Source organism: Mycobacteroides sp. H003, from assembly GCF_001440135.1.
GTDB lineage: Bacteria > Actinomycetota > Actinomycetes > Mycobacteriales > Mycobacteriaceae > Mycobacterium > Mycobacterium gwanakae.
Window position 1 is genome coordinate 1 of sequence record NZ_LJYL01000026.1, and the last position, 43,869, is coordinate 43,869.

General features: G+C 63.3%; 45 protein-coding genes and 1 pseudogene. 13 read left to right on the forward strand and 33 right to left on the reverse strand.

The features are described 5' to 3' along the window. The 31 genes and pseudogenes from AOT87_RS17650 to AOT87_RS17795 all read right to left on the reverse strand — a co-directional run. Nucleotides 1–302, reverse strand: a pseudogene (locus AOT87_RS17650) (hypothetical protein); the annotation flags it as partial. Beyond that, nucleotides 299–1,795 (reverse strand): hypothetical protein, encoded by a 1,497-nt coding sequence (locus AOT87_RS17655; protein WP_131727589.1) that lies wholly within the window; start codon nucleotides 1,793–1,795, stop codon nucleotides 299–301. The pseudogene AOT87_RS17650 and the gene AOT87_RS17655, both read right to left, overlap by 4 nt. Nucleotides 1,796–2,469: 674 nt before the next feature. Then, on the reverse strand, nucleotides 2,470–2,955 hold the full coding sequence (locus tag AOT87_RS29100; RefSeq protein ID WP_057970153.1) for a hypothetical protein: 486 nt from the start codon (nucleotides 2,953–2,955) through the stop codon (nucleotides 2,470–2,472). Between the two features lie 141 nt (nucleotides 2,956–3,096). Beyond that, nucleotides 3,097–4,500: a replicative DNA helicase gene (gene dnaB, locus AOT87_RS17665; RefSeq protein WP_057970154.1), complete on the reverse strand. Its 1,404-nt coding sequence runs from the start codon at nucleotides 4,498–4,500 to the stop codon at nucleotides 3,097–3,099. Continuing rightward, on the reverse strand, nucleotides 4,497–5,234 hold the full coding sequence (locus AOT87_RS17670; RefSeq protein ID WP_131727590.1) for a hypothetical protein: 738 nt from the start codon (nucleotides 5,232–5,234) through the stop codon (nucleotides 4,497–4,499). Before AOT87_RS17670 ends, dnaB begins: the two co-directional genes overlap by 4 nt. Before the next feature lie 17 nt (nucleotides 5,235–5,251). Further along, entirely contained in the window at nucleotides 5,252–5,695 is a 444-nt protein-coding gene (locus tag AOT87_RS17675; protein ID WP_131727648.1) for a hypothetical protein, read from the reverse strand. Between the two features lie 968 nt (nucleotides 5,696–6,663). Continuing rightward, nucleotides 6,664–6,993: a hypothetical protein gene (locus AOT87_RS28730; protein ID WP_131727592.1), complete on the reverse strand. Its 330-nt coding sequence runs from the start codon at nucleotides 6,991–6,993 to the stop codon at nucleotides 6,664–6,666. Nucleotides 6,994–7,279: 286 nt separating this feature from the next. Further along, nucleotides 7,280–7,627, reverse strand: coding sequence for a hypothetical protein (locus AOT87_RS29395; RefSeq protein WP_240483295.1), 348 nt, complete (start codon nucleotides 7,625–7,627; stop codon nucleotides 7,280–7,282). Beyond that, nucleotides 7,627–8,640 carry a phage Gp37/Gp68 family protein gene (locus AOT87_RS17690; RefSeq protein ID WP_057970158.1) on the reverse strand — a complete coding sequence of 338 codons (1,014 nt, stop codon included), beginning with the start codon at nucleotides 8,638–8,640 and terminating at the stop codon, nucleotides 7,627–7,629. Before AOT87_RS17690 ends, AOT87_RS29395 begins: the two co-directional genes overlap by 1 nt. Then, on the reverse strand, nucleotides 8,640–9,125 hold the full coding sequence (locus AOT87_RS17695; RefSeq protein ID WP_131727593.1) for a hypothetical protein: 486 nt from the start codon (nucleotides 9,123–9,125) through the stop codon (nucleotides 8,640–8,642). Before AOT87_RS17695 ends, AOT87_RS17690 begins: the two co-directional genes overlap by 1 nt. Nucleotides 9,126–9,159: 34 nt before the next feature. Further along, nucleotides 9,160–9,558: a hypothetical protein gene (locus tag AOT87_RS17700; protein WP_131727594.1), complete on the reverse strand. Its 399-nt coding sequence runs from the start codon at nucleotides 9,556–9,558 to the stop codon at nucleotides 9,160–9,162. An 8-nt stretch (nucleotides 9,559–9,566) separates the two neighbouring features. Continuing rightward, a complete protein-coding gene (locus tag AOT87_RS17705) occupies nucleotides 9,567–11,507 on the reverse strand; it encodes a DNA cytosine methyltransferase (protein WP_057970161.1) in 1,941 nt (646 codons plus the stop codon). A 47-nt stretch (nucleotides 11,508–11,554) separates the two neighbouring features. After that, entirely contained in the window at nucleotides 11,555–11,692 is a 138-nt protein-coding gene (locus tag AOT87_RS28870) for a hypothetical protein (protein WP_157859021.1), read from the reverse strand. Beyond that, on the reverse strand, nucleotides 11,689–12,369 hold the full coding sequence (locus AOT87_RS17710; RefSeq protein ID WP_057970162.1) for a hypothetical protein: 681 nt from the start codon (nucleotides 12,367–12,369) through the stop codon (nucleotides 11,689–11,691). Before AOT87_RS17710 ends, AOT87_RS28870 begins: the two co-directional genes overlap by 4 nt. Nucleotides 12,370–12,900: 531 nt before the next feature. Then, the gene (locus AOT87_RS17715; protein WP_057970163.1) at nucleotides 12,901–14,862 is read right to left on the reverse strand and encodes a helicase associated domain-containing protein; all 1,962 of its coding nucleotides are present in this window, start codon (nucleotides 14,860–14,862) and stop codon (nucleotides 12,901–12,903) included. A 94-nt stretch (nucleotides 14,863–14,956) separates the two neighbouring features. Continuing rightward, on the reverse strand, nucleotides 14,957–15,427 hold the full coding sequence (locus tag AOT87_RS17720) for a hypothetical protein (protein ID WP_057970164.1): 471 nt from the start codon (nucleotides 15,425–15,427) through the stop codon (nucleotides 14,957–14,959). Further along, nucleotides 15,424–15,699: a hypothetical protein gene (locus AOT87_RS17725; RefSeq protein ID WP_057970165.1), complete on the reverse strand. Its 276-nt coding sequence runs from the start codon at nucleotides 15,697–15,699 to the stop codon at nucleotides 15,424–15,426. Before AOT87_RS17725 ends, AOT87_RS17720 begins: the two co-directional genes overlap by 4 nt. Continuing rightward, entirely contained in the window at nucleotides 15,696–16,112 is a 417-nt protein-coding gene (locus tag AOT87_RS28735; protein ID WP_131727596.1) for a hypothetical protein, read from the reverse strand. Before AOT87_RS28735 ends, AOT87_RS17725 begins: the two co-directional genes overlap by 4 nt. A 27-nt stretch (nucleotides 16,113–16,139) precedes the next feature. Further along, nucleotides 16,140–16,787: a DUF5131 family protein gene (locus tag AOT87_RS17735; RefSeq protein ID WP_057970167.1), complete on the reverse strand. Its 648-nt coding sequence runs from the start codon at nucleotides 16,785–16,787 to the stop codon at nucleotides 16,140–16,142. Next, nucleotides 16,784–17,347: a DUF2384 domain-containing protein gene (locus AOT87_RS17740; RefSeq protein ID WP_057970168.1), complete on the reverse strand. Its 564-nt coding sequence runs from the start codon at nucleotides 17,345–17,347 to the stop codon at nucleotides 16,784–16,786. The genes AOT87_RS17735 and AOT87_RS17740 overlap by 4 nt, the downstream gene beginning before the upstream one ends. Next, nucleotides 17,344–17,967 (reverse strand): DUF2384 domain-containing protein, encoded by a 624-nt coding sequence (locus AOT87_RS17745; protein ID WP_057970169.1) that lies wholly within the window; start codon nucleotides 17,965–17,967, stop codon nucleotides 17,344–17,346. Before AOT87_RS17745 ends, AOT87_RS17740 begins: the two co-directional genes overlap by 4 nt. After that, complete coding sequence (locus AOT87_RS17750; protein ID WP_157859022.1) at nucleotides 17,964–18,254, reverse strand: glutaredoxin family protein; 291 nt, start codon at nucleotides 18,252–18,254, stop codon at nucleotides 17,964–17,966. The genes AOT87_RS17745 and AOT87_RS17750 overlap by 4 nt, the downstream gene beginning before the upstream one ends. Nucleotides 18,255–18,283: 29 nt before the next feature. Then, entirely contained in the window at nucleotides 18,284–18,718 is a 435-nt protein-coding gene (locus AOT87_RS17755) for a hypothetical protein (protein WP_057970171.1), read from the reverse strand. After that, on the reverse strand, nucleotides 18,715–19,062 hold the full coding sequence (locus AOT87_RS17760; protein WP_081344332.1) for a WhiB family transcriptional regulator: 348 nt from the start codon (nucleotides 19,060–19,062) through the stop codon (nucleotides 18,715–18,717). The genes AOT87_RS17755 and AOT87_RS17760 overlap by 4 nt, the downstream gene beginning before the upstream one ends. Further along, nucleotides 19,059–20,000 (reverse strand): hypothetical protein, encoded by a 942-nt coding sequence (locus AOT87_RS17765; protein WP_057970172.1) that lies wholly within the window; start codon nucleotides 19,998–20,000, stop codon nucleotides 19,059–19,061. Before AOT87_RS17765 ends, AOT87_RS17760 begins: the two co-directional genes overlap by 4 nt. Further along, entirely contained in the window at nucleotides 19,997–20,485 is a 489-nt protein-coding gene (locus AOT87_RS17770) for a WhiB family transcriptional regulator (protein WP_081344333.1), read from the reverse strand. The genes AOT87_RS17765 and AOT87_RS17770 overlap by 4 nt, the downstream gene beginning before the upstream one ends. Continuing rightward, complete coding sequence (locus AOT87_RS17775; protein ID WP_057970174.1) at nucleotides 20,482–21,021, reverse strand: hypothetical protein; 540 nt, start codon at nucleotides 21,019–21,021, stop codon at nucleotides 20,482–20,484. Before AOT87_RS17775 ends, AOT87_RS17770 begins: the two co-directional genes overlap by 4 nt. Before the next feature lies 1 nt (nucleotide 21,022). Beyond that, a complete protein-coding gene (locus AOT87_RS17780) occupies nucleotides 21,023–21,340 on the reverse strand; it encodes a hypothetical protein (protein ID WP_131727597.1) in 318 nt (105 codons plus the stop codon). A 203-nt stretch (nucleotides 21,341–21,543) separates the two neighbouring features. Further along, complete coding sequence (locus tag AOT87_RS27930; protein ID WP_081344334.1) at nucleotides 21,544–22,038, reverse strand: WhiB family transcriptional regulator; 495 nt, start codon at nucleotides 22,036–22,038, stop codon at nucleotides 21,544–21,546. Nucleotides 22,039–22,294: 256 nt separating this feature from the next. Continuing rightward, on the reverse strand, nucleotides 22,295–22,996 hold the full coding sequence (locus AOT87_RS17790) for a helix-turn-helix domain-containing protein (RefSeq protein ID WP_057970176.1): 702 nt from the start codon (nucleotides 22,994–22,996) through the stop codon (nucleotides 22,295–22,297). An 81-nt stretch (nucleotides 22,997–23,077) separates the two neighbouring features. Beyond that, the gene (locus AOT87_RS17795) at nucleotides 23,078–23,386 is read right to left on the reverse strand and encodes a type VII secretion target (RefSeq protein WP_057970177.1); all 309 of its coding nucleotides are present in this window, start codon (nucleotides 23,384–23,386) and stop codon (nucleotides 23,078–23,080) included. A 188-nt stretch (nucleotides 23,387–23,574) separates the two neighbouring features. Here AOT87_RS17795 and AOT87_RS17800 point away from each other — a divergent pair, with 188 nt between their 5' ends. The 8 genes from AOT87_RS17800 (at nucleotide 23,575) to AOT87_RS17835 (ending at nucleotide 34,292) form a co-directional block, all read left to right on the forward strand. Next, complete coding sequence (locus AOT87_RS17800) at nucleotides 23,575–24,732, forward strand: hypothetical protein (protein WP_057970178.1); 1,158 nt, start codon at nucleotides 23,575–23,577, stop codon at nucleotides 24,730–24,732. A gap of 512 nt (nucleotides 24,733–25,244) precedes the next feature. Next, nucleotides 25,245–26,213 carry a conjugal transfer protein gene (locus AOT87_RS17805; protein WP_081344335.1) on the forward strand — a complete coding sequence of 323 codons (969 nt, stop codon included), beginning with the start codon at nucleotides 25,245–25,247 and terminating at the stop codon, nucleotides 26,211–26,213. Between the two features lie 15 nt (nucleotides 26,214–26,228). Further along, nucleotides 26,229–26,480 (forward strand): hypothetical protein, encoded by a 252-nt coding sequence (locus tag AOT87_RS17810; RefSeq protein ID WP_057970179.1) that lies wholly within the window; start codon nucleotides 26,229–26,231, stop codon nucleotides 26,478–26,480. Between the two features lie 122 nt (nucleotides 26,481–26,602). Continuing rightward, nucleotides 26,603–27,010 (forward strand): hypothetical protein, encoded by a 408-nt coding sequence (locus tag AOT87_RS17815; protein WP_057970180.1) that lies wholly within the window; start codon nucleotides 26,603–26,605, stop codon nucleotides 27,008–27,010. After that, nucleotides 27,010–29,562 (forward strand): ATP-binding protein, encoded by a 2,553-nt coding sequence (locus AOT87_RS17820; protein WP_057970302.1) that lies wholly within the window; start codon nucleotides 27,010–27,012, stop codon nucleotides 29,560–29,562. The genes AOT87_RS17815 and AOT87_RS17820 overlap by 1 nt, the downstream gene beginning before the upstream one ends. Beyond that, the gene (locus AOT87_RS17825) at nucleotides 29,562–31,649 is read left to right on the forward strand and encodes a hypothetical protein (RefSeq protein ID WP_057969454.1); all 2,088 of its coding nucleotides are present in this window, start codon (nucleotides 29,562–29,564) and stop codon (nucleotides 31,647–31,649) included. The genes AOT87_RS17820 and AOT87_RS17825 overlap by 1 nt, the downstream gene beginning before the upstream one ends. A 10-nt stretch (nucleotides 31,650–31,659) precedes the next feature. After that, the gene (locus tag AOT87_RS17830) at nucleotides 31,660–32,889 is read left to right on the forward strand and encodes a hypothetical protein (RefSeq protein WP_057969453.1); all 1,230 of its coding nucleotides are present in this window, start codon (nucleotides 31,660–31,662) and stop codon (nucleotides 32,887–32,889) included. Then, on the forward strand, nucleotides 32,886–34,292 hold the full coding sequence (locus AOT87_RS17835) for an NlpC/P60 family protein (RefSeq protein WP_057969452.1): 1,407 nt from the start codon (nucleotides 32,886–32,888) through the stop codon (nucleotides 34,290–34,292). Before AOT87_RS17830 ends, AOT87_RS17835 begins: the two co-directional genes overlap by 4 nt. Before the next feature lie 61 nt (nucleotides 34,293–34,353). On the opposite strand, the gene AOT87_RS17840 is transcribed toward AOT87_RS17835, so the two are convergent. Both AOT87_RS17840 and tnpA read right to left on the reverse strand, forming a co-directional pair. Next, complete coding sequence (locus AOT87_RS17840) at nucleotides 34,354–35,364, reverse strand: FtsK/SpoIIIE domain-containing protein (protein WP_157859023.1); 1,011 nt, start codon at nucleotides 35,362–35,364, stop codon at nucleotides 34,354–34,356. A gap of 284 nt (nucleotides 35,365–35,648) precedes the next feature. Next, nucleotides 35,649–36,152 carry an IS200/IS605 family transposase gene (gene tnpA, locus AOT87_RS29105; RefSeq protein ID WP_198528449.1) on the reverse strand — a complete coding sequence of 168 codons (504 nt, stop codon included), beginning with the start codon at nucleotides 36,150–36,152 and terminating at the stop codon, nucleotides 35,649–35,651. A gap of 17 nt (nucleotides 36,153–36,169) precedes the next feature. On the opposite strand from tnpA, the gene AOT87_RS17850 reads away from it, so the two are divergent. The 5 genes from AOT87_RS17850 to AOT87_RS17870 all read left to right on the forward strand — a co-directional run bounded on the left by AOT87_RS17850 (nucleotide 36,170) and on the right by AOT87_RS17870 (nucleotide 43,784). Beyond that, nucleotides 36,170–36,988 carry an ESX secretion-associated protein EspG gene (locus AOT87_RS17850; RefSeq protein WP_057970257.1) on the forward strand — a complete coding sequence of 273 codons (819 nt, stop codon included), beginning with the start codon at nucleotides 36,170–36,172 and terminating at the stop codon, nucleotides 36,986–36,988. A gap of 80 nt (nucleotides 36,989–37,068) precedes the next feature. Continuing rightward, entirely contained in the window at nucleotides 37,069–38,769 is a 1,701-nt protein-coding gene (locus AOT87_RS17855) for a hypothetical protein (protein WP_057969450.1), read from the forward strand. A gap of 115 nt (nucleotides 38,770–38,884) precedes the next feature. Next, complete coding sequence (locus tag AOT87_RS17860; protein WP_057969449.1) at nucleotides 38,885–41,149, forward strand: FtsK/SpoIIIE domain-containing protein; 2,265 nt, start codon at nucleotides 38,885–38,887, stop codon at nucleotides 41,147–41,149. A 114-nt stretch (nucleotides 41,150–41,263) separates the two neighbouring features. Beyond that, nucleotides 41,264–42,559 carry a hypothetical protein gene (locus AOT87_RS17865; RefSeq protein WP_131727598.1) on the forward strand — a complete coding sequence of 432 codons (1,296 nt, stop codon included), beginning with the start codon at nucleotides 41,264–41,266 and terminating at the stop codon, nucleotides 42,557–42,559. Continuing rightward, nucleotides 42,549–43,784 (forward strand): hypothetical protein, encoded by a 1,236-nt coding sequence (locus AOT87_RS17870; protein ID WP_057979912.1) that lies wholly within the window; start codon nucleotides 42,549–42,551, stop codon nucleotides 43,782–43,784. The genes AOT87_RS17865 and AOT87_RS17870 overlap by 11 nt, the downstream gene beginning before the upstream one ends. The last annotated feature ends 85 nt before the right edge of the window (nucleotides 43,785–43,869 follow it).

Here is a 43,869-nt window from a genome sequence, read left to right on the forward strand (position 1 = left end):
GAACCTGCTCTGTCCACCTGTGCCCAGCGCACCAGCCATTGATCGTCGACCGCTCCCGGGAGTTGATCCTTTGCCGCCTTGCGGGCCAGGGTTGAGGGAGCGTAGCGCCGGCCGGTGCGGGCTTCGATGCGGCGCGCCATTTCAGACAAGGCTCGTTCCCGCGCTTTGCTTCTCCGCTGCCGTTCAGGCAAGTTGTCCCATTTGGGCGCGAGCTCACGTTGCTTTCGCGCGATGAGGTCGTTCATCGCCGCGGCGAAACCGCGTTCGGGTTTGGGCTCGGGGGCCACCGACCAGAACTTCATTCGTCGACGGCCGGCGGCTTGATCCGGTAGGCGCCATTGTTACGTTTGCCGCTCTTGAGTGGTGTCTCCAGGATCGTCGGGTCAGCTTTGGCGGGCAGGCAGTAGTACCACGCGTCACGGTAGACGTGATACGGATAGACGCCGTGGTCTCGGGCGATGCGGACCGCATGGCGCATGGCGCGGTGGCGGGTCACGGCTTCGATCGCGGCATACCAGGCCGGTTGCTGGAATTTCTCCCAGGGATATTTCCAGGCTCCATCGGCACTTACCGACGACATACGTCCAAAGAACGCGGTGTATGTCGCCTTCAAAAAATCCACGTAGTCGTCGCGGCCTAGAGCGCGGGCGTCAACAAGACGGTCACGGATGCGGTCGGCGAAGGTGCGCAGCCACTGGTGTTGCTCCGGCCATACCCAGGCCCGGTGCAGTTCAATGTCGTTTATGGTCAGTCCGGCGCCACCGGTGCTGACCGCATCCAGCAACTGGTGAATGTCGGCGGTTGTCGCCCAAAACCGTGCCGGTTCATCCCATCTCATCGCCGGATGCGGCAAAGGAAGTTGGTCGGTCAGTCCATTGCGCAAAGTCGAAGCGGGAGGGGTCACCACCTCGAATACCCCGAAAGGAGGTTGTTCGGCGGCGAGGATTCGGGGTTCAGGATCCACCCATTGCGCAGGTCCATATCCAAGATAGAGCCCGCTAGCTGATGGAAGGTAGGCAGACTGTTGGTCGATCTCAAAATCGCGAGCGCCTCGTTCGAGTGCTTCAAGGCGTTGGCCTTCGGCGAATCGCGGATTGGTCCAATCGTCCGGCCACCACTGCGAGGGTATGATTCCGTTTCGGCCAATCTCCTCCGGCAGCGGCGATTTCACCAGAACACGTTCGGTTTTGTTCTTGGGGTCAGGCTTTACCTTCTCCAATGCACGGCTCGCTTGGTGCGCCCCAATCTGTGACCAGCGGGGGCCGGGGAGTGACTCGTCTGCTTCGAATAGCCAGATCATGCGATCCGCCACAAGATGAACGATCTCGGTTTCATCATCGGGCACAAACGTTTTCGTCCCCTCGATACCCAATATTCCGCGGTCGGCAGGACGGGCTTTAGATGGGTCCAGATGCATGAGCGGCATCAGCACGATTTCTGCTTCTCGTGCCGGCTTGCCTCCGGCCGCCGGGAACTTGCAGGTGAACCATCCAGATAAGGAGAAGCTGACATCGGCGCCGAAGAACTCGCCGACCACTGACTCCAGCTTCTTCTTGTTCAGACTCGCAGTCATTTGCGGTGTGAACCCTGTGGCCTGCAATGCTTCTGGCGTAATCCATACCTGAACGCGCTGCACGTCACCATGCAAGGGAACCGGGCGCAACCCCCAGCCTTCGGCGCAGGTCACGACGACCAGCTGCGCAAGATCCTCAGGCTTAGATAAGGGGCCGGCGAGAACTTTGCCGGACGGGGTGATGATCCCTCTGCTGTGTGCGATCAGAATTCGGCGGTCCACCCTCGTTGGTGTCAGGTCATCCCACTGCCGTGATCCGGCTTTCCAGGGCGCATACTCATCGTCAACTTCGGACTTGCAGGCACCAACTGCGGCCGACGGCGCCTGCTTGGTGAGTTCTTCGGTCTCACCGAGCTCAGTCGGGGCTTCGGCTGCTGCAATAGCAGCCTGGTATCGGTGGACGGTCTCGGGGAGCCAGCCCTCGACGACGTCGCGGCCCTCCCCGCTCAGCTCGAAGTCAGCACGCGGGAAGTCACCAGGTATCGCGGTGCCGAGAGCAGCGATAACCCGTTCACGCTTCCAGGCAGACACCGTGCCAGCAGGGTCTGAGTAGGTTTGCGCGATCGCGACAGCGTCATCGCCGTGATCGCTGGAGTGGATCCGTCGGATCTGCCCATCTGCGATGAGCAGCCTTACCGATTCTTCCCATGATCTGCCGGCAATCGGATTATCATTGGTCACGGCTGAATCCCCTCGAATTGCTTCGGTCAACGGAATGCCTCGGTGCTCGACTCACCGGGGCATTCTCTCGTTCACGGCAGTCCCTACCGGCGCGCCGGCGATGGCAGCCACGCAGCCCCGGTCCGGCTGATCACTCATCTACTCAGTCCTAACATGTTGTCCTGCTTCACTGTTGCTCATAACCCGGCGCAGACCGAGCAGACATATTTGAGGGGTCATGGCAGCGTGTCATCACTTGCTGTGGCTCGCCGCCGCCCCGGCGTGCGGCGTTGCTCGTTAAACCGGTGAATACCTTTTGTCATCCATACCCTTCCGCGCTTCAAGACGGCCACGGCGGGTGGAAATTCCGGGTTCTCGTCTGCCAACTGCACCACACGTTGTGGGGCAACTTTCAGGATCTCGGCGGCCTCGATAGTCCCGCAGAGATCAAGGCGAGCGGGGTTTTCCGTCTCGCGCTGGTATTCATCGGTCGGCAGCAGACGCAGTAACCCGATCGGACGCACGGCAAGAGCGCCAACGGTTCTGAACACGTCAATCGCCGCGGCACGGGGGGTCGCCGCGACCAGCTCCAGAACGACGATCAGCCTGCCAGAATCGGGTTCATAGAAGGCGTCATGCACGGCAGATCTGACCGCCGCCAACATCTCGTCGGTCAATTTCGGCGCACAACAGAGTACTTCGGCCATCCAGGCGTTGGTCACTGCGAGCCGCCTTCCGTCGTGTCACCGCACGCATTCAGCGCCGGTCTTCGTGTCCTCATCTTCTCTCCATTCCCTTGATCCGGTCAAGGGCTGAACACGCCGTGTCCCCTTGACCGGATCAAGCGTTGGACTTAGATGCAATTAGTAGCTAGTAGCCCCTGAATAGGCTCGTGGCATCGACGAGAATTTTGATACCGAGAGCCTTGACGCCACGGTAATTTCGGCGAGCGGACCGTTTCTGTGCTTGCCCACGATTAGATCGGCCTCTCCGGCGCGCGGGCTGTTTCGCTCATATTGTTCTGGCCGGTGGATCAGAATGACCATGTCGGCGTCGGCTTCCAGCGAGCCGGATTCGCGAAGGTCCGACACCTGGGGGCGCTTGTCGGTGCGCTGCTCCGGGCCTCGGTTGAGTTGGCTGATCGCGACCACCGGCACGTGCAGCTCCTTGGCCAACAGCTTCAGGCTCCGCGACAAATCCGACACTTCTTGTTGCCGCGACTCGTACTTCTTGCCCGAGCTCATCAACTGCAGGTAGTCCACCACGATCATCTTGAGCCCGACCTTGTGATGCAGTCGACGGGCCTTGGCCCGGATCTCCATCATCGTCAGGTTCGCGGAGTCGTCGATGTACAGCGGCGACTCGCTGACTTCACCCATCTTCCTGGCCAGCTTGGTCCAGTCGTCATCGCTCATCCGGCCCGAACGCATATCGGCCAGCTTGATATTCGCCTCGGCCGACAGCAGCCGCATCACGATTTCCGATTTCGACATCTCCAGAGAGAAGATGATCGACGGCATCTCGTGTTTGATGGAGCAGGAACGCAAAAAATCAAGTGCCAGAGTCGATTTCCCTGAACCGGGTCTGGCCGCGACGATGATCATCTGATCTGGGTGCAGGCCATTGGTGACCTCATCGAGGTCATGAAACCCGGTGGGCACGCCGCGCGACATTCCACCGTTGGAAGCGATCATATCCAGGTCGTCCATCGTGGGCTGCAACAGCTCTTCGAGCGGCACATAGTCTTCCGACATCCGACGGTCGGTCACGTCGTAGACCTCGGCCTGCGCCCGATCCACCACCTCGGCCACATCGGCGCCCTCGGCCCCGGCGTACCCGTACTGCACCACGCGGGTCCCGGCCTCCACCAGGCGGCGCAACAGCGCCTTCTCGGCCACGATCCCGGCGTAGTACCCAGCGTTGGCGGCCGTCGGCACCGTCGAGATCAGCGTGTGCAGATACGGCGCACCGCCCACTCGACGCAGCTGCCCACGCCGGTCCAGCTCGGCGGCCACCGTCACCGCATCGGCCGGCTCTCCCCTGCCGTACAGATCCAGGATCGCCTCGTACACGCTCTGGTGGTTGGGCCGATAGAAATCGTGGGGCCGCAGCTTCTCCAAGACGTCGGCGATGGCGTCCTTGGACAGCAGCATCCCGCCCAGCACGGACTGCTCGGCCTCGATCGCCTGCGGAGGCTGCCGCCCGTACTCTGCAGCATTGAGCGCACCAGACTCGGCGGCCGCGGAACGTTCTGCTTGTACCGTCATGGCCGTGAACTCCCGTCTGCGGATGAACCGGCGGGAACCACTCGTAGTATCGGCCGCACTGGCACCGAATCAACGGATTGCGCCTGGGGGTGTTCACTCTCGGTGCCAGACGCGCTCACCGACACATCAGAATCGGGCTCGTCCGAGCCGATACGCCTCTGCGGATACTGCGCCCAGCTGTAGTAGAAGCTCCAGCCCCACCGGCCACTGCCCTCGAACCGCAGATACTGCCCTAGAAGTCCACCCGTGTTCGGTTCTGGCTCGGGCTGTCCATTAGCCACCCAGGCTTTAGCCTTTTGCTCCAAACCCCAACTGAGTTCATGGGACCAATGCCCACTGCAATACGCAACCTCACGGCCCTCCCCGGTGATCGGATGCCGATCGATCGCTTCCCGGATCACCTTCTTGCCGCACAGCTGCCCGTCAGCGCGCACGAACACACACCCCGCACCCGCAGCGCGTTTCATCGGCACATACCGCGGAGCGTCCGAGGAAATCACTCGCCCGATCCACGCCCGCTGCCGCGCAGCAGTCTCACCGGGCATCACCATCGCCCCCACGGCCGCTAACCACGGCTCACCTTGCCGTGCACGCGTACCCCGATCACGATGCTCAGTGATGTACGCCGCGGTGCACAACACCAGCAGCTTCAAATCCTTGTCCAGCCGGTCGTCAGCGATCGTCTCCAACAGCCAGCGACGCTGGCCCATGATTCGTTTCACATCAGTACCCACGACGCACCCCCAAACGCTTAACTGAGATCGACATAGGTGAAACCTCTTCCCTCGCAGCGCACCTCAACACCCCTCTTCAATGCCTTTTCGGACTTGCGTCGCGCGAAAAGCTCACGCATGCTGGCCAACGCCCGCACCCGGCCCTGCCCGGTCGCCGGCGCCGGACCCTGCGGCACAAACAGGGCAGTCCTAGCGGATGTCTCCGGCTCAACAGGCAGCTCGCGAAGACGCCAGGCCACAAATCCGCCCGGCCGCCGCATCTGATCGCTTGGCCAGTTCCGCCGGCTGCGCACTGCCGCCACATCCAACGCCGATTTCAAACCCGCCGCTGACCACGCCTCCAACCGCAGATGGCTGAACATCAACGCCGCCGCCACAGGACCCCGCGCACCGCCGAGACCCACCGTGCGGCCAATCAAGTCATCAGCGAGCCGGTAGGCCACTGTCCACCGCTGCCGCACCGCCGGATCCTTCTTCTTCGGCGCAGCGTGCCGCAGCGCGCGTCGGCGCGCTTTAGGTTTATTCGAAACTTGAGATGTATTACTCACCTGAGAACTACGGAGAGGGTCGCAAACGCAGCGGCCAGCCCCGTCGCTATGTTGTTGTTTATCCACAGGCCGAGGTGTCGTCAGATGGACGATGTTCGGACGATTCGACCGTCCGGTGCGGCTGGAGCAGCCCGCCGCCGATTGATGTAACCAGCCGGCCGACAACAGAATCCGACGCACAATCGTCACACTCGACTCAGAGAACCCAGATTCCTGCGCCAACCGCCCATTAGTCACCGCTATGTTCCGTCCGGTCCCTCCGTGCGCATGTCGCGCCATCGCCTCGGAGATCCGCACAAATCGGTCGACACGGACATGGAATTGACCCAAAGCTTCCTGACCACAACCGCAGGAAACCCATCGATTCAACGCCTCGATCCACCGGACCCGCGAAACCATTGGCACTGTCGCCGGCACGCTGGCGTGCACCCGAATCCACCGGGCCAGCGAACCTGGCCGAGGGGCATCCCCGCGGCCGCCGACCGACCCACGCTGGTAACCATCACCGCTGGTAGATCCGCTATTTAAGGCCTGCGTCAACGGGATTTGTTGACCTTCCTGAGGGTAAGCACTACCCCGAGTTCGACTCAGCAAAGTCGCCTCTTCCTTCAATATGGGTACAAAAACCAAGCGACGGACCACCCGCCGCCACGATCACAGATCAGGCAACGCGCCAATCACCCCAAAAAGCTGGTGCAGCGCAACTCAATACGCGCGTATTTAGCTAGCCAAAGAACCACCCCCCGAACCGATACATGCACTCCCCCAACGCAACCCGGACAACGAGCAGCCAGGTCACACAGAATCGCCGCCTAGTCATCGCGGTGATGCCGATAATGAACGCGCGCGCTTCCGCGAATTCGATTGGGCACAACTCCAAGTCAGGCACTAACGACTACCTCATCGAGCCTCGTTCGTTTCCAGGTCCTCCCGCCGCCAGGCGTCGACACGTGCCGCACCGCGAGAACTTGCTCGGGCGCCACGACCGCAACCCGGACACGATCGGGCTGATCCGCCGTGACGCCGAGCGCATAGCCAGATACATAAACGGCGTACCAGTCATGCGCAGGCTCACCGCCCGGCGCGGCGGTCAGACCCGGCGTGGGAACCCATCCCTTGCAATCGCATTCAGGATTGGGGCAGGTAGTACCGCGGTGGCCGTTGGCGGCGACGGCGCGGCTGGCGTATCGGTCAAGCCGACCAGCCACCATGGGGCACGCCTGCGATGCGTAGACGGCGCACTCAGGATGCAGCGGTGGTTCGTCGAACTGGAGGGCGCCAACCTGTCTAGGTCCTCCGAACAACACGACCGGACGTCCGATCGGTTGGCCGCACAGCTGGCAGAGATAGTTACGCCAGCACTGTTGGACCCGGCTTTCGTGTTGGGACCGGAAATCAACGCCCCCATCGGCGAGCTGGACGTTTGCCCATGGAATAACCACGCCGCCGGTGGTGGGCCGGTGCTCACATGTCGCAGGTACCGGCGGCCGGATCGGTTCAAGCATCGAGGTACCGCCACTCGATCCGAGTGACCTCGCTCCATGGATCACAACCGCCATGAGAGTCACAGAAGAACTTGACGAATCGCCGAGTAGTCCAGCCGGCGAACCCCTCTCGGGCGACGTCTTCCCTGGTGATGGTGTTCAACTGCTGCCGGCAGACGGACACCACTTCCACGTCGACGAGCCGCACCAGTGGTTCCCCGTGTTTGCGGCCCATCACCTTTCGGCAGAGAGTCAGCCGATCGCCAGGCTTCAGGTCGAGCCAACCCATCCGCCGCGTCACGGTCTTCGTCCGTGCCACCACGGCGTCCTCAGTAAGCGACACCGACATCAGACGCGGCATCACGCCACCGCCTCAGGAAATTGATCCCAGATACGCCCGTCGAGCTCGCGCCCGGCGCGCTTCTTACTGGCGCACCGCGTCATCGCATGAGAGTTCTCATTCCAGTCGCCACACCAATTGCGAACGGAGCAGTCCTCTTCATCGATCCAGACGTGTCCGGTGGTGCCGTCGAGGTTGACGAATGTATCGCCGGGTCCGTTCTCGCCTTCGCCGTGTGAGAATCCGGGCGCCCATTGGCCCCATTGCTTGAACTGGAATGGCACAACGGCCTCGACGCATTGATCGCGAAGGGACCGTGCCCAGTCTGGGTGCATTGGCCTTGCCCTAGGCCCAGATTCGCCACCGGCGACAACCCAATCGAGTGCGGCAGGATTGCCGAACGCTGGCCCGCTGCCAAAGTGTTGGATCAAGTCGATGGGCCCGAGTAGTGGCTCGGCGCTGATCCATCGCACAGCGGCCGGGGTGTCCAGCAGTGCCGGGATACGGAGGTCAGCGTGCTTCTGGTCCTCGGTGCTCACGCCCAACCAAACGTTGGGCAGCGGCCATGTGTACCAATCCGAGACCGCATCGTCGTCCCACCGAGGATCCCACTCCGAATGCATATTGTCCCTTGCGATCTGGAGAATCCGTGGCCACTCGGGCACAGATAGCAGGGACCGCATGCGGCCGTGGCGCTTGGTGAGTACCTGGAAGGTATGCCGTGGAGCTTCCGCCATCACCGCGAACACGCGTGCGATGTACTCGTCGGGCACGTCGTCGTGGAACAAGTCGGCTTGTGAGCAGACGAAGATCTTCTTCCCGTCGCGCTTTCTGAGCGGCCAGTCCAGACGATTCGGGTGGAGTTGTACCGCCAGACTCGACCCGATGCCTTCACCGTCAAACTTTCGGCCCGCAACACGAATTGGTGTCGATCGTTCGATGTAGCAGTTCAGGCAGCCGTCACTGATCCGGGTGCAGCCGGTCACTGGTGACCACGTGGCATCGGCCCATTCGATGCGTGTCTTGTCGCCCATCATCGCCCCCGGGCGATAGAGGGATCGAGTTCATGCGGGTGGGTTCCGCCGAACGCCAAGGCGCCGACGCATTCCTCGCAGCACTGCAAGATGGCATCACCGTCGACCATCCCGGGGATCCCGACAGGCTGACCCTTGATGGTCGCTTCCGGAAGAACACCGAGGTTTCGGCAGCACAGGCACCCCCGCCCCGACTCCGGAGCTTCGTGAGCCGATGTCGCCCGGTGCTCCGAAGACCCCACGCAGGAAGAACCCTGCTCCGGGTCACCGGCGTGATCGCTGGCAAGACGCACCGTCGCGGCCGTCAGCAGATGCGCCAGAAAATGCCCAGACTGCGGATTGCTGTGCAACATGTCGATCAGAAAGTGATACAGCGACAACGCATCTGACGGCGACAACGGGAACGTGTAGTCGACCGCGAGTAGCTTCAGGTGCTGCTCGAGGTACTCCTCCCCCGTCTTGACGAACTCCTCGCACACAGTCATTTCCCGTCCTCCTTGTTTGAATTTGTTGTGGTGTTCACGTGATGTCCCGACATCGGTCGCACTCCCACCTGCCGCCGATATGAGTGCAGCTGCGCCGTTCCTCAGACATCCAGCACACCTGCATCGCCTTGCGCACACCCTGATTCGAAGCCACCTGCGCCACCCACGGACTCATGGCCTGCCCCGCGCCGTCGATGTACTTGCCGGCGAGCTTTCCTAACGCGATTTCCGATTCGGCCTGCGCGGCGTATGCGGCGCCGGTGCCCCGGTCCCGCTCAGCGAAGACCTCGGCAAGCTGCTCCGGTGACCCGGCGGCCGCTGAACTGACCCGCTGCAGGAAATGGCCGCACTCGCTGATACAGGTCTGACACGCTTCGCCCCACTCGGCGACAACTTGCACACACCCGGGCAGGCAGCACGTCGGTAACGTCATCTGCGCGCTCATGCCACTGCCTCGCCGTGAAGCGCGGCCCGCAGCCGGAAGCCGATCCACTCCCCGACTTGCGGGGAGACGGCGTTGCCGTAGCCGTCGACCTGGTCACGCTCGCTGCCCCACACGATGAAAGTCCCGGTGTAGCCGGCGAAGTTGACGTCGAAACCGCAGCCTCGGCCAACCTCATGGGAGGCCATCATGCGGAAGTAGCAGTCCTCCAACTTGAGGTCGGCCAGCGTCTCCTGCCACTGGGCGGTGAGCAAGGACTTGGTGTCTTGCGCCGTCACGGTGCCGAGCGGATCACTGACCGGATGGGCCCGGTACTTGGCTTCATCGATCGAGCCGTTGTTATTGATCCATCCGGAGAACAGCAGAGCTTGGCTCGCCCCGTCCGCCACAACAGTTTTCATGGGCCGATCGACGCCATGGACACGTCGCTCGGCGCCTTGGTTGTACTTCATCACGCCGGCCGCAGTCAGCAGTCCCGGAATCTGATCGGCTGTAACGGTGGGCATCGACTCGCCATGGGTGGTCGGCGTCGTGTTCTTACGGAACGGCACAACACCGCTGGAAATCAGACTCAGAGTTTCCGATCCCCCCTGGGTGGGAAGCGGCTCATCAACCCCTCGGGGTGCACCCTGATAGTTGTTGACCGCCAGCAGTACCGACTTCTCGTGAACACTCGTGACGGTGTCCATCGGCTGAGTGATGTGCTTACCGTCTCCGTTGTGGCGATGAGCTGGCATGATCTGCCCAGCGACCGCCACCGGCGCAGTGATCATCCCAACAGCGTTGGTTCCGGTCTGCGTCCACAACGGCTGCCCGAAATCTCTACTGCGGCAGTTTGATCCGGGCCTCTCGAAACTGTTGCCCGCCGCGACCATGACTGCACCGGTCGAGAGAACAGCAGTCTCTTGTTGACTGGTCTGCGTCGCCAACGGCTGCCACGGGTGCCGCTCGGCCTTCCCGGGCATCAGGACCGCGGGAAACTCGCCGAACCTCTGCCGGCACCGCTCCGCACGCTCCATGGTCGCCGGGGCCAGAGGCTTCTTCCGGTCCCCAATTCGGGTACCGAGATTGGACAGATCGAGCGCCTCCAACGAAGGCGTCATCGGCGGAATAACCATCGCCCGGCACGACGGGCACCGGTACACGTACTGCGTCCCGTACCGCACGACGCCCGTGGGAGGCACACCTGTCTTCCACGTCCACACCGCCTCGACGACACGATCGCAAAAGCCACACCACGAGTGCGGCCGGTGCTCCAAATCCGGTGTCGGGATCCGCTTGTCCCACAGCACCAAGTAATACCGGTCCCGAGACTGAGGCACACCGAAGAACATCGAATTCAGGTACAGGACACGGTATTTGTAGCCCAATTTTTCGAACTGCCGGATCCACCACCGATAGGTGGATCCATCGCCGTACTTCTTGCCAGGAACTTGTTGTCCCCACGATTGGAGTTCTGTAGTGCACTCGACGAGAATCATGCGCGGGTGGTGCACCGCGGCGTAATGAAGCACACAGTTCGCGGTAGCGCGGTCACGTTCGGAGCGGGTGACGTTCGCTTCATACTCGGGGTCGTCGAGATCGAATAGCGAAAGACCTTGCCGGTAAGCCTTTTTGGTATTTGCGCTCGAGTGATTGACGCATGACACGCCGGCAATAAGCAGGTCGGCGGCCGGCAAGTCGCGCACATCGTGATAGTCCGAAGATTCCGGGTCGACCAGATCGGCTATCCAGTGTTCGACGTGAGGATGGTTCGCCTCATGAACCTCAACCTTGTAGTGGTTGTGGTTGGCCGCCATGATCGTGGTGAAGCCAGCCCGCTCGGCACCCAAGGTGAGTCCGCCAAACCCGGAAAATAGATCAAGTGCGGTGTCTGCGTCGTGCGCGAAACGACGTCGTCGCACCGCGGGCCGGTGTTCGGCCACCTTGTTGCGGCGCATAGCCGGGCGAGTACGGCGCGATGACCGCGCCACCGGAGGGCTAGATGTCATGCCACATCCCTGACCATCAGGCCGGCACCTATCGGGGTCAGATCGGCCAGGAACCGGATCCCCATCGCAGCCACTTGGATCGCTTCGAGCCGCGCATGGCCAACGTCTCGTATTGCCAGACGCAGGACGGTCATGCAGCCTTCCCCTGTTGCGGGTTGTTGAGAATCTGCTGCACGCGCTGTTGATAGGTGCTGATTTGTTCGGCGAACAGGGCCAGCTCATCAGCGGCGATATGGCCTAGGGCGTGCGCGAGAGCACCGGCCGGCGTGCCATCTGGGGCCATCCCGGCCGGGTAGACCGCGACGGTGTCTTCTGGGATATCGGCGATGAATCCGCCCTGCGCCAGAGCCGACCCGAGGCCGCTGAGCGTCCAGTGGTGTTGGTCGATCAGTTCGTAGGCAGCCTGACGTGCCAGCTGCAGCGGGCTCACATGTAGCCATGAGGGGTGCCCTGACCGTCGGTGTTCGGTCAGCAGGGACCTAAGCTGTGTGCGCAGCGTCCGGATGCCGCGCGTGCCGGCGTCGATCGCGACCAATCGAACTGCCAGCGCGAACATATCGGGAAGCTCCTGGGCGATGTTTGTGCGTCCATCGGAGCGGCAGATAATCACGCGGTGGCTGGGGGTTTCCAGCACAACTTCGGCGGTGCTTGTCGCGCCCTGGCTGGTGCACTCAAGCGAATGAACAAGCCACCCGTAGTTGTGCAGTCGGAGGCCATACCAGTAGGCCTTGCGGATCGCATCGCTGGGTTGGCGTCGCACACCAGGGATATCAGTAAACTGCGGTTCGATGTGATCATTACCCTTGATCATCTCTGTCCCTTCCAGTCAATTCCTGTTGTCAAATAACGATTTTCACGCGCCTTGCGCGTGTGGCTGCGGTACGCGGTGCTGCCGTTGAATGGCGCCTGAGGAGTTCGAAACAGCGTGGAACGCGAAGTCCTCCGTGGCGGTGGTTGCGGCGATCGGGGAGTGCGCTTGGATAGTGCCGGTTGTGCGGGCATCGTCGAGAGCTTCGCTAACTGGTTCCCGCAGAGAGTGGAGAGCAGTCGCGGGTCCGGGTGTAATGGACCATCCGCGGGCTCGCCGTAGATTTCGTTCCTGCTCGTTGGGCACGAGCGAGGCCCACAGGGCATCGTCGAGGCTGCGCCCGGGGGAACTGATGTGCTGGGCGGGGTCGTGGCGGTGCCACTCGTAGACGTGGCCTTTGTCCATGATGAGGAGCCAGCCTGGATGAGCGCCGCCACCTGTGTTGGTTTGTGTAGTCGACAATTGAGTTCATTCCTTCCCGTTCGTTTCTCGTGTTCTCTTTGGCGTCAACGGTTTCCCTGGTCCACGGCGTGGTCAGACGGCGACCTGCTCGGTGCGTCGGGCGTTGTAGTCCGCCCACCAGGTCCATCCCGGCAGGGATTCCAAGGTGGTTACCCGTTCGTCGCTGAGCTGACCTGCTCTTTTCGCGACTCGCTGATTACTGACCCAGCAACCGAGCAGATCGCCGCCAGAGGTTCGGTAACTTTTAGGCACCTGCACATGACCGTGGGCCGCGGCGAAGCGTTTGAGGTGAGCAAAACCGGCTAGCCACCGCGCATCTCGCGCGTTCCATGTCCAGCCCTTCAAAGCTTCCAAAGCACTGATGCGTTCCGCGGCGAGCTTGCCGAGTTGATATCCGCGGCGTTGGGCTTGGACCCAAAAGCCCAGCTTGTATCCGTCGGCGGTCACCTCGGTCTGAGATGGGCTCGCCGAGCCTGTCTCGGCGAGGAATGCCTCCAGATACGCGTAGCCGGTGTCAAAGCTGTCTCGCGCCGGGTTCCAGCTCCACCCGGGAAGCGCTTCTAGTAATGCGATCCGTTCGGGATCCAGCGTGCCGGCCCGGTATTCGCGACGTTGGATGGCGGGCCATTGACCGAACTCGAAACCGCTTGCGGTGCGGTATCCCCGGGGAATCTTGACGTCCCCGTGAGTGGCGGCCCACTGCACCAGCCGCCCATAGGATTCATTCCAGGCTGCGTCGAATCGATTCCATGCCCAACCGGGCACCGCCTCAAGTTTGTCGCGCTGCTCAGACGTGAGGGCTTCTCGGCGCTGGCGTTGCCCCCGGGTCCACGCGCCCAGCGGGTATCCCGCTTCGGTGATGTACGCGTTGGGCGGGCATTTGCCGGTAGACTCGGCGTAGGCCAGCAGTTGCTGGTACCCGAAATCCCAGCCCGGGGTGAGCAACTTAAGAGTGCGCAGGTTCAGTGCGGCACGCAGCGCGTCGGGTGCCGGTGTTCCGCTGGCAGTTATCACCGAGATGCGACCGGGTTTACCTTCATCGCCGTCCCTAGTGCCGCGGCGGCCGCCGCGGCGAGGCCTGCGGCCCTCAAGTTCGCCGGCCAACGCCGAGTCCTGATCTGCCAACGCCAGCAGGGTCCGATACACGTGTTTAAACGCCGAATTACCCACTTGCTCAAGCAGATCAACGCTGTCGTCGATGAATACCGGCAGCACAATCACGGCCCGGCCAGGCCGCTGCGGGTCAACACGCAATGCCCGCCCCACACTCTGGGTGATATCGATGGTGGATGTTCTCGGCGCCGCGAACACAATCGCGTCGAGTGCGGGGACATCAATGCCTTCCCCCAGGCATCGCACATTCGACAGCACGGCGCGCCGCCCGTCGCCAGGATCTGCCAGCGTCTGCAGGCAGCGATGGCGTTCCTCAGTGTCCGTGCTTGCATCCAGATGCATCGAATCCACTGTCTGCGAGGCAGAACTATCTAGCATTGCCGGTAGTGTCTTCGCGAACTTGCGCGACGTGTTGATTCTGTTGTGGAACACCATGATCCGCGACAGGTCATAGGTTGACATGGCAGTACCAACGGCCACCTGCGTTGCAGCCAACTGGCTATCGACTAGCGCTGCCTTAACCTCGATCGGTGCGTCGGATTCACAGGAGATCTCTTTGTGAATGTCCTCATCGGTGACCGTGACTACGGCGATCTCGTAATCGGACAACAGGCCCGTGACCGGCACACGCAGGTCAGCGGTGGAGATCTTGCGGTCATGGCAGAAAGCCAGGGCGTTGATTGGGCGGCTGCTGTGCTCAACCCAGGTACGAATGGTCTGCGCCAGAAGGGTCAACGACGGTACGAGAACCAAGATCGCTGATGGACCGTGCCGTGCCTCGTTCTGCGCTAGGCGTTGTCCCAGTAGGGTTTTCCCGGTGCCGCAGGGCATGCAGATCGTGACCCGAGAGTGCTCCTGTAAGTAGTCGACGGCCTCATTGAATGCCGACTGTTGGTGCGGTCGCAGCGGTCGCTCGATCATCACGATTGCCCTGCTTCGTACAGGACGTGCACGGCAGAGAGCTGACTGCTTATGAAAAGCGTCGTGTTGCTGTGTAATCCGTTCGGTGAGTGCATCAGGGCTGTCCTTCGGTGTTTGTGTTCAGCAGATCCGTCTCTAATGCGGCGAGCAGCTCGTGCTCGCGGAGATCGAGGTCGCGGGCGATGGCCCGCCAGTACACCTGTCGGCGGCTGGGCGGATGGATACCCAGCGACTTAGCAGCTCTGACTAGTTCGTCGTGATCGGGCCCGAGGGTGCGTTCCACAAGCCCGAGTGCTTCAAGTCGAAGCAGGTGCGGATACACGTTTTGGGGGCTAGCGGGAGCGACCACGCGGTGCTCACCGTTGCCATCGCAGCTGGCGAGCCGGTACCCGAACGGTTTGATGAAGTCGTGCAGCGTCACACAGCTCCCCTGATAGATGAGTTCTGTAATGGGCATGGCCGCTGCCGCCAGCCAGAGAGTGCTGACTGGTACGGTTGCGTCGCGCAGGACGGCCAGCAGCTGATCGCGCAATGCGCTGATGCGCACGTGCCGGGAGGTCGTCATCGCGTCCCCGCCCTGTATGTCTGCGCTGCCGTGGAGCCGGCCGGCCAGCTGATTCCGTCGAGCACGTTGGGCACGACGATGTGGCCCTCCCTCAAGTGGTGGGCGTAGGCGTCGGTGGCCGCCATCGCCGTGCAGTCCGTACCGGTGCGCTGGGGCCCGGACCACAGGCACCCGCAAATGGCCTGTGCTGTCGATTGACTCGGGGGGACTTGGTCGTAGACAACGTGCACGAACTGCAGAGCGTCGCCGCTGCCGTGTTCAGGAAGGTTCATGATCGGAACCAGTCCGGGGTGTGCACACCGACGAGATCGGCGAGCCAGCGGGGAGGGTTCTGGGAATGGCCGGTGCCGGCTAGATCGTTGCCTTCGGAGCCGTCGGCCAGAATGCGTGGCCCCGAGATTCTGTAGGTCACATCTGATCGCCCAGCCTTGTAGATCCATGTCACCTTGATCCGGGTAACGCGAATCTGCGGGCCATCAGGCTTGAGCCAATGAAAGGCCATGGTGTGTTGGTTGTCGGGGACGTCGAGGCCGACGGAGACTTCACGCTCTGTGATCGCAATACGAGTCCTGCGCCGGGGCGTTTGAGCGTGCGGGTCGCTGAATGCTTCTTCGGTTGCTGGCGGGTGAAGGTGACCGAGCGAGACTCGTTGGACGACATTGTCGTGAGGGATTGTCGAAGTCATGGTTGGTGTGTCCTAGTTACTTTGTTGTTATCGGGTTTTCGTGATTTGACTCGGGCGTGTTTTCGAGAGGTCCACTTTCGAGGTGCTGAGGGACGGTGTTCCTAGTCCGAGCCGTCTCCTGTCGCAGGAATCGCACCGCGGCCGCCACCGGCCAAGAGCGGTACCGAGAGCGATTGGGCCGCGGGGTTGCACATCGAGGTATCGGATAGCGGCGGGAGTGTCGAGCAGCTCGATGAGCGTTCGGTCGGCGCTGTCCTGGTCGACGACGGGCCCGCCGAGCCAGACGTTGGGCAGTGCCTTATCTTGGAGGCCCTGGTTGGGCATGAACTGGGCGCGGCTCGGGCCCACCCGCAGCAGCAAGATACCGAAATCGGTCACCGTCTCCCAGAATCTATTGCTATTCAACAGATCCCGCATGCGGGAAGTGTTGCGCGTACAGATTTGGAAGGTGTGTTCAGCTGAGCTCTGCATGGTCGCGAAAACATGCGCGATGTAATCGTCGGGTACATCAGCGTCGAACAGGTCCCCGTTGGGGCAGACACTGACATGACGGCTTTTGCGCCACCGCAGGGGCACCTGCAGCTGCTCGGGTAGCAGACCCGGACCCGCTGGAATCCAATCGACTCCGGCCCCCGGGGCATCGGTAGCGTGGGCGACAGCTCCGGTGTGTGTCACGAGGCGGCCCTCTTCTCCAGGGCGATCTGGATGCTGTGCTGGTCGCATCCCTTGTGAGCTTGCAGCGGGTTATGAGCGTCGACCAGGAACATTTCTCGCGCTGCGGTGATCATGTCCGGGCTCACCACGCGATCGTGAGGCCCGACGAACCGGAACAGCAGCGCCCCGGACGTGGCGTAGCGAGGCAGCACGTAGGCGATGCACCGGTGAAAGGGGGCGTTGCGCCGCGTGTCGTTTCCGCTTATTTCCCAATAGGTTCCACTGGCGGCGACTCTCCATGGCTGCTTTACCGCTTCCCACGGCGACACCTGATCAACTGCAGCCATCGTGTCCGCTGCCCGCGGCTGCGCCACACTCCCCGCGCTGTAGACGGGTTGATCTGGCCATCCGGCGATCCTGCGTGCCTCGGTGAAGACCTGAGCAATGCCACCGTCCTTCACGAGCTCTTCGGGGCTGTGGCCGTCAAGGTTAATGTTCGCGGTCTTGATCCAGGCCTCGACAGCGTCGGGTCGCCCCGGGTAGGCATCGGCCAGGATGACCCTCAGATCGGACAAACTCATGAGGCTGCCCTACCCATAGCCGGTTCGCTCACCGATGTCCATTCGTCGACAAACGCCAGCGTGTGCCAGACCCTCTGCTCAACGATGGGGTCTGCGCCCAAGTGCGCGCAGTCGCGCAGGAACCGCCGCACCGAACTGTCATGGACTGTGGGGGGCAACACATACGGGTGACCACCGCCGGGATGTGCAGCTCCGGCACGATATTCCGTAATCCCCAGGGGTTTTCCCTCAGCGATGCTGACTGCGACGGCCAGATGTTCGGCAAGCTGGCGAGCCACCGCGACGCTGAGCCGCTCGCTGTCGATCACATCGACGGTCACCGGCCCGCCGGCGGCGACGGTGAGCAGATAGCGGCCGGTGCCGGCAGCGCCGCCCTCCCACGTGGCGGTCCCGTTCGGCCACAGTTGCGGGGTGTGCTCGGCCGCCAGCTGCAGCGGAGCCCATCCCGCGATCCGACGGGCTTCCTGCTCGACGGCACGTTCGTCGCCGCGATCGCCGTGTATCAACAGGTCTCTGGGCCGCTTGTCGCCTAACACGGGGTTAGGGGCGGCGAGCCAGTCGTCGATCGCCTCCGGGGTGTAGATATCAGCGAGGATTCCGTAGATCGCTCCATAGCTCATGACGCGCTCCGTTCTTCCAGAATGTTTTCGGCGAACTCCTGAATGCGGGACGGCTGATGGCCCGCCCAGATGCGCCGGCCGGTGTTAACGACCGGAAGATGTTGATAACCACATGTTTTCAAGTCATGACGAGCGTCCTTATCGGCGCTCAGATCAACGATCTCTATGTCTGCCCCGGCCGCGGCGAAAGCATCGAGGGTCTGCCGGCACTCGGGGTAGCCGGGCTGCACATACACCACCGGAATCTGCCGCCCCTGGTAGCAGTCTGGCGCCGGCAGGGAGTGCACACTGGCACCGCGGTGAAAAGGGTTGCGCATCAGAGCTGTCCGTTCGTCGCGACCCGGGTCTGCACTGATACATCCCGTTGCGGCGCATTCCCCGCCGACGTCTCCGGGTGCAGCTCGCCGATCGTCAGTTGCTCGGGCAGTGCGCACCAGCGCACGTTCCGCTCTCCGGCGCCGCGTTCCCGTGTGATCCGTCCTTCCGCTTCCAGAGCACGCAGGGGTCGGTAGATGTCGGCGCTGGTATGCGGGGTTCGGATGCGATGCCAACTGCTGTGGTGTTCGAGCACGGTTTCTGTGGCGCTCCAGCGATTGGTCCTGCGGCAGCTGCTGCTGCAGGGCACGTTGACCACGGCGTGTTTAGCGGGCAGTTTGCCGGTCAGTTCACGGGTGGTGATCTGGCCGGCCTCCTGCACGGCGTCTAGCAGCAACCGGTTCAGTTCGGCGCGATCCAATGGCGCGGCGTTCATGCGATCCCTCGCTTGAGGCGTCGGCGTTCGCGTTCGGAAAGCCCACCCCAGATCCCGAACCGCTCATCGTTATCGAGCGCGTACTCCAGGCACGGATCTTTGACCTCGCACCGCTCGCACATCTCCTTGGCCTCGCGGGTCGATCCACCCTTCTCAGGGAAGAAGGCATCCGGGTCTGTCTGCGCGCACAGCGCCGCTTCCTGCCACGCCAGGTCCTCCTGCGCATCGGGCTCACCGAAGGCGGTGGGAACCACCTGCCAGTGCCCGCCGGTGCCCAGATCAGCCTGCACCCGATGAACTTTCGCCAGCATCTGATCGATCCCGATGACCGTGTAGTTGCTCATGACAACTCTCCCGAATCCACTTCGCTTGAAGTCTCCGCGGCCTCAACTGCCTTCCAGAACCGGCGCAGCCGCGCCACGTAGGCGTTCTTGGTGATCCCGAATTCGGCTGCCGCTTGGCTGTACGTCAAATCCGGCCGTTCCCTGCGGATTTGCGCAGCTTCTCGCAGGTGATCAAGCACCGCGTAGGAATCAAGATCGCCCAACGCAGCAATCCGGCGGGACTCGGCTGTTGCCGCGGCCGCAGACTTCGAACGGTTGGCGGCGGCGAACCCGGCCTGTTGTGGTATCACCTGCTCCACTCGAACTATCGGCTCGGCATCGATAAGAGCCTGATACTTGCGTGCGGTGGCGGCCAACCCGAGTGTCTTCAGCGCACCAGGCGCCTGACGCGAAGGGATAACAACCTCTCGCGCATCGGAACCGCTTCGGTCTGTGGCGATTCCGATCCGATCTAGCAGCGCCATAGTCTTGACTGCGTCGACCGTGTCGCGGCAGTGGATGCATACTCCGTTTCGGGCGAGCCGACCCTTTGCCACCAACGCACCCCGCACCGCCCCCAGGGCGATGTCGCGTCCCCCACCGCCGAACGACCACCGGCCGTCCGTGGCGTGATATCCCAACCTCGCCAGCAGATCCCGGCCCTCAATGCGTATACCGATGCGCGTAGATCGGTACCCGCCGATAAGCTGCACGCGCTGCGGTGAGCCAATCGTCTGGATAATCCAGTGCGCGGTGGCAGTATCGGAGAGCCCAAACAGGACCCCGCCTCGGGTATCGCTCACGGTCCTCGAGAACGCCAGCACTGCACTGAGTTGTGACCGGTCAACGGCGGTACCAGTTTTGAGCGTCAACAGCTCGGTCACCATCGTCGAACGCGCCTGCGCGTATCCCCGGTTGGATGCTCCACGTCGTCGCGGCGCGCGCACATCGACCGTCATGACGCCCTACCCCAGTGCAGATCCAGATCCCAATCCTCGGGGGCGTCCACGTCTTCGAGAGCGTCAAAATCCTCTCCCGGCGCGTCATCCCCAAACTGCGCGCTCCTGCGGGCCGCAAGGATCTCGGAGTCCAAGTCGGTGTCGGGCACTGTGGGCACTGTGGACTTGTCGGTCAACGATGCCGGCGCCGGCACCCCGGCGAGGTCAGCCAAGGTGGCCATGACTGTCAGCCAACGTTTGGAAGCATTTTTGGCGGGAACCCTGATTCCGGCGCGGTACTCCGCTTCGAGTCGGTTCTCTACGGTGTAGCGCGCGCACTGCGTCAAAACCGGGCAGCCCAAGCAGATTTGACGCAGGTGTGCATCGACCTCGGCCATGTGCCGGCCGGTGCCAGATGTCCACAGTTCGGCTGGTTCGCTGCCGCATGCGGCGCGGCTCTGCCAGCTGCCTGTGCGCCGCGGTGGGTGCACGGTTGGATTACTCACCGCAGGCCTCCGACTTGATGGCGGGCGGCTTCGGCGGGCACCTCGGCAACGAACCTCAGCGCCAGGACCGCCAGAGCGTTTGCGGCCTTGATGACCTGGCCGTCGTTGTCGGCGACCAGCCCAGCGAGCAGTTGCTCGTGACGACCCCGCAGATACCCTTTTCCCTCATGCGCCGAGACCAACGGGTTGAGCGGATCGGAGTTGGCGGCCCGGGCCACGGCTGACTGCACCGCGAGCCGATCACGCGCCTCGCTGGGTTGGCGGCCTTCTCCGTCGATGATCAACCGCAGAGCCATCGCCCCGACCTGGACAGCCTCGGCCCGTGCATGTTCGATAATGTTGGCGCGCACCGCGTCTCGCAGTTCGTCGATCTCCTCTTCGAGCACGGAGACTGCTTCGGCACGCGAATCCAACAATTTGGGGAAGTTGCGTCGAGATGTGCGCAACTCCTCGAAGATCAGCTCCCCTGCCCGGGTGTGAGCCTTGTGGAGCATGCTGTCCCGGCACAAGGACACCATCGCAGCGGGGATGCGCATCTCATGCCGCCTTCCGGGGGTAGATCACCGCGAGGCAGGGTCCGCATGCTTCGTCGTCGACAAGCCGGCGCCCACCCGCGCAGTAGCCGCATGCACGTACGTGTTCCTCGCAGACCACGTTGCCCTCGAAGAAGAACACGGGTTCGTCTACCGGCCGCGGGCAGATCGGGCACATCTGAGCGCCATACGATGGGTCAGTGATGCGGTCAATCGGCTCCGTGGTTACGGGTGATTGACCGCCGGCGCCGGGCACATCTGCGTCATCGGCGGCGACGCTTGCACCGGGAAATGGGTGCACGGTAGTATCAGTACTTGTCATCGCGACATACCTCTCGTTGTTGGAGAGAACCGGGACTGAAGCGCCAACTTCCGTTCCATTCGCTTGATCTGGGCTCTGTGAACGCCCGATCGATTTGAATCCCGTGCGAATCCCCCTCCGGGGGTTTCGTGCTATCTACGGGCGGATCTCGGAAACACTGTGTAGTTGTGGGGATTTCGAGCGAATCAAGGCCGAACTGCCCCTTAAGCGGAGATCTCCTGTCGGGCGACAACGTGATCGGTCCGCCAGTCACTTGCTGGGATCTCTCGCACAACTGACTCCGGTTCGGGTTCTTCGGTGAGCGCCCCGTCACGTGCTGCTTGTGCGGCGAGCACGTCGGCTGTTTCCAGTCCGGGCGATTTCGCCGGGCCCATGTGCAATCCGGCGATGATCGCCAGCTGGGCGCGTGTGTCCTGCAACCCTGGTCCGGGGGCGAGTCGATATCCACCCCAGATTCCATGCGTTTCGCGCCAATCGAGCGCCTGACGTGCGCAGTTCCGTTGGAAGTGGCACGACCAGCAGGCCGCGACGGCCTCGGGGTCGGGTTTTTGCTCGTCGGGCTGCCATCGTTCGGGTTCATATAGGCACCGGGTGGGCTTCTCGGGGAGGGTGACATCGACCGGTACTCGGGTCTGGTGGGGCCGACCACGCCCGCCGAGACCGAAGATCAAAGTCAGGGAGGCTCTCGAAGTAGACATTAGATTTGCTCCTCAAATTTGATACAAGACGGAAGTGGTAAAGCGGCTAATGAGCGCAGCAATCACCCACATGGTGACCACTGGACTTTGTTCGCGGATTCGCAGATCGTGAGACGCACAAGCTAAATGCTTTGTGCTCGTTAGTGATAGTTCCTCAGGGGGTGCTCCCTTCGATGCGCTTACCCCCTGTGGGCGCTAAGCCTGGGGGTGGCCTGACGACCTCAACGTATCAAAGCGATAAAGCTGTTGACAAGCTCTAAGAAGAAATAGTTTTCTCGTGCACCTCGGAAAGGCGCCTGACCAGGCCGACAGCTCTAGCCCGACTCTCTTCGGGCAGCTGCGGAATCAAAGTAGCCAACAAGGCGAGTGCCTGCTCAGCGCGGCCCCGGATTTCGGAATCCATCTGGGCACGCGAGGCATCGGGAAGCGGTGTCTGCACGTCAGCGGCCCGCGCAGCGAAGCCCAAGACGGTTTCGGCGAGTGTTTCAGCCAGTGTCAAGGTGGCATCGGTCGGCGCAGCGGGCACCGGCGTATCCAAGCTGTCCCGCAACGTCTTGACCGGCACTGCGAACATCTGCGACATCTGCGCCAGTGCGCGCGGTTTCGGGGCGTACTTGCCCAACTCCCAACTCGAAACTGCTGATGCGGCGACATCAAGCTCACGGGCCATCGCGGCCTGTGTCAACCCGGCCGCGACGCGATAGTGCTTGAGTGTCCACTGGTTTCGCGGCGGCATCTCCAAGAAGTCGACCAACTCGCCGCCGAAGAACTCCACCATCTTGCTCAGCAGATTCATCGACGGCGTCGAACGACCGCCGAGCAGGCTAGACAACGTTGTCGGTGTCACTTCCAACGCGGAGGCAATGCTCTTCTTGGTAATGCCCTTGGTCTGGATAGCGTCTTCGCACGCGCGGCGAAAAGCTGTCGAGGAAAAGAAATCTGAAGTGTTATCTGCCATTTACCGACCGTCGGACAGACACTCGCCGCGGCCCGGGCGCCCAAGGTCCAGCGACCTTACCGACGTCCATGATTCGCGCCCTCAGATCGAAGTGCTGCCGGAGACGTCCTCAGCCCCACCCTGATCGGCTCCCACATATCGGCCGTGCGCGGCGCGAAGATCATCGGCGTGCGACGAGAAGCGGTTGGACAGCGCCGATCCCGATCGATGAAACGCTTCCTGGAACTCAGCCACCGCCGCTGTGAAATCTGCACCGACAGGGCCGTAGCCGTCGCGCATCTGTGCCAGCAACCCGGGGTCGGGCTGGCACGCCTCGTGAACCTCGGCCGCTACACGATCGTTGGCCGCGGCGAACTGGAGCAGCTCTTCTTCATTAACCCGTAGTGCCATACCCCAAGGCTAAACCGACTACACAAACACGAGCAAGACCACTTGCCTCACGACCTGCCGGGCAACACCGCCGCTTACCGTCCGCGCTTACCAGACTACCCAGCCACGTCCCGCCCGAACTACCACAGCAGGTCGATGCGGCCAACGGGGCTCTGGAGAACACTAGCTGCTGCTGCCAGCATTGAGTCATGACCGACTTGATAACCCGGATTCTCGCAGATCCCGAACTGCGCCAGTGGCCTCACTACCGCCCGCCGGCACCTGAGTCGATGAACGATCCCGAACACGATCACCTCGCGGAGATCTCGCCCGAAGTCGAGTTCGCAGACACCGACCACGCCAAGGCCGCAGAAAAATTGCAATCTCTACTTCAGGAAACCAATTCCGACGGCCAACATGCATCCCCGACGCACCGCGATTCTGTGGAATTACCGCTGCCGCCGCACGATGAACACGCGGACAACGATGACGACCGCACCGCACCTGAAATAGACCCCGATACCGCCACCGCACATGCGGGCGCCCACGACCAACCGCAGCCCGACGAACCCAAAGACGCCGCCACCGCCACTCTGACTTTCGACGATATAGCCTCGAAGCCCAGTGCGTTGCAATCCGGATTCGGCGCTGCGGGTCAATGGATCAGAAAACAAGAATGGAAAAGTCCACGGACTCTGGCGATAGCCGCTGCGTCCACTATCGCGGCTATCTCATTGGCTATTTGGGTGGCCGGAAGCAATTCCACGACGGCCGCACCGACCGCCCAGCTGGCCACCACCAACACGCCGCGCGCGGCCAAGACGGCACCTGCTGCGGTCGATACCCCGATCACGGCATCGACCGCCACCGCGCGCTGCCCCGCACCGAGCTCGGACCCGATGAACGCCTTTCGACCCGAAAGCACCCAGCCGTGGATCTGCATCCGGGCCTGGCAGATCGACGGCCAGCTGCTGCAAGTTCTCTTCGACAAGACATACGTGATCTCGGCGGCCAGCATCATGCCCGGCGCCAACAGCACCGATGGCGGGGAAGACCTGTGGAACCGCTACCGCACTGTCAGGAGACTCACCTGGGCGTTCAACGACGCCGCGCAGACCCGGTGCGATCAGGACACCGACAGTCAACGCAAAACCGCGATACTTACCATCAGCCCCGCCACCTGCACACAGAAAGGCCCGTGGCAGCCGGTGGTGGCCAGCTCGGTCACCATCACCATCCGCAAGACCGAAGCGCCGTCTAACCCCAGCTCCTTGGGCGCGCCAGACACAGTCTCCACGACCACCGCCGACTACACCGCGTTCGCGGTAAGTCGCCTAGAGCTCATCGGTCACCCCGCGGCCGGATAACCGCCCAGGGACGCATCCCGGCACGGGTCCTACCGGCCTTTGACACGACGCAGATAGCCTGCTACCACCGCAGCGTGGTAGCAGGCTATCTCTGTCAGAAAGCTCGCACGGTAACAACCTATCCGCGCTGGTCAACTAGCTACCAAGCAGCGCTAGGTTGCCAGCACCGCCACCAAGATAGGCCCCTGACAACCCCACATGCCACACCTCTAACTTCCCAGAAAGCTAGCAAGTGAGCAGCTAATCTTCCTAGCTAAAAACTCGGCGCGCCTCCCGCTTCGCGAGCCGTTGCGCCGAGCCTAGCAGGGGGTGTCAACCTCAGCAACAACACCAGCGCCGGCGCCATCAAACTTCCACCCCAACAAGTCCAACCGCAGCCGCACCCCAGCGACATCCTCGCCACCGCAACCCCCAATGGCCAAAACCCCTCCCGGCGAGCACAAACGGCGCATATGCGCACATCAACACCGGTCCTCTGGAAAACACCACCCCCCGGTTGCATCGTGTGAACTGTGAACTTCCGCCCCAGCCCCACCGCCCGCGCCCGCAGCTGGTGGGCAGACCACAAACCGGACCGGCGCACCCTATCCCGAGCCGCTGTTCTGGCCGGCCTGGGCCTAGGGGTCCTCGGAGGCCTGAACACCGTCGCCTCCAGCTGCACGCCCCACGACACCGTCACCACCGATCAACTCAACGACACCGTCAACCGCGCCACCGCCGTCAAAGGCTTCGCCGACGCCTTCCTCAACGTGTTCCTAGCCGGCAAGTCCGCCGGCACACTGACCGCGTTCACCGGCGCACCCATCACCGCGTCCGCCATCCCGGTAACCGTCATCAAAACCGCACCCTGGTCAGCCAAGCCCCAACCCAGCGGCTACGCCAACGTCAACTACTGGTCGGTGGTAATCGGAGCCTTCGTCAAACCCATATCCGCCGCACCCGAACTCCGCTTCTACCAAGTACCCGTGGCCGTCGTCGAGGGCACCCTGCGCGTCACCGCCGCCCCCGCATTCGTCAACGGCCCAGATCTCGGATACGACATCGAACTGGACTACCCCGCAGAAGTGTCCAACAACACCGACCTCTACAACACCACCGCCGATTTCCTCAACACCTGGCTCGTCGGAACCGCTTTACACCCGGCTAGCGGAGACATCAACCGCTACAGCATCGCCGACCAAATTCAGCCATTCGACCGCGCCCCATTCACCGGAATAACCATCGACGCAATCAATGCACAAAAAGAAATTCCCGCCAACGCACAAAACGGATACAGCACAAAAATACTCGTAACCGCAGAAGGCGCGGCCGATGACAAAACAAACCAAACAATCACTTATCCACTGACCGTCATCCGCCAAAGCGATAAATGGTTCATCTCGGATATCGACCTAACGCCACAATTGGCGGGTCGAATCACCAAACCCACACAGACAGCTCAACCATCCACCACAACAACTCAACCATCCCATCCGAATTAAAAGGAAACGCAGGAAATGAACTACATCAATCAGGTGCTTTTGAACACCATCAGCCAATCCAAAACCACCATCATCCTGATCATCACCCTGGTCGCACTGGGCCTAATCGCCCTCCTCTACGCAAAGCACCTCGGCTCCATCACCAAAGTCGTCGTCGTCGTCGCCGGCGCAGTCGGCGCCGTCATCATCGTGATGATCCTGCCCGACCTACTGCGCGGCGCGGCCAGCGATTCCGGAGGCGTCACCGGCATCTCCAGCCGGTACTAAACCGCCCCACAACCCCTTGACTGGACGGACGGAAACACACCCGTGAAACCCACCCACAGCGCCGGCCCCGGGCCACTCATCACCGCCACCACAACAAGCTTGACCGGCGGCGGTGAGCATCGGTGAGCTCTGAACCCATCCCCGTCATCGTTTACACCCTGGCCCGCAAGTTCCCCAAGCTGATCGGCAAGTTCCCCAACGGGCAACCCATTCCCTTCGGCCCGTTCACCCGCATCCAATGCGCAGTCCTCGTCGCCGCCGCCGCCGTGATCTTGCTGGTCTACGAAATCGCCCATCCCCCCATCCTGGGAACCCTCTTCTTCGGCGCCGCCATCACCATCCCCACCGTCATCATGGCCCGCCGAATCGGCTTCGCCATGGCCCGGCCCACCTCACGACTGCTCTGGTTCATCCGCCCGCGTCTGCGCCGAGCACCCCTGAGCACCGGCGGCCGACCCCCACAACGGCACCCACGACCGACTGCCACCGGGACCACCGACCACGCCCTGGATTTGGAGTTCCTGAGCTGATGGACCTCGACCTCCAACAACCCACCCTGGCCGCCATCGACAACCTGCGCTTCACGCGCAGCGGCGTCGTCTACGGCGAATGGATCCTCAAAGCACAACCCAACGGGCACGAAGAACGCAGCGCCAAAACCCTGATCGACAATCAACACCGCCACCTGTTCACCGACCTCGGCACCACCATCTTGACCAGCATGGTGGCCCCCATCGCCACCAGCGTCATCGCCAAAAACATCACCTCCTCAGCGCGCCGCGCCGCAGATCGCATCACCGGCCCCGCCGGCACCCCCGGCGACCGCAGCTTCATGACTGTGTTCCCCGACGCCGTCCTGGAAGCCTCAGCGCGACTGGAGTACCTCGAACGACAACCCGTCCCCGCCTCCGAACGCCTGCACTGGCTCTCAGTTCCCCTGTGCGGCCCCTCCCGCGCCGGCACACTGCCCGACGGATATCAGCCCACCAACGACGACATCCGCGTCTTCACCACATTGGCCGACCAGACACAACGGAAAATCCCCGGAGCCTTCGCACCCAACCCGGTCAACGACATCCAGATGCGGTGGCTATGGGAACGCGGTCACACCCGCGGCGTGGACTACCGCGCCTACCGCAAATCCACCGAAACGCTCGGCACGCCCAGCCCCGGACCGTCCGCTCCCCGCCCATTCCCCCACCACGGCAGCGCCCACCTCATGCGCCGACACCAGAGCTTCCGGCTCGACGGACAAATCGACCCCCGATACTCACGCGCCGTCAAAACCCAATTCACCGACACCGACATACCGCCCTGCTTCCAAACGTTCCTTCTCGTCGACGATTTCCCCGCACCACTGCCCTGGCCCGGGGTCGCCGATCAAGTGTTCGCGCTGCTCAACCATTTCGAAGGCTCCGGTGTGGACTACACGCTGCACACCTGGACACGCCCCCGCATCGACGCGCTCGCCGCGAACACCACCGCCCTCAAATCACTGTCCGAACAACTCGACGAACGCGATAGTGAACTCAGTTTCGCCCAGAACTTCCTGGTCAAACGCGGTCAGATGCTCAGCCGGTACAACAACCACCTGGAAGCCAACCCCGCCGAAACCGAGATCCATTTCTGCCCCATCATCGCGGTGTCCGCACCCACCTACGAGGAACTGCGCGACCGCGTCCAGGACGTACAACGCACCTTCAAAGACATCCCCATCAAACTCATCGACCCGGCCGGCGCCCAGGAAGAAGCGTGGGCAGCCTGCCAGCCCGGATACCCTCCGCAACGCGTCGTCGCTGACTACACCCACTTTCTGCCCACCGACCTGTTCTCCAAATTCGTCCCCATCACCTCCGCCCAAATCGGTGACGCCGCCGGCCTCTACATCGGCGAATGCCGCCTTTCCGGGTTGGAAACACCGGTGTACCACGACCTTCTCGGCGTGACAGAGAAGGACAAATCCGCCAGCTTCCTGCTCATCGGCGATCTCGGATCGGGCAAGTCGGTTCTGCTGAAGATCTACACCGGCTACATCAGCGACCACGGCGGCCAAATCTTCGCCATCGACCGCTCCCCGATGGGCGAATACGGCACCTACGGCGACTCCATCCAGGGCGCCATCGTCATCGACCCCACCAACCCCGAATACACCCTGGACCTGCTGCGCGTGATCCCGGGCGCCGACGTCGCCGAACGCATCCTGCCTGTGCTGATGCGCCTGTTCCAAATCAAATCCGGCAGCCCCGAATCCACCTTCCTGTCAGACCTGATTGAGCCGAACTACCGGGCACGCAACAAGATTCACGGTCTGCCAGAACTGGTCACCCACACCGCCGAACTCGCCCGCAACCCCCAACTTGCCGCCGGCGCCCTCTCGGCCGCCACACCCGAAACCATCCTGAAAGTCGCCTCCCAGCTCCGATTCTGGTCACAACGAACCTACGCACGCGTCCTGTTCGCCAGCGACCTCAAACCGCTGCCCCTGGACGCGCCGCTGGTGATTCTGCGCACCAACAAGCTGGCACTGCCCGACGAAGCTTCCGACATCGCCGACGACCCGACCAAGTTGTTCGGCGACGTCATCTACACCCTGTTCGCCACCATCGCCCGGCAGGTGTTGTTCTCCGATATCGACGATCCCGCACCACGATTCGGCCTGTTCCTCCTCGATGAGGCACGTCACCTCACCCGCTCCAACATCGGCAATTCGATCATCGAGGACTTCGGCATTGACGGAAGAAAACATCACTGCGCCGTCGGATTGGCAAGCCAAGACCCGGCCCATTTCGGCCGCATCGCAAAGCTAATCCCCACATTATTCCTGTTCAGACAAGTCGACGAAACTCTCGCCGCCGATGAGCTGCGCATGGCCAGCAAAGACGCCGCCACTAACGACAACTTGATCAAGCAGCTGATGACCGAAACCAGCCCCGGTACCGGCCCCGAAGGGGAAACCCCACCGCACCGCCGCGGCGAATGCCTGATGAAAGACCTACGCAACCGCCTCGCCGAAATCAAAATCCAACTGCCCGCCCGCGCCGACCGCGCCGCAGCTGCACTCACCACCCCAGGAGCAGCCTGATGCCCAAAGCCACCCGCATGGCCGTCCGCACCGCGCGCCGCCTAGCGATCCTGCTCACGCCCACCATCACCAGCATCATCAACGCCGCCCCGGCCTGGGCCGCCACCGGAGTCACCGCCGCAAGCTTGTGGATCGGAATCACCGACAGCTCACAGGTCCCTCTGGGCATCTATGGCCTCTCCCTGAACAACGGGTCCCTGACCGATCCCACCGCGGCCCCGCCGGCACTGAGCATGCACTGGTTCTACAGCGTGTTTCTCGGCATCATCACCACACCCATCTGGCTAGTCAACAACGTTCTGAGCTTCAAATGGCTCCAAATCATCTCAGGCCCACTGGATTTTGTAGGCCGCCAACTGACCGCGATGGTCCATGCCCCCGCCGTCTTGACCGCCGTAGGACTCATCGCCGCCAGCATCATCGCCGTCAACTTCGCGCTCGGAAAAGTCAGCCGCGCCGCCGCGCAAATCACGGTCGCCGTGCTCATGGCCACCATGTCAGTGGCCGTCGCCCACAAGCCCATCAGCGAGCTCCTCGGACCCAACGGCGCACTAACCGTCGGCCGCAATATCGGCGTCGAACTGACCGGCGAGCTATCCGGCAAATCCATGCAAGGCCAAAACGCCGTCGATCAAATGACCCAATCCCTGGCCGATCACTTCGTCCGCACCCCCACCCTCATCTGGAACTACGGACAAGACCTCGACTCCGCCCCCTACAACTGCGGCCAGGCATTCACCAACAGCATCACCACCGAACCCATCGACAAAGTCAAAGACGCCGTCTGGCACAACTGCCCCAACGGCAAAGCACTGCACGACTACGCCATGAGCGATCCCACCGACCGCAAGATCGTCGCCTGGTTCTCCATCATCTTCGCCCTGGTCGTCCTATTCGTTTTCGGATATCTCTGCATCCAAGTGGTGATCCTGGGCCTGTCATCAGTGTTCTGGGCCATCGTCGCCGTCGTGGCACTGGTCACAGGCTGGATTCCTGGCGCACCGCAGAATCTCGCCCTCAAAGCCAGCCTGGACGCCCTGTTCTCCTTCGCCGGCATGACGATGATGGTCACCATCTTGGGCATCACAGGCAATCTCGCCGGCGCCATGTTCTCGTCCTCAGGCGGCGACCTGGTCGTGGCCATGCCCATGGTCGCATTAGTCCTTGCAGCGGTTTTCCTGGCACTTCGCCGCGTCCGTAAGGGCCTGGTCACCGCCCGCGAGCGCATGGTTCAAGCCGCCCAGCGATTCACCGGCAACGAACACAGCCACCTGAGCGCCACCACCAACACCCTCGACTATCTCGACCCGCTCACAGCCATCCCCAACGCGACCCGCCGTATCAAGGACGCAACCCACCGCGCGGGCAGCACCGCAACCAAGGCCGCAGTAGCCACGTTCGCCCCCGAGGCCGCTCCCTTCCTCGGCGCCGCCGAACATCTGCAATCGCGCCTCAGTATCAGAAATCTGCGAGCCAGCCGACACACGAACACGTCCAGCACAGACCAGCAGCCGACCTCGCGGTTCGGCACCCCGGCACTGGCTTATGACGTCGCCCCCACCGCCGCCGACGTCACCCCCTCGGGCCGTGAGCTCACCTCCGAAACTGCCGACCCCGCACCCGAACAGCCACCGCGGCCTGCTGCATCCGATCACCAGCTGAACCCGGTCACCACGGCATCGACCAACTCGTCGCTGCGCCGCGACGGAGCGGCGGCAGCGGCCGTCTCTGCTCTCACCACCCCCAACCAGCCGGCCACTGCGGACCTGGGCATGCTGGACACGACCTCCGTGGAACGATCAGACGCATACGCATTCGCGCGCACCCGGGCCCCGGGAAGCGGTCCAATGCCAGTGCCAGAGTTTCGGCAGCAGTACCCGCATCTGTGCGGCCAACCGACCGCCCGCGGCCAAAATTGTGTCAATGCCGCCAGCTCCTGCCCCCACCACCGCGGCGCCACACGAGGCGCGATAGCAGCGATTCATCCCGCCATCGCCGCCCTGGCCCAACCACAGGACGGCTCCGACATGACGGCTACCCCATCGGCAGATATCCGTTCGGACATGCTCGCCCGCGGCCGCCAATAGCCCCCGAAAAATGCCCACTTCCACCGTCAAAGCCGCTCTGGGCGCCGCCATATTGATCCCGCTGGGCGTCATCGGCCTACCCATCGTGCTGATCATGATGTCCCTGCCCGGGCAAGGCGCCCAGCAGTTCTTCGCCACCTGCACCGCCGCACTGGGCACCCGCGGCGCCATCGTGGCAAACCCACCCGACCCAGCCCCGACCGCCACGGAAGTCCTGTTGAAGATCGACCAAACCGCCAGAACACTGGGATTCGGAGAACAAGGAGCAACCGTCACCGCAGCGATCGCCATCCACGCCACCGGGCTGGCGAACGCAGCCAACCCGGCGAACGAAGAGACCATGAATTACGCACACACCGCACTACTGGACACCGGCGCCGGCGCGCTCGGTCTTCCGCTGGCCTGGGGCACCCCCGCCGAGCTCATGACCCCCGAGGTATCAACAGCCCTCGCACTGGACACGATGCTCGAGCGCGAACCCCGCTGGCGCGACAACACACCAGAGCAGCTGGCCGCCATCATCACCGGCGCCACCCCTGAAGAATTCACCGAGTCCGTGGCCGCCGCGCAACACGAACTCGCCGCGCTGCCCGCCGCAACACCCTCCTCCGCCGCACCTCTGCTGACTTCCGCAACCGCCACAACCACCACAGCACCGGCCATCGCACCCACAACCGCTCCAGCTCAATCAGCCGCAACCACACTGCTCAACCCCGCCGAGGCCAGCGCCGCGATCGCCACCGCACCCGAAGCCGCCAATTGCCTGCACGCCCTCACCACAGCCCTACCCGCGCCGGCAAGCACCAGCAGTCCCGACGGCCCCGCTATCGCCGCCGCCGCCCAACACGCAGTCGGCACCGACCAAACCACTACCGCACCAACCACCGCCACAGCACCAGCTGAAGGCACCCCAGCGCCGACAACACCGACCCCCGACACCGCCGAAACCACCCGCAACTCAGCACAATTCGTGGCATCGATACTCGCCGGAGTTCTCGGCGTCGATATCCCCACCACCATCGGCGAGCAACTGCAACTCGGGTACCGCGTCATGAACAACCCCGAACCCGGTGACCTCATCTACACCGACATCAGCGCCACCACCGGACCACACCTGGCTGGGATCGCGGTCGACACCGACACCATGGTCACCATCCTGCCGGGCCATCCGAACCCCGAATGGGCACACATCGGCCCCAATCGGGTAATCCGACGCACAGGGAAGGCGGCCGCCGCATGACCGGACCAACCCCGACAGCAGCCCCCACCGACACCACACCCAACGACGGTGACCCCAACGCCGACAACAACCACGAGAACACCGGCACATCACGGCCCTTTTCGGTCACCGGCCAAAACGACGGCCCCACGCCCGTCCGGATTCCCCCGCTACCTAACAGCGGTCCACCGACACCACCGGGCACCCCAACGCCAACAACCACCACCACACCCAACGCCACAAACCCCCCGGGAACTCCGAACACCGGCGCTACCACCCCCAACGGCCTCGCCCCGAACAGCACACCCTCATCCACCGACCCCGCGAACACCGCCGATCACCACGGAAAACCCCACCGCGGCGACCACAACACCGACACCGACGACACCGACGGTGACACGGCTGACACCTCGCCGGCAGCCAACGCCGCACCCGAAGCCCTCAACGCACTGGCAGGTCTGGGCCCCCAATTGGCCGGCCCGCTACTGAACCTGCCTGGCGCCGCACTACAAGGCGCAGGAAGCCTCATGCCCGCCCTCGCCTCAGCCGTGCTCCCGCAACTAGCCACACTGGCCCATCAACTCGGCATCGACGAACCCCCAGGCAGCCCAACTAGCCGCATGAACCCACGCTCGGCCAACAACCTCGCCGGCCCCCACGGATCGATGGGTTTCGAAGGCCCCGCCGCCGACCAAGCCCGCCTACGCAACGAAGCCCTCGCCCGCCGCGTCGGCGCCATGCACGACGTCGAAGCCAAACTCGGCGACATCCTGGGACTATCCTCCGCCAACACCGAAAACGACCGCGCCAAAATCAAAGGCATCATCGACGACGTCGAGACCGCCCTCGCCTCCGCCGGCGCCCAAGGCAACACCCCCGAAGCCCAAACCGCCGTCCTGACCGCCATGCGCAAAGCACTCGATGACGCCGGCAACGTCGTCTCCGCCGCGGCCCGCAACAAACTCTCCGACGCCCAATTCGTCCGAAACCTCATCCAGGACTACCTCGCCGCCGCCGATACCACCCAAGCCGGCGTCGCAGGCAGCGGCGCCGGAGCCGACGCCGCCCGCATCGCCCACGACGCACTCGGACTGCCGTACGTATGGGGCGGCGGAGGCGCCCTCGGACCCACCGGCGGCGGATTCGACTGCAGCGGCCTCACCCAATGGGCCATCGCCCGCGCCTCTGGCGGCCGCGTCATCCTGCCCCGCACCACCTACGACCAAATCCACGCCGGCACAGCAGTACCCCTGGGCGCCCTCGCCCCCGGCGACCTGGTCTTCTCCAACTGGTCAAGCCCCGGAGTCCCCGAACACGTAGCCATCTACATCGGAAACGGCCAAGTCATCGAAGCCCCCCAACGGGGCGTGCCTGTACACATCAGCGGCCTCCCCAACAACGCACAAGCCCGCAGGGTCCTCTAAAACTCGCCGAACAACTGGATGAATCGCCTGGAAGACACGCTCGGTCGGATCGATGCAGCACTTACGCGCCAACTGCGCCAAATCGGCGCCCCAGGTCCACGATCAGATCATCGTCAACCAAGAAACCCCGAAACGGCATCGGCTCCGCACCCCGCTTGGGCACAAACAGCCCCACACCAGCCGACAGCTCGTGCGCGTCGGCACTGCCCACCAGTTGCACCGACTCCTGCACTGTGCTCGTCCGCAACACAATGCGGCAATTCACGTTAACGGCGACCTTACGCGACTCCCCAACACTGGCCTGACTGACAGCAACCACGTGGATTCCAAGACCAGTGCCTTCGCGCATCAACCTGCGCGCCACCGAGTGCGGCAGCACACGAAATTCGTCGACCACCACCACCAAGTCAGGCAAAGCCGGCAGGTCCGCTCCCCGCACACTCGCACGCAGTTCTCGATAGCGGCCAATACGACCACCAACCCCAGCCTCATGAAGCGCTCGGGAGCGACCATCGACCAGCTCCATCAACGCAGCGGCGCAGGTATCTGATCCAAGGATCGCCACCGTGTGCGGGTAATCGGCGAAACCATCAAACACACTGCCCACACCGTCCTTCGTATCGACGATCACCATCTGCATCAGATCGGGCGAATGCTGAGCGCACAGCCCGACCAACATCGACTGCAGCCCAACCGTTTTCCCTGACCCGGTCATACCGGTCTGCAGCAAGTGCGGACCAGCCCCGCCGTCGGCTTCATCCTTGAGGTCCAACCACACCGGCACGCCACCGACGCCTAAACCAAGCGGAACCCGAAGCAGCAGGCCCCGATCCACTGGCTCACCGGTACCCACCGGCAGCGCTCGATCAGCCCACAGCGCCGCAATATCAGCAACTTCTACACCACCAAGGCCCAGCAGCGACAACATCAACGGCCCATCCGCCGACTCGGGCACCACACGCGCCGCATCGCCGCGGCCGCGATTGTCCACCTGCCGGCGAGCCCGCATATACGCCACCCCGGTGCCCTTTTGTCGACGGCGCGCCTGCCCTTTGAACGAATTACTCGACATCGAACTATTCACATCCCATCCAAAGTTGTTGTCGCGCAACCCACATCTGCGGTGCGACGGTTCTCTGTCAGGGTGCGCGCGGTGACCCTGAGGGTCTTGTCCCGATTGGTCAGGCGACTGATCGATGTGGGCGATCAGCCTTCTGTCGGGAGTCGCGCCGCCGCGTCGGCGGCACGGCTCACATTCTATCCATCCAGACGCCCATGACCGGAATCTTGGGCGCAAGTCTCGGACTTCAGTCCGGGGCGAACCCATCCCGTTTGTCGGCGGGCGTAGCCCCGCGTTCAGAGTGGCCGTCTTTGCCCGATGTATTGCTTAATGATCGACAATGGTGCGCCTCCGCAGCAGACGGCGAAGTAGGAAGGCGACCAGAGATGCCCGCGCATGCGAGCGCGGACACGCGCGCCGGCATATTCGCGGCGCACCACGCATGCGGTGCGGCCCTTGAGCCGCTGAACCAGCGTGAAGATCGCCAGCGTGGGCAGGTAGGAGACCAGCAGGTACACATGGTCAGCCTCGCCGTTGAACTCGACCGCCACGGTGCCCAGGTCGGCACACACCTCAGCCATGGTGCGCTCGCAGAAGGTGAGCATGGCCCAAAACAGCCACGATCCAAGCCCTTCACCATGCACTGGCCGAATACGGACGACTCTTCCGAAGGCGAATACGCCGCGTGTTCCTGAATCGCGTAATACCCCGGGCACCGGAGTGAACCACGCGGTGAGGACGTCAAAAAAGCACCTGTTGAGCCCGCTGGCGAAATGGACCAGACTTTCAACTACAGCCATCCGGCGAAAGGACAATCGTGACGGCAGCTACCGCAGACGACACCACCGTCAACGGCTTCGAAGTCAGCGTCGACCAAGCCACCTACCTCGTAGAACACCTCCACCTGCACGGTCTGATACCCGAGGTGCTGGCCCTCTACAACCCCATGACCTGGCCGGACCTCACACAAGCGTGGAAAGACCTACAGCACAATCGCCTCACCGATGAACGCCGAATCCTCACCGGCGACGGCGTGCGCCCAGAAGTCGCCGACATGGTTCGAACGATCGCTCACGCCGACCAAACCCTGGCGATCCGGGTCATCCCTCTTCGCGAACCCAACGTCATGCTGCGCACCGCGATCGCAACGCGGTACGACCGCTTCGTCGTCGCCAGCCGCACCCGCGATATCGTCCTCGTCCAACGCGTGCCGGCCTCCGACTGGATCACCGCAACCAGCGCGGTCCTGAACACCATCTTGGGACCCACCCCGCCGGCGAGCATGTCCGAACCGGTGCACCTAACCGCCACCGAAGCAGCCGTCGTCTCAGCCGCCGACCCCGGCCAAAGCACCGACCACTTCCTCGAATACGGCGTCAGCGCGCACAACGCCACCATCCTCAACGCGTGCTCATCACCTGACGTCGTCACCGAGCTGACCGCGCTGCGCCGCGTCGACGGCATCACCCGCCGCACCAAAACCGCTGTCACACTCCTAGATACCGTCCACGGCCGGGTCCTGGCCTGGCCGCACATCGGTATCGACGGACGAACACAGCTGACCTACGCCCCCATGTCGCTCGACCGGCTCGACACCGCCCTGACCGCCCTGTTCGCCACCCTCGACAAGCAGTAAACGGGTGAGGAGCTGCTGGTGATTTTGTCGGCCAGCGTTGGATATCCGCTTTTGTCGGACCTATCTAGGACACTGGTGTCATGACCGATTCCGGGCTTCGCAAGTGGCGTGAGGTGAAGCCGGTCGCTGCTGCGGCGGGGGTGGCGATCGAGACCAGGTTGCGCACTACGGTCGTCGATGATCGGGTGCTGGATGTGGTGGCCGAGCATCTGGGCCGTCTGCGACGCGCTGATCTGGCGGCGGTATCCCGACCTGTCCCGATCGATGCGGGATTGGATGCCGGCGAACGGCGGCAGGTGCGTCGGGGCCTGCTGAATGCCCGCAAGAGAGCGTTGACCGCGCTGTCCTCGGCGCGGTGGGCCAGCGCGATCATCGCGGGCAGCGATGACCAGTACCGGCTGGCCCGTGAGGCCCAGTACCGGCACATTGGCGGGTTGCGGGCTGCGATCGCCACCATCGAGACCCGGCTGACTGCAACTACCAGTGACATGCTCACCGTGTCTGAGCGTAAAACCCGCCGCAGCACGAACGCGCCGAAAGGCTATGCGAACCAAGCAGAACGCTTCCAGAAGCAGCGTCGGGCGCAGCACCTACGCGCCGAGCTCGCCGCGGCCGAACACGACCGGGCCGTCGGCGTCGTGCACGTGGTGGAGGGCGGGAAACGCGTTGCCCACACCCGTCACCACCTCGACAAGGCTGGCCTGACCGAAGCGCAGTGGCGGCAGAGGTGGGATGCGTCCCGGTGGCGGATCCGGTCGACCGGCTCGCCCGATGAACCGTTTGGCAACCTCACCATCACGGTCACCCCGGCAGGACAGGTCAGTATCCGGTTACCGAAACCGTTGGAACACTTAGCCAATGCACCCCGCGGCCGGTATGTCCTGTCGGGAGTAGCGGTGTTCAGCCACCGTGGTGAGGCGTGGGTGCAGCGGATCACCGGCGGTAACTCGATCGCGTATACGATCACCCGCAAGGCTGGCCGGGATGGGGTGTATCTGACCGGGTCGTGGGCGATCCCCGCGCTGCCGTACTGGTCCGGCCGCGATGACTGCGAGGCCGACGGTGATGTGCACGCCACCGGCCCGGTGGTCGGGGTGGATCTCAACGACGGACATCTGGCGGTGCGGCGCCTGGACAGGCACGGCAACCCGGTCGGTGCGGCCGGTCGGATCGATTTCGACCTCACTGGCAGCACGACCCGCCGTGATGCCCAGGTGCGTCACGCCATCACCCAACTCCTGCACTACACCCGCCGCCATGGCATCACCACCATCGCGGTCGAAGACCTTGACTTCGCTGATGCCCGGGCCACTGGGCGCGAAACCATGGGTCGCGGGATGCGGGGGAAACGGTTCCGCCGCACCGTATCTGGAATCCCGACAGCGGTGTTCCGCAACCGCCTGACCGCCATGACCACGGCCGCCGATATCGACTTGTTCGGGGTCAACCCCGCCTATTCCAGTATTTGGGGTGGCCAGCACTGGCAGCACCCCTACCTCAACGTCTCCCGGCACCAGGCAGCCGCCACAGTGATCGGGCGTCGCGCTCAAGGCCTATCGGCCCGGCGTCGGAAAGGTGTGACACCGCAGCGACCAGAGGATCGCCCGGTGAGAGCTACCAACCAGACCGGACCAAACAGCCCTGCAGCGACCGGAGGCCGACGCGAGCCAGGGACACGGGGAACCACACCACGGCGCCCCCACTCGACACGAACACGGCAACCGGGCCGGGCAACCGTTACCCCGGCACCACTGGGCAACCACGGCCAACAACAGTTGTAACGGTTGGCAGACAATGTATCTCGTTCCGAGGGCCACTAAAGCCACCTCGAGTATCCCGCCTCGGGACGCATAGCTCCTCTTGAGAACCGGTGTCCCGCACCCAACAGTAGAAATCGTGACATCGCCACGCTCGAGCAGCGCCAAATCTGGCAGCGACACCGAAAACCCGCTCGCGGTCTCGCTCGCAGTGCTGGTGATTATCGGTGGCGGCGGCTGGCTCACCTACCGCTACCTGACTAAAAACACTGACCTGCTCGCCGCCATCGATCGCCCCACCGTTATCGCACTGGCGGCCTCGACCATAACCACGATCGTCGCCGCCGTGATCCTCTGGCAGAGCACCCACCCCGGGGAACCCTCGCCGACCCATCCCGAAAAATGGGCGATGACCTTGTCTGTTCCCGCCGCTGCGGCCGGCACCGCAGCCGCCGTCTTCACTGCCACGCTGCTTGCGACTGGACTGTGGATGCAGATGCCCCATCTCCCGGCCATGGGATTGGCTGCAGCTGCAGCCGTCGCCATGGCCGGCTGCCTCATCGACCGGTACCGCCTGGTAGACAGCCGCCTACGGCTGCGCAGCACCCTCATACAGGCCTTGTACAGCCCGCTGGGGCACAAAGAGCCGTCCCCCCGGGTAGCGACCGCCCAATATCACCCCCGAACCCACGTACCGCACACCGTCACCATCCGCGCGTCACGGCCCATGACGGCACTGACCCCGCGCGACGACACCCGCCTGCAGGTCGAGGACCCCGCCAAACCCGCTGGCCGCCTCGACCCGGCCAGCACCATCCGCCGCACCCTAACCAAGCACTGCGACGCGCATTACCGCGTCACCGCCGATCCCTCGGACCTGGTCTACACGGCAACTCAGTTCGTCCCCGAGCAACTCGACGCCGAACTGGCCGATCTCACCCGTAAGGCACGCGATGTCTTCGACACCACGGCGACCGTCACCGGATCACTGGCCAACGGATTCACCGTCAGCAACGTCAGCGCCAAGAAACTGACCGGCGAGTTCCGCAAAAGGGTTGCCGAGCAAAACATGACCGAACTGGTCGGCGGCTCCTGGCGAGTCAAATTCGACCTCCCCAGCTCGCAAGTCATCTTCAAACCCAAACCCACACTGGACCGGCTCTACTACCCCAAACCGATACCAGCCGTCAGATCGATCTCCGAGGCCATCGGCCAGTACCGTCACACCCGCTTCGCTTACGGCGTCGATCTCGACCTGGGCATCCAGGAATGGGATCCACTGGACTCGCCACACACCCTCGTTAGCGGCAAAACCGGTGCTGGCAAAACCGTTTTCCTGCGAACCTTGATCATGATGGCTGCCCTGAGCGGGTGGGCGGTGGTACTCGTTGACTTCAAGGGCGGCTCCTACAGCGACTTCGTTGGCTGGCCCAACGTGCACATCATCAGCAGCGACCCCTTCGAGTCGATCGCCACCATCCACCGCATGTACAAGCTGATGGATGAGCGCAATGCCCGCGCACGCTGGGACCAATCGCAATGGGAGAACAACCTGCCATACCTCGTCATTGTCGACGAAGCATCCCAGTTCAAAGTTGTCCTCGAACGGATGTGGGCGAACCTCAAACCGGCTAAAAACGCCCCGAAGGAATGCCCCACAATCACCGAACTCGGCGAGATGGCCCGGCTGGCACGCTCCTCCCGCGTGCACCTGGTCCTGGGTATGCAGCGCCCTGGCCACGAACTCATCGATACTGATGCCCGCGACAACTTCGGAAACCGTGTGTCAGTAGGGCCCATTTCACGCATCGCCGCCGAGATGATCTTCGAAGACAGCTACACCGGCCGCAACGTGCCCCGCATTAAGGGCCGCGGCATGTCCACCGGCACCCACCAAGACCCCCGCGAAACCCAGTACTACTTCACCCCGCCCGCCGACAGCACCGACCCCACCGAGGCCGCCGTCATCAAGGCGCTGCGGCCCCCGATCAACCTGATCCCTCGCTACGTCCCGGAACTGCCCAAATCGATCGCCGGCGCAACCTGGGACGATATCGCCGACGCGCCGTGGTTCCCGCTCTCACAGCGCCCCGATCTTGACCCGACCATGTTCCACCGCAAGGTCACCGATTTCGGAGGCGATTCCCAACTGGGCTTTGATCTGGAGGAAATCATCGCCACCGCGGACACGGCCGACATGATCAAGCTCACCGTTGCCGCCAAGAATCTGCAGCCCAAGGACCTGATCAGCTTCGGCGACGGCAACACCGGCGAAGTCGATGGAATTGACATCGCCGACACCGGCACCGTCACGGTGATGTGGCAAGACGACAACGATAGCCTGCTCAAGGTGAGCACCCTGGCCCCTTCCAGTCTGCTGTCGGTGTCACGTAACTCCTCTTGAGAACACCCCTTTCGCGCCTTTACCGTCGTAGCTGAATCCGCTGCAACAGCTGCGGTTACCAGGAAGGGAGGGGCCAGGCATATGTCGCCATTTACGCTCTGGGAACTTATCCTTTTGCCTATCGTCGGCCCCGCACCGCTGGTCATCGACAAAGGCGCAGAGCTGCTGTTCGGCTCCGGTGATCATCCGAATCTGCCGCCGCCGCCGCATCCGCCGACCCCACCGGCCGCCAATGGCGAAGGACCGACCCAGGACGCCATCAACAAGATCAACACCACGCTCGCCGAGATGCACAAGCAGATCGAAGAAATGCACAAGGCCAGCGAGCAAGCGTTGGGACAGACCGGCGCCAATTCCGCCGCCGGCCGCGCGCTGCACGATCAGATCCTGTCGGGCAACCAATCCGGGCTCGGCGCACCCGGGGGCACACCCGAAGCCGAGCAGGGCCGCCTCTCGGAGATGCAGCGCAAAATCGACGAACTCAGCAAGAACGTGCAGGACAAGGCTGGCGCCGCCAACAGCATCGCCGACGGCCTGCGCAATTTCGGCGCCGGGATGACGCCGGGCGGCATGCCCGGATTCGGTGGCGGCGGTATGGCCCCGGGTTTGTCAGGGCTGGGTGGCGGCGGACTGGGAGCACCAGCCCCGCTCAACGCAACCGGCAAAGGTAAAGATCCGCTCAAGCCGTCAGATTTGACCAGGCCCGACGAACCCCTTAAGCCGCCGCCGCTGAACACCAACGCAACGCCCGTGACACCACCAAACACCGCCCCTGCGGCTCCTGCGGCGCCGCCGGCGGGCACCCCTCCACCGACAAACGCTGCCCCGGCTGTAACCGGCAAACCCAACACGCCCGCCCCGCCGCCAGCAGCGAGCAAGGACATCACCTTGCCCTCAGGGCAGGTAGTCACCGCCCGCAACCCGCAGGCAGCTGACGCCGTGCGTCAAGCACTCAAGCGCACGCCAGACAGCGGTGATGTCGCCACCGCCGCCTATGCCGGCACCGGAGTCAACATCCCCACCGATGGCGCCGACCCGGGCCGCAAGGTGGACCCCGCCGACGTCAAGCCCGGCGATATCGCGGTGTTCTCCGACCACACCGCAATCGTCGCCGGCAACGGCCAGCTGATCGGCCCCGACGGAAAGCTGCAGCCACTGGGCGTGATCAACGACATGCCCGGGTTCAAGGGCTTCTTCGATCCGACCGCCACCACCGCCGACACCCCCGCGACACAGGAACCGCCCGCTGCCACCGCGACGAACGCAACACCGGCAACCCCTCCCACCGGCACCAACCCGGTCCCAGGCGCTGCCCTCGCGGCGGCCCCGGCCGCCAAACCGCAGAACACGGACACCAAACCGTCCAGTCCGGGCTTCGGACTTCCCGCACAGCCCAGCCATGGCCGTTGACCAAGTCGTCGACGACTACCTGCATAGCGTGCAGCAAATCGTTGGAACCACAACGGCACCCGGTGCCGCCCCCGCCTACGGGCCCTCGACGCCACTGAATTTCCCCAACGTCGACTGGATCGGCAGCGCCCACGATGCCGCCCAATCAGCTAGTGATCACCTCCAGCAGGCCCGCCACCAGCTGGCCACGGCATCCCAGAACGCCGCCACCATCACCGACTCGGCCAAACACATCGCCGACACCGCCACCGCGCAGCTCGGCAGCATCACCACCGAATGGGAACACGCGAAATCGGCTGCCGCTGCCCTGCCAAGCCCCGGCCCACGCGACGCAGCCTTGATGCCCGCCGCACAAACAACCATCCACGAAGCCATCGACCTCATCACCACCACCAGCAGCCAATACGCCGCCGCAGCGGAAGATATCCGCAAGCACACCGGCACCCTGCCCACCACCCCACACTCCCCCAACGGCGCCACCTCCGAACACGATCCCAACACCCCCAGCACGCCCGCAGGAGAAGACCCTGCCGACAACAACCTGGCTGCCCACCTGCCGACCGAAACCTCAACCGCCGCGGCCGCCACTACCCCCACCGCAATAGACCCCGGCACCATGGCGTCGGCCGCCAACGCCATCCCGGCAGCTGCTGGCACTCTGCCCGCGATGATGGGCCCAGCCATGGGCCTGCCCGCCGGAGCCGCCCCCCTCGGCGGCATGCTCGCACCCCTGATGCAGTCGGCGGCCTCGAACGCACCTTCGACCGACACCAGCAGGTCCCCCGGCACACCAGCGCACAACACCCACTCGGTCAGCACCCCACGCACCGTCGACGAAGCCATCGACGGCGCCCTCGACGCCCTCAACATCACCGACCCCGAAGACCGCCAACGCTGGCTCAACGGCTACCGCACCCTGATCTTCCGCGAATCCAGCAACGAGATCGACGCCATCGCCAACGGCGACTCCAACGCCACCGGACCGATGATGCCCGACGGCGGCTACCAAGGATCTTCCCGCGGCCTCACACAAGTCACCCCAGGAACCTTCCACAGCTACCACGTCCCCGGCACCAGCGACGACATCTTCGAACCCGTCGCCAACATCGCAGCCTCCATGAACTACGTCATCAACGACCCTAAATACCTGGTCTCACGCACCGGCATTGACCTCGCCAGCAAGATCGCCCAAGCCAACCCCAACTCAGCCGGCGGAGGGTACTGATGCCCACCATCACGGATACCGTCGACGCCATCATCCAACAAGCCCACACCCTGCTCGGCACCACCGAACCCACTACACCCAATCC

Bases quoted from the DNA above. Each gene is read 5' to 3' on its own strand.
- AOT87_RS17725 (WP_057970165.1), bottom strand. From the start codon at position 15,699: ATGAACCTTCCTGAACACGGCAGCGGCGACGCTCTGCAGTTCGTGCAC.
- tnpA (WP_198528449.1), bottom strand. From the start codon at position 36,152: ATGGCTGTAGTTGAAAGTCTGGTCCATTTCGCCAGCGGGCTCAACAGG.
- AOT87_RS17795 (WP_057970177.1), bottom strand. From the start codon at position 23,386: ATGGCACTACGGGTTAATGAAGAAGAGCTGCTCCAGTTCGCCGCGGCC.
- AOT87_RS17700 (WP_131727594.1), bottom strand. From the start codon at position 9,558: ATGACGTTACCGACGTGCTGCCTGCCCGGGTGTGTGCAAGTTGTCGCC.
- AOT87_RS17760 (WP_081344332.1), bottom strand. From the start codon at position 19,062: ATGAGCAACTACACGGTCATCGGGATCGATCAGATGCTGGCGAAAGTT.
- AOT87_RS17695 (WP_131727593.1), bottom strand. From the start codon at position 9,125: ATGACTGTGTGCGAGGAGTTCGTCAAGACGGGGGAGGAGTACCTCGAG.
- AOT87_RS17745 (WP_057970169.1), bottom strand. From the start codon at position 17,967: ATGAGCTATGGAGCGATCTACGGAATCCTCGCTGATATCTACACCCCG.
- AOT87_RS29395 (WP_240483295.1), bottom strand. From the start codon at position 7,627: ATGCCGCGTCTGATGTCGGTGTCGCTTACTGAGGACGCCGTGGTGGCA.
- AOT87_RS17835 (WP_057969452.1), top strand. From the start codon at position 32,886: ATGACCGGACCAACCCCGACAGCAGCCCCCACCGACACCACACCCAAC.
- AOT87_RS17800 (WP_057970178.1), top strand. From the start codon at position 23,575: ATGACCGACTTGATAACCCGGATTCTCGCAGATCCCGAACTGCGCCAG.
- AOT87_RS28730 (WP_131727592.1), bottom strand. From the start codon at position 6,993: ATGGTGGCTGGTCGGCTTGACCGATACGCCAGCCGCGCCGTCGCCGCC.
- AOT87_RS17855 (WP_057969450.1), top strand. From the start codon at position 37,069: ATGACCGATTCCGGGCTTCGCAAGTGGCGTGAGGTGAAGCCGGTCGCT.
- dnaB (WP_057970154.1), bottom strand. From the start codon at position 4,500: ATGACGGTACAAGCAGAACGTTCCGCGGCCGCCGAGTCTGGTGCGCTC.
- AOT87_RS17870 (WP_057979912.1), top strand. From the start codon at position 42,549: ATGGCCGTTGACCAAGTCGTCGACGACTACCTGCATAGCGTGCAGCAA.
- AOT87_RS17690 (WP_057970158.1), bottom strand. From the start codon at position 8,640: ATGGGCGACAAGACACGCATCGAATGGGCCGATGCCACGTGGTCACCA.
- AOT87_RS17840 (WP_157859023.1), bottom strand. From the start codon at position 35,364: ATGTCGAGTAATTCGTTCAAAGGGCAGGCGCGCCGTCGACAAAAGGGC.
- AOT87_RS17775 (WP_057970174.1), bottom strand. From the start codon at position 21,021: ATGCGCATCCCCGCTGCGATGGTGTCCTTGTGCCGGGACAGCATGCTC.
- AOT87_RS17740 (WP_057970168.1), bottom strand. From the start codon at position 17,347: ATGAGTTTGTCCGATCTGAGGGTCATCCTGGCCGATGCCTACCCGGGG.
- AOT87_RS17780 (WP_131727597.1), bottom strand. From the start codon at position 21,340: ATGACAAGTACTGATACTACCGTGCACCCATTTCCCGGTGCAAGCGTC.
- AOT87_RS17715 (WP_057970163.1), bottom strand. From the start codon at position 14,862: ATGATCGAGCGACCGCTGCGACCGCACCAACAGTCGGCATTCAATGAG.
- AOT87_RS17810 (WP_057970179.1), top strand. From the start codon at position 26,229: ATGAACTACATCAATCAGGTGCTTTTGAACACCATCAGCCAATCCAAA.
- AOT87_RS17765 (WP_057970172.1), bottom strand. From the start codon at position 20,000: ATGACGGTCGATGTGCGCGCGCCGCGACGACGTGGAGCATCCAACCGG.
- AOT87_RS17705 (WP_057970161.1), bottom strand. From the start codon at position 11,507: ATGCGCCGCAACAAGGTGGCCGAACACCGGCCCGCGGTGCGACGACGT.
- AOT87_RS27930 (WP_081344334.1), bottom strand. From the start codon at position 22,038: ATGTCTACTTCGAGAGCCTCCCTGACTTTGATCTTCGGTCTCGGCGGG.
- AOT87_RS17710 (WP_057970162.1), bottom strand. From the start codon at position 12,369: ATGATCAAGGGTAATGATCACATCGAACCGCAGTTTACTGATATCCCT.
- AOT87_RS28870 (WP_157859021.1), bottom strand. From the start codon at position 11,692: ATGACCGTCCTGCGTCTGGCAATACGAGACGTTGGCCATGCGCGGCTC.
- AOT87_RS17755 (WP_057970171.1), bottom strand. From the start codon at position 18,718: ATGAACGCCGCGCCATTGGATCGCGCCGAACTGAACCGGTTGCTGCTA.
- AOT87_RS17830 (WP_057969453.1), top strand. From the start codon at position 31,660: ATGCCCACTTCCACCGTCAAAGCCGCTCTGGGCGCCGCCATATTGATC.
- AOT87_RS28735 (WP_131727596.1), bottom strand. From the start codon at position 16,112: ATGACTTCGACAATCCCTCACGACAATGTCGTCCAACGAGTCTCGCTC.
- AOT87_RS17820 (WP_057970302.1), top strand. From the start codon at position 27,010: ATGGACCTCGACCTCCAACAACCCACCCTGGCCGCCATCGACAACCTG.
- AOT87_RS17825 (WP_057969454.1), top strand. From the start codon at position 29,562: ATGCCCAAAGCCACCCGCATGGCCGTCCGCACCGCGCGCCGCCTAGCG.
- AOT87_RS17790 (WP_057970176.1), bottom strand. From the start codon at position 22,996: ATGGCAGATAACACTTCAGATTTCTTTTCCTCGACAGCTTTTCGCCGC.
- AOT87_RS17720 (WP_057970164.1), bottom strand. From the start codon at position 15,427: ATGACGACCTCCCGGCACGTGCGCATCAGCGCATTGCGCGATCAGCTG.